The organism is Paenibacillus sp. PAMC 26794, from assembly GCF_000316035.1.
GTDB lineage: Bacteria > Bacillota > Bacilli > Paenibacillales > Paenibacillaceae > Paenibacillus.
The window spans coordinates 1-57,671 of record NZ_ANHX01000016.1 but is presented as its reverse complement, the minus strand read 5'-3'; the positions used below and the strand labels follow the sequence as shown (position 1 = coordinate 57,671).

At 44.6% G+C, this 57,671-nt stretch carries 51 protein-coding genes, 1 pseudogene and 1 riboswitch (1 of these 53 running past the window's edge); of the genes and pseudogenes, 46 read left to right on the top strand and 6 right to left on the bottom strand.

The window, feature by feature from the left end; all coding sequences use genetic code 11:
* The 22 genes from D829_RS0109575 to D829_RS0109470 form a co-directional block, all read left to right on the top strand.
* Positions 1-817, top strand: the 3' portion of a protein-coding gene (locus D829_RS0109575) for a sugar ABC transporter permease (RefSeq protein ID WP_017688663.1). The gene continues 50 nt to the left of window position 1, outside the view; 817 of the gene's 867 nt are visible here — the last part of the coding sequence; its start codon lies off the left edge, out of view; it ends in the stop codon at positions 815-817.
* A 22-nt stretch (positions 818-839) separates the two neighbouring features.
* A complete protein-coding gene (locus D829_RS0109570) occupies positions 840-1,664 on the top strand; it encodes a carbohydrate ABC transporter permease (RefSeq protein WP_017688662.1) in 825 nt (274 codons plus the stop codon).
* An 18-nt stretch (positions 1,665-1,682) separates the two neighbouring features.
* Positions 1,683-4,484 carry an alpha-mannosidase gene (locus D829_RS0109565; protein ID WP_017688661.1) on the top strand — a complete coding sequence of 934 codons (2,802 nt, stop codon included), beginning with the start codon at positions 1,683-1,685 and terminating at the stop codon, positions 4,482-4,484.
* Between the two features lie 246 nt (positions 4,485-4,730).
* Positions 4,731-5,735, top strand: a complete 1,005-nt coding sequence (locus D829_RS0109560) for a Gfo/Idh/MocA family oxidoreductase (RefSeq protein WP_017688660.1) — start codon at positions 4,731-4,733, stop codon at positions 5,733-5,735.
* A gap of 24 nt (positions 5,736-5,759) precedes the next feature.
* Positions 5,760-6,683, top strand: coding sequence for a helix-turn-helix domain-containing protein (locus D829_RS0109555; protein ID WP_017688659.1), 924 nt, complete (start codon positions 5,760-5,762; stop codon positions 6,681-6,683).
* A gap of 12 nt (positions 6,684-6,695) precedes the next feature.
* Entirely contained in the window at positions 6,696-7,793 is a 1,098-nt protein-coding gene (locus D829_RS0109550; protein WP_017688658.1) for a Gfo/Idh/MocA family oxidoreductase, read from the top strand.
* A gap of 257 nt (positions 7,794-8,050) precedes the next feature.
* Entirely contained in the window at positions 8,051-8,803 is a 753-nt protein-coding gene (locus tag D829_RS0109545; protein WP_017688657.1) for an FCD domain-containing protein, read from the top strand.
* On the top strand, positions 8,800-10,011 hold the full coding sequence (locus D829_RS0109540; RefSeq protein WP_017688656.1) for a M20 family metallopeptidase: 1,212 nt from the start codon (positions 8,800-8,802) through the stop codon (positions 10,009-10,011). Before D829_RS0109545 ends, D829_RS0109540 begins: the two co-directional genes overlap by 4 nt.
* The gene (locus D829_RS0109535) at positions 10,008-11,573 is read left to right on the top strand and encodes an ABC transporter substrate-binding protein (RefSeq protein WP_017688655.1); all 1,566 of its coding nucleotides are present in this window, start codon (positions 10,008-10,010) and stop codon (positions 11,571-11,573) included. Before D829_RS0109540 ends, D829_RS0109535 begins: the two co-directional genes overlap by 4 nt.
* 102 nt (positions 11,574-11,675) lie before the next feature.
* Positions 11,676-12,593: an ABC transporter permease gene (locus D829_RS0109530; RefSeq protein WP_017688654.1), complete on the top strand. Its 918-nt coding sequence runs from the start codon at positions 11,676-11,678 to the stop codon at positions 12,591-12,593.
* Positions 12,594-12,609: 16 nt separating this feature from the next.
* Positions 12,610-13,539, top strand: coding sequence for an ABC transporter permease (locus tag D829_RS0109525; protein WP_017688653.1), 930 nt, complete (start codon positions 12,610-12,612; stop codon positions 13,537-13,539).
* A gap of 21 nt (positions 13,540-13,560) precedes the next feature.
* Positions 13,561-15,579, top strand: a complete 2,019-nt coding sequence (locus D829_RS0109520; protein ID WP_017688652.1) for a S9 family peptidase — start codon at positions 13,561-13,563, stop codon at positions 15,577-15,579.
* The gene (locus D829_RS0109515; RefSeq protein WP_017688651.1) at positions 15,576-16,052 is read left to right on the top strand and encodes a hypothetical protein; all 477 of its coding nucleotides are present in this window, start codon (positions 15,576-15,578) and stop codon (positions 16,050-16,052) included. Before D829_RS0109520 ends, D829_RS0109515 begins: the two co-directional genes overlap by 4 nt.
* A 163-nt stretch (positions 16,053-16,215) precedes the next feature.
* Complete coding sequence (locus D829_RS33675; protein ID WP_017688650.1) at positions 16,216-16,353, top strand: hypothetical protein; 138 nt, start codon at positions 16,216-16,218, stop codon at positions 16,351-16,353.
* A 371-nt stretch (positions 16,354-16,724) separates the two neighbouring features.
* Positions 16,725-17,330 (top strand): pentapeptide repeat-containing protein, encoded by a 606-nt coding sequence (locus tag D829_RS0109505; protein ID WP_017688649.1) that lies wholly within the window; start codon positions 16,725-16,727, stop codon positions 17,328-17,330.
* Between the two features lie 441 nt (positions 17,331-17,771).
* On the top strand, positions 17,772-18,338 hold the full coding sequence (locus tag D829_RS0109500; RefSeq protein ID WP_017688648.1) for a helix-turn-helix domain-containing protein: 567 nt from the start codon (positions 17,772-17,774) through the stop codon (positions 18,336-18,338).
* Between the two features lie 352 nt (positions 18,339-18,690).
* Positions 18,691-19,845 (top strand): glycosyltransferase, encoded by a 1,155-nt coding sequence (locus tag D829_RS0109495; RefSeq protein WP_017688647.1) that lies wholly within the window; start codon positions 18,691-18,693, stop codon positions 19,843-19,845.
* Positions 19,846-19,882: 37 nt separating this feature from the next.
* The gene (locus tag D829_RS0109490; protein WP_017688646.1) at positions 19,883-21,190 is read left to right on the top strand and encodes an aminotransferase class III-fold pyridoxal phosphate-dependent enzyme; all 1,308 of its coding nucleotides are present in this window, start codon (positions 19,883-19,885) and stop codon (positions 21,188-21,190) included.
* A 42-nt stretch (positions 21,191-21,232) separates the two neighbouring features.
* The gene (locus D829_RS0109485) at positions 21,233-22,264 is read left to right on the top strand and encodes an alcohol dehydrogenase catalytic domain-containing protein (protein WP_017688645.1); all 1,032 of its coding nucleotides are present in this window, start codon (positions 21,233-21,235) and stop codon (positions 22,262-22,264) included.
* Between the two features lie 80 nt (positions 22,265-22,344).
* Positions 22,345-23,589, top strand: a complete 1,245-nt coding sequence (locus D829_RS0109480; RefSeq protein WP_017688644.1) for an MFS transporter — start codon at positions 22,345-22,347, stop codon at positions 23,587-23,589.
* 305 nt (positions 23,590-23,894) lie between these two features.
* Positions 23,895-24,488 (top strand): DUF1349 domain-containing protein, encoded by a 594-nt coding sequence (locus tag D829_RS0109475; RefSeq protein ID WP_017688643.1) that lies wholly within the window; start codon positions 23,895-23,897, stop codon positions 24,486-24,488.
* A gap of 39 nt (positions 24,489-24,527) precedes the next feature.
* Positions 24,528-25,169, top strand: a complete 642-nt coding sequence (locus D829_RS0109470; protein ID WP_017688642.1) for an HAD family hydrolase — start codon at positions 24,528-24,530, stop codon at positions 25,167-25,169.
* Here D829_RS0109470 and D829_RS32395 read toward each other — a convergent pair.
* Positions 25,166-25,981: an AraC family transcriptional regulator gene (locus D829_RS32395; protein ID WP_017688641.1), complete on the bottom strand. Its 816-nt coding sequence runs from the start codon at positions 25,979-25,981 to the stop codon at positions 25,166-25,168. The two genes, D829_RS0109470 and D829_RS32395, sit on opposite strands and share 4 nt — an antisense overlap.
* A 295-nt stretch (positions 25,982-26,276) precedes the next feature.
* On the opposite strand from D829_RS32395, the gene D829_RS0109460 reads away from it, so the two are divergent.
* From D829_RS0109460 to D829_RS0109450, 3 genes are all read left to right on the top strand, one after another.
* Positions 26,277-27,419, top strand: a complete 1,143-nt coding sequence (locus tag D829_RS0109460) for an FAD-binding oxidoreductase (protein ID WP_017688640.1) — start codon at positions 26,277-26,279, stop codon at positions 27,417-27,419.
* A complete protein-coding gene (locus D829_RS0109455) occupies positions 27,416-27,703 on the top strand; it encodes a hypothetical protein (protein WP_017688639.1) in 288 nt (95 codons plus the stop codon). Before D829_RS0109460 ends, D829_RS0109455 begins: the two co-directional genes overlap by 4 nt.
* Positions 27,704-27,918: 215 nt before the next feature.
* Complete coding sequence (locus D829_RS0109450; protein WP_017688638.1) at positions 27,919-29,154, top strand: cytochrome P450; 1,236 nt, start codon at positions 27,919-27,921, stop codon at positions 29,152-29,154.
* A gap of 98 nt (positions 29,155-29,252) precedes the next feature.
* On the opposite strand, the gene D829_RS0109445 is transcribed toward D829_RS0109450, so the two are convergent.
* Complete coding sequence (locus D829_RS0109445) at positions 29,253-30,692, bottom strand: DHA2 family efflux MFS transporter permease subunit (RefSeq protein WP_051153919.1); 1,440 nt, start codon at positions 30,690-30,692, stop codon at positions 29,253-29,255.
* 281 nt (positions 30,693-30,973) lie between these two features.
* Between D829_RS0109445 and D829_RS0109440 the strand changes: the two genes are divergently transcribed.
* The 7 genes from D829_RS0109440 to D829_RS0109410 all read left to right on the top strand — a co-directional run bounded on the left by D829_RS0109440 (position 30,974) and on the right by D829_RS0109410 (position 39,132).
* Positions 30,974-31,579: a TetR/AcrR family transcriptional regulator gene (locus D829_RS0109440; protein ID WP_017688636.1), complete on the top strand. Its 606-nt coding sequence runs from the start codon at positions 30,974-30,976 to the stop codon at positions 31,577-31,579.
* A 45-nt stretch (positions 31,580-31,624) separates the two neighbouring features.
* Positions 31,625-32,158, top strand: coding sequence for a GNAT family N-acetyltransferase (locus D829_RS0109435; RefSeq protein ID WP_017688635.1), 534 nt, complete (start codon positions 31,625-31,627; stop codon positions 32,156-32,158).
* A 20-nt stretch (positions 32,159-32,178) separates the two neighbouring features.
* Positions 32,179-32,853, top strand: coding sequence for a response regulator transcription factor (locus D829_RS0109430; protein WP_017688634.1), 675 nt, complete (start codon positions 32,179-32,181; stop codon positions 32,851-32,853).
* Entirely contained in the window at positions 32,850-34,220 is a 1,371-nt protein-coding gene (locus D829_RS0109425; RefSeq protein WP_017688633.1) for a HAMP domain-containing sensor histidine kinase, read from the top strand. Before D829_RS0109430 ends, D829_RS0109425 begins: the two co-directional genes overlap by 4 nt.
* Positions 34,221-34,444: 224 nt before the next feature.
* Positions 34,445-35,425: an alpha/beta hydrolase gene (locus D829_RS0109420; protein WP_017688632.1), complete on the top strand. Its 981-nt coding sequence runs from the start codon at positions 34,445-34,447 to the stop codon at positions 35,423-35,425.
* Positions 35,426-35,552: 127 nt separating this feature from the next.
* Positions 35,553-37,007 (top strand): alpha/beta fold hydrolase, encoded by a 1,455-nt coding sequence (locus tag D829_RS0109415; RefSeq protein WP_017688631.1) that lies wholly within the window; start codon positions 35,553-35,555, stop codon positions 37,005-37,007.
* Positions 37,008-37,041: 34 nt separating this feature from the next.
* Positions 37,042-39,132: a serine hydrolase domain-containing protein gene (locus tag D829_RS0109410; protein ID WP_017688630.1), complete on the top strand. Its 2,091-nt coding sequence runs from the start codon at positions 37,042-37,044 to the stop codon at positions 39,130-39,132.
* 232 nt (positions 39,133-39,364) lie between these two features.
* On the opposite strand, the gene D829_RS0109405 is transcribed toward D829_RS0109410, so the two are convergent.
* The 3 genes from D829_RS0109405 to D829_RS30755 all read right to left on the bottom strand — a co-directional run bounded on the left by D829_RS0109405 (position 39,365) and on the right by D829_RS30755 (position 43,392).
* The gene (locus D829_RS0109405; RefSeq protein WP_017688629.1) at positions 39,365-40,588 is read right to left on the bottom strand and encodes an IS110 family transposase; all 1,224 of its coding nucleotides are present in this window, start codon (positions 40,586-40,588) and stop codon (positions 39,365-39,367) included.
* A gap of 1,778 nt (positions 40,589-42,366) precedes the next feature.
* Positions 42,367-42,753 carry an S-Ena type endospore appendage gene (locus tag D829_RS32390; RefSeq protein WP_017688626.1) on the bottom strand — a complete coding sequence of 129 codons (387 nt, stop codon included), beginning with the start codon at positions 42,751-42,753 and terminating at the stop codon, positions 42,367-42,369.
* 249 nt (positions 42,754-43,002) lie between these two features.
* Entirely contained in the window at positions 43,003-43,392 is a 390-nt protein-coding gene (locus tag D829_RS30755) for an S-Ena type endospore appendage (RefSeq protein ID WP_017688625.1), read from the bottom strand.
* 207 nt (positions 43,393-43,599) lie between these two features.
* Between D829_RS30755 and D829_RS0109380 the strand changes: the two genes are divergently transcribed.
* From D829_RS0109380 to D829_RS0109335, 9 genes and pseudogenes are all read left to right on the top strand, one after another.
* Complete coding sequence (locus tag D829_RS0109380; RefSeq protein WP_017688624.1) at positions 43,600-44,019, top strand: S-Ena type endospore appendage; 420 nt, start codon at positions 43,600-43,602, stop codon at positions 44,017-44,019.
* A 909-nt stretch (positions 44,020-44,928) separates the two neighbouring features.
* Positions 44,929-45,078, top strand: coding sequence for a hypothetical protein (locus D829_RS33670; RefSeq protein ID WP_017688622.1), 150 nt, complete (start codon positions 44,929-44,931; stop codon positions 45,076-45,078).
* Between the two features lie 551 nt (positions 45,079-45,629).
* Positions 45,630-45,866 (top strand): annotated as a pseudogene (locus tag D829_RS30750) (DUF2441 domain-containing protein); the annotation flags it as partial.
* 286 nt (positions 45,867-46,152) lie between these two features.
* The gene (locus D829_RS0109360) at positions 46,153-48,273 is read left to right on the top strand and encodes a serine hydrolase domain-containing protein (RefSeq protein WP_017688620.1); all 2,121 of its coding nucleotides are present in this window, start codon (positions 46,153-46,155) and stop codon (positions 48,271-48,273) included.
* 57 nt (positions 48,274-48,330) lie between these two features.
* On the top strand, positions 48,331-49,272 hold the full coding sequence (locus D829_RS0109355; protein ID WP_017688619.1) for an alpha/beta hydrolase: 942 nt from the start codon (positions 48,331-48,333) through the stop codon (positions 49,270-49,272).
* A 175-nt stretch (positions 49,273-49,447) separates the two neighbouring features.
* Complete coding sequence (locus D829_RS30745) at positions 49,448-49,822, top strand: hypothetical protein (protein ID WP_017688618.1); 375 nt, start codon at positions 49,448-49,450, stop codon at positions 49,820-49,822.
* 2 nt (positions 49,823-49,824) lie between these two features.
* Positions 49,825-51,543, top strand: coding sequence for an ABC transporter ATP-binding protein (locus tag D829_RS0109345; protein WP_017688617.1), 1,719 nt, complete (start codon positions 49,825-49,827; stop codon positions 51,541-51,543).
* Between the two features lie 222 nt (positions 51,544-51,765).
* A complete protein-coding gene (locus D829_RS0109340) occupies positions 51,766-52,188 on the top strand; it encodes a MarR family winged helix-turn-helix transcriptional regulator (protein ID WP_017688616.1) in 423 nt (140 codons plus the stop codon).
* Positions 52,185-53,264, top strand: coding sequence for a beta-eliminating lyase-related protein (locus D829_RS0109335; protein ID WP_017688615.1), 1,080 nt, complete (start codon positions 52,185-52,187; stop codon positions 53,262-53,264). The genes D829_RS0109340 and D829_RS0109335 overlap by 4 nt, the downstream gene beginning before the upstream one ends.
* 111 nt (positions 53,265-53,375) lie before the next feature.
* Here the strand turns inward: D829_RS0109335 and D829_RS32880 are convergent, their stop codons facing one another.
* A complete protein-coding gene (locus D829_RS32880; RefSeq protein ID WP_081594976.1) occupies positions 53,376-53,672 on the bottom strand; it encodes an AraC family transcriptional regulator in 297 nt (98 codons plus the stop codon).
* A gap of 93 nt (positions 53,673-53,765) precedes the next feature.
* Here D829_RS32880 and D829_RS0109330 point away from each other — a divergent pair, with 93 nt between their 5' ends.
* The 5 genes from D829_RS0109330 to D829_RS0109310 all read left to right on the top strand — a co-directional run bounded on the left by D829_RS0109330 (position 53,766) and on the right by D829_RS0109310 (position 57,628).
* On the top strand, positions 53,766-54,530 hold the full coding sequence (locus D829_RS0109330) for a class I SAM-dependent methyltransferase (RefSeq protein ID WP_017688614.1): 765 nt from the start codon (positions 53,766-53,768) through the stop codon (positions 54,528-54,530).
* An 11-nt stretch (positions 54,531-54,541) separates the two neighbouring features.
* Entirely contained in the window at positions 54,542-55,171 is a 630-nt protein-coding gene (locus D829_RS0109325) for a pentapeptide repeat-containing protein (protein ID WP_017688613.1), read from the top strand.
* 70 nt (positions 55,172-55,241) lie between these two features.
* A riboswitch (guanidine-I (ykkC/yxkD leader) is annotated at positions 55,242-55,349 on the top strand.
* Positions 55,350-55,451: 102 nt separating this feature from the next.
* Positions 55,452-55,790: a multidrug efflux SMR transporter gene (locus D829_RS0109320; RefSeq protein ID WP_017688612.1), complete on the top strand. Its 339-nt coding sequence runs from the start codon at positions 55,452-55,454 to the stop codon at positions 55,788-55,790.
* Positions 55,790-56,104, top strand: a complete 315-nt coding sequence (locus D829_RS0109315) for a multidrug efflux SMR transporter (RefSeq protein WP_017688611.1) — start codon at positions 55,790-55,792, stop codon at positions 56,102-56,104. The genes D829_RS0109320 and D829_RS0109315 overlap by 1 nt, the downstream gene beginning before the upstream one ends.
* A 117-nt stretch (positions 56,105-56,221) precedes the next feature.
* Positions 56,222-57,628 (top strand): DEAD/DEAH box helicase, encoded by a 1,407-nt coding sequence (locus D829_RS0109310; RefSeq protein WP_017688610.1) that lies wholly within the window; start codon positions 56,222-56,224, stop codon positions 57,626-57,628.
* Positions 57,629-57,671 lie beyond the last annotated feature (43 nt).

The window sequence follows — 57,671 nt, the reverse complement described above, 5'->3', positions numbered from 1 at the left end:
GTTATTACTTGTGTTTTTCATTGTTCCCATCATTCTGACGATCTGCTTTGCCTTTACGAATATGGCCCTGACCGGGGCGGCAGCCAAGAGTTTGGAGTTTGTTGGATTCCAGAATTTCATTAATATGTTCCATGATCCGGACTTCCGCATTAGTGTCTGGCGCACGCTGGTCTTTCTCATCTTCTCCGCAGTGATAGGTCAAGTATTGCTTGGTTTCATTCTGGCTCTTCTAATGAAGGAAAAAAATGTGACCTTCCGCCGGGTCATTGGCATCATCGTCATTGCCGGTTGGGTGACACCCGAGATTGTCGTCGCATTCTGTATGGTTGCCTTTTTCAGTGATAATGGCTCATTGAATCAGATCCTCAGCTGGTTTGGGGTAAGTCCGATCTCCTGGTTGTTCAGTTTCCCTATGGTAAGTGTCATTATCGCGAATATCTGGCACGGAACGGCCTTCTCCATGATGGTCTATCAGTCGGCACTGGATGATATTCCGAAGGAAGTTGAAGAAGCTGCGATTATTGACAGCGCCACCGGGTTCCAGATTGTCAGACATATCACCATTCCAATGGTAAAAGGGTCCATCGTCACCAACATGATGCTGGTTACTCTACAGACACTGGGTGTGTTCACGCTGATCTATACGATGACCGGCGGTGGCCCTGGTACTTCGACACAAACTCTGCCGATCTTCATGTACAACCAGGCCTTTGTGAACTATCAGTTTGGATACGGCACAGCCATATCTCTGGTGCTGCTGTTCATCGGTATTATCGCCAGCCTGTTCTACATGCGATCCATGAAAGTGAAAGTGTAACCATGAAGGAGGTTCGATCCCTATGGTCAAACATGGGCTTCAACGTAAAATCCAGTACGGGATTCTAGTTTTTCTAGGGCTCTGTTTTTTATTGCCGCTGCTCTGGATCATTCTGGCTTCATTTGACCCGAACGCGCAACAGGGCATCAAAATGCCCAGTACCTGGACCATTCAAAATTTCAAGGATGTACTCGGGGATTCCAGCAATCTTCGTTCATTCGGTGTGGGCCTGATTCTGTCGGGAGGGCAAGCAATATTGGTTGTTCTGGTATCTGTCCTTGCTGCGTACCCTTTATCCCGTTATGAAATGAGATTCAAAAAAAGCTTTTTGTTATCGATTCTGTTCATGACAGCTCTTCCGATTACTGCCGTGATGGTTCCGGTATTTCAAATGTTTCTGTTCTTCAAAATGCAAAATAGCATCATTGCCACGATGCTGTTCCTGACTGCATCCTCACTTCCTTATGGCATCTGGATGATGAAAAACTTCATGGATTCGGTGCCGATTGATCTGGAAGAATCGGCGTGGATCGACGGTGCGTCCGTATGGAACGGATTGAGACGAATCGTGGCTCCGCTGATGTTGCCAGGTATTGCAACGATAGCGATATTTACCTTTTCGGGAAGTTGGGGCAACTTCTTCGTGCCATACATCCTGCTCCAGACACCGGAGAAACTTCCTGCATCGGTCACGATTTATCAATTCTTCGGCAGCCACGGCATGGTTGAATACGGCAGATTGGCTGCATTTTCACTACTTTACACAACGCCTTCGGTTGTGCTGTACATCTTCTCCCAGCGTTATATGTCCAAGGGCTTCAGCATGGGCGGGGCAACCAAAGGTTAATGACAGGAGGTACGCAACATGACATCCAAAAAGACGGCACATCTCATCTCGCATACCCATTGGGACCGCGAATGGTATATGCCTTATGAACACCATCATGTACTGCTCATTGAGCTGATGGATAAACTGCTGGACACGCTGGATCAAGACCCGGAATATCGTTATTTCCATCTGGATGGGCAGACGATTATTCGTGAAGATTATTTGCAGGTTCGGCCCGAACAACAGGAGAGGCTCGACAAATATATTCGCGAAGGACGCATACATTTTGGTCCATGGTATGTGTTACAGGATGAGTTTCTGACCAGCAGCGAGGCCAACTTGCGTAATCTGCTCATCGGTCATCGTGATGCTCGACCTTTTGGTGTGATATCCAAAACGGGATACTTCCCAGACTCATTCGGAAATATGGGACAGGCACCGCAGATTCTGCAACAAGCGGATATTCATAACGCAATCTTTGGGCGCGGGGTAAAGCCTACGGGATTCAATAATGCGGTGGTTGATGCAGACAGTTACGAATCTCCCTATTCCGAGATGATCTGGCGTTCGCCGGATGGTTCGGAAGTGCTCGGCATTTTGTTCGCGAATTGGTACTGCAACGGGATGGAGGTTCCGGTTGATCCGGAGAAAGTCCAAGTATACTGGGATAAAAATCTGGAGGATGCCGAGAAGTTCGCCTCGACACCACATCTGTTGTTCATGAATGGTTGTGATCATCAGCCGATCCAGACGGATCTGCCGGAGGCTTTACGCACAGCAGCTGCCTTGTACCCTGACGTGGAATTTATCCACTCCAATTTTGACGATTACATTGAGGCGGTTACGAAGGATGTCCCTGAGCATTTGGCGACCATTGAGGGCGAGCTTCGCAGTCAACACACGGATGGTTGGGGAACACTGGTGAATACGGCGTCCGCACGGGTTTATCTGAAACAATTAAATCAGCAGGGGCAGACGTTGCTTGAAAAAGTAGCCGAACCACTCGCTGCGATGGCCCATATAGCCGGGGTAAAAGATTATCCTCACCATCTGTTGACGCATGCATGGAAGATGCTGATGCAGAACCACCCTCATGATAGCATCTGCGGATGCAGTGTCGATGAGGTTCACCGTGAGATGGTGACCCGCTTTGCGAAGAGCAGACAGCTTGCAGAGAAATTGGTTTCCCAGAGCGCACAGGCGATTGCTGAGTCCATTCATGTGCAACCAGCTGAGGCTTGGGGAGAGGAAGCGATGCTGTTCACTGTGTTCAACACGAGTGGATGGAATCGAAACGGAATCATTGAGATGGATCTGATTGTGGAAAAAGCATTTTTCCCGGAAGGTCCTCATCCTCAAGCCCTTGCGCAAAAGTTGGAAGAGGATGCGTTACCATCGTATCAGCTGGTCGATTCAGATGGACGCACGTATTCGGCAGAAATCAAGGATCTGGGTGCGCATTTCGGCTATGAACTTCCGAAGGATCGCTTCCGCCAGCCTTATATGGCTCGTAAAGTAAGAGTGACTTTCCAGGCGGTGGATGTACCTTCTCTGGGTTATAAGACGTATGCTCTCATTCCAGTCGAGAAACAAGCAGAGGTTGCTGAGATTGTTGAAGTGCCCGATATGAGCGACGTCATCGAGGTGCAGGGAATGATGATGGAGAACGGTCAATTGCGGGTGACGGTTGAAGAGAATGGTACGGCAACGATTGAAGATAAGGTCTCCGGTGTTGTATACAGCGGATTGAATTCATATGAGAATACCGGTGATATTGGCAATGAATACGTTTATCGTCAACCTGAGGGAGAGGCCACGCTGACCACGGAGCACCTGAAGGCGGACCTGCGGATTGTGGAGCAGTCCCCGTATCGGGCAGTAATGGAAAGTGTATTACGCTGGGATATTCCTGCTGAAGCAGATGAACTGTTCGAGCTGGAGAAGCGCCAGATGGTTCCTTTTACAGAACGGAAGGCGCAGCGAGTCGAGAACACTGTTCCCTTGGTGATTACGACAACGTATACATTGGAAGCAGGCAGTAATATGGTCAAGGTAAAATCTAACTTTAACAATCAGGCCAAGGATCATCGACTGCGTGCATTATTTCCATCAGGACTGGTGACAGAGGATCATTATGCAGATTCCATCTTTGAAATTGCCAAACGTTCCAATACACCGGCCAAAGAATGGGTGAATCCGAGTAATGCGCAGCATCAGCAGGCATTTGTACATGTGACCGATGGTGATCATGGCTTGATGATTGCAAACAAAGGGTTGAATGAATACGAGATTTTACAGCACAAAGAGGGCAGTACGATTGCGGTTACGCTGCTGCGTGCCTCTTCGGAGTTGGGAGATTGGGGTGTGTTTGAAACACCGGAAGCCCAATGTCTGGGACCTCAGAGTGTGGAATATGCGATTATTCCATTTGCAGGTGATGCGGCACAGTCAGGTGCATGTACATCCGCATATGCGTATCCAATTCCGTGGACGACTGTACAGCTAGGGGCACTAGCGCGCACGTTTGAGCGGGAAGGTCATGTCGAAGCTAGTGGGCAGAAGGTGGAACTACCTCTGTCGAAGCAATGGCTGGCGTGGAATGCACAAGGTTCGACACTGGCGTTCTCCACACTGAAGATTGCAGAGGAAACCGGAGATTTGATTGCTCGCTGGTATAATTTGAACTCTGAACCGGTTGAATTGGACGTACAACCTGAATTCGAATGTGCCTCCGTCTATGAGAGCGATGTACTGGAACGGGTTAAGGACACGTTGCAGGGGCAAAACCAGACGGTACCTGGGTACAAAATCGTTACACAAGGGTATGCGTTACGATGAGTTGATTTTTGAACATCATAATTATAGAAACCTCCTGTTCACAGTGCAGTGGACAGGAGGTTTTGTCATGTGCTCCGTTATGTGCACGAACACCAAGGCGTTATGGGGAACTGCATAAATACCTAATAACATTCATGTCGTAATTTTATACATTAATTGTCGTGAGTTTCTATTAAAAATAGATTAAGTCTGTGATAACTTATAGATAAATGTCAGAATATTATATAGTATGGAGGTAAGACAACAGTGACCATTCGAATTGGGAAAATTAGCTTGTGGCATGTTCACGCATGGGATTACATCAAGCAGGCACAGGAACATGAAGATACAGTCATCGCAGCCGTGTGGGATGAAGATGCCAAGCGTGGTCAGGAAGCGGTTGAACGTTTAAACGTACCATTCTATGCTTCACTCGAAGATATGCTGGCCAAGGATGACATCGATGCCGTTATTGTAGATGCGCCAACCCGCATTCATGAAGAAGTGATCACTGCTGCTGCAAAAGCAGGTAAACACATCTTCACGGAGAAGGTTATTGCGTCGACACAGTCGGAATCCAACAGAATCCTTAATGAGGTAAAGGCCAACAAAGTCAAGATGACAGTTTCCTTACCGCGTCTGAATGCAGGGTATACGTTAACGATTCAGGATGTACTCAACCAAGGATTACTTGGCAAAGTGACTTATGTAAGAGCGCGGTTATCGCATGACGGAGCGATTTCAAACTGGTTGCCTGAACACTTCTATGATCTGAAAGATTGTCAGGGTGGTGCGCTGATTGATCTGGGCTGCCATCCAATGTATCTGGCTAAATTGTTTCTGGGTCAGGAAGTAACAGCGATTAATGCGAACTTCGGATATATTACAGGCAAAGAAGTGGAAGATAATGCAGTTGCAACCTTGTTTACGGATTCTGGAGCAGTCGGCGTTGTTGAAGCTGGTTTTGTGAACAGCCATTCTCCGTTTACAATTGAGGTTCATGGTACAGAAGGCACGCTTCTATACGGCACACCTGAAGAAAAGCTATTGATGCGCACAAAAGCAGCACAGGGAGAGTACCAAGACTGGACTGAACTTCCTTTGGTAGACCAAAGAGAAAGCGCATTCAATCAATGGGTTGCACATATACAAAATGATACGGATGCAACCGAAAACGTGCAGATCGCTATGGAGTTAACCCAGTTGATGGAAGCTGCAAATCTCTCTGCCAAGGAAGGGCGCAGAATTGCTCTGAATGAGTTGAAGGGTTAGGTTTACTTAAGGAGGTGTGCAATCTTGAGCCTGTATCCTTATGAGAAAATGCTTGAACGGCAGGATCTCCTGGAGAGACTGGATATTCTAATGGTTTGGGGACATTATGAGATTCGCGTGATGCGATTTCATCTGACTTCATTTCCAGCGGGCCGAGTTGTGGATTTCCATAATCATGCGGAGTTCGAGTTTCATTTTATCCCGAGAGGTAAAGGCAAAGTTATTCTCGATGATCAGACACATGCACTCTCGGAAGGTATGCTGTATTTGACTGGTCCGGGTGTCGTTCATTATCAGGAGGCGGACGCCCAAGAGGACATGGATGAACTATGTCTTCATGTTGATATCGTTCACAAGCCAAGGGAACATGTCGATCCGTGGGAAGCAGCTGAATCCGAGGAAACGATTGAAAAGCTGAGAACGCTTCCGCTTACTCCGGTGAATGATTATCATCGGGCAATGCATTGCTTTTTGGAAGCCTATGAGGCCTGTGATCAGAAATTGTTAGGTTATTATACATCGATCAAGCAGCTGGTTATCAGCATATTACTCAAAACCGTGCGAGCATACGACACCGGGGGGGATCGACCGGGAGCTCCTGTGCGGGATATGTCGGTGTATCGCTATGAGTATGCAGTGCAATATATGGAAGCGAATCACCCTACAGTGGTCACGCTGGAGCATGTAGCAGAGAAACTTCATATCAGCAGCAGACAATTGCAGCGAATCTTCTATCAAGTACAGCCGGAGATGCCGTTCAGCCGCGTACTGGAGGATATTCGTCTGCGTGCTGTGTGCCGCAATCTGGAGGAAAGTAACGTATCCATTGAACAGATCGCTCTTGCTTCAGGTTTCAATAACGCCAACTATTTGCATGCTGTATTTCGCAAACGTCTGGGGATGACCCCGTCGGCTTTTCGTAAAATGAAACAACCAATACTTAAGTGAGGGTGAATATATATGAGTAAAGTATATCGTATCGGAATTATTGGCTGTGGTGGAATCGCGAATGGTAAACATCTTCCGAGTCTGAGTAAACTGGATAATGTTGAACTAGTGGCTTTCTGTGATATCGTTCAGGAACGTGCAGATGAAGCCAAGCAGAAATATGGCTCTACTGATGCTGAAGTCTATACCGATTATCAGGAATTGCTCCAGGATGAGTCTTTGGACATTGTGCATGTGCTTACACCGAATATTTCTCATGCCGAGATTTCCATTGCTGCCCTGGAAGCAGGCAAACATGTCATGTGTGAGAAGCCAATGGCGAAGACATCTGCTGAAGCACAGCTCATGCTGGAAGCGGCGGAGCGTACCGGCAAGAAATTGACCATCGGATACAACAACCGTTTCAGAGAAGACAGTCAGTACTTGAAGAAGGTGTGCGAAGCGGGTGACCTGGGCAATATTTATTTTGCCAAGGCACATGCAATTAGACGCAGAGCGGTACCAACCTGGGGTGTTTTCCTGGATGAGGAGAAACAAGGTGGCGGTCCACTGATTGATATTGGTACGCACGCACTCGATCTGACGCTCTGGATGATGGATAACTATCAACCGAAAGTTGTTCTGGGTACGACCTATCATGAGCTTTCACAACGTGAAAATGCGGCCAATGCCTGGGGCCCGTGGGACCCGAAACAATTCTCCGTAGAGGACTCGGCCTTCGGCATGATTGTGATGGAGAATGGAGCAACGATCATGCTGGAATCCAGTTGGGCACTGAACTCACTGGATGTGGATGAGGCGAAATGTAGCTTGAGCGGTAGCGAAGCGGGTGCGGATATGAAGAACGGACTGCGCATCAATGGCGAGAAATTCAGCCGTCTATACACGAATGAGATTGAACTGAGTGTAGGCGGGGTAGCTTTCTACGATGGTAAGAGCGAGAGCGCACCGGATGTGGAGATGAGAAAGTGGATTGAAGCGATTGAGAACGATCAGGAGCCAGTGGTCACACCAAAACAAGCGCTGGTTGTATCTCAAATCCTGGAAGCGCTCTATGAATCTGCTCGCACAGGCAAGGCTGTGTACTTGAATAACGGTAACGAAGCATAGAAAAGACATTAATAATAGATTACAGAACCCTTTGTCCCGTTATTGAGGATAGAGGGTTTTTGGTGTACGGGCAAAATAACGAAAGGGAAGATGCATCTGACTGCGTGTAGATGCGTCTTTTTTGTGCCGAAATGCTTCAATTTGGAGGTGGTGAGAAAAAAATATGAATTTACTTGAAAAAAAGTATTGCATATAAGTTTAGTCGGAATTATATTAATGGTATAAGGTCTAGACCATATACAGATCGGAGTGTTTAGATGTCCAGTACGTTTTCATTTCGTTTTGAGAAAGTATCCACCAAAAAGGTTAGTGAATTCATTCGAGAACAACTGGAAGAAGCCATTATTTTGAAAGAATTAATGAGTGAAGAACAGCTTCCAGCCGAGCGAGATCTGGCAGAGATTTTTAACGTAAGCCGCATTACCGTTCGTGAGGCACTCTCTTCACTGGAAGATAAAGGATTGATTGAGAAAAGGGTGGGTGCCAAAGGCGGAACATTTGTACTGCCTCTGACAGCCAATTCGCATAAACGGACCAGAGAAGAAATTAAACGGGATTGGTCACAGATGCTGAAGGTGTTTGAATATCGAACCATCATCGAGCCAGAGGGAGCTTTTCTCGCTGCTGAGCGGATCACCGCAGGCGAACTGGAGCTGCTTGAGGGTTATATGGAACAAAGTATAGAGCCAGACTGTACAAGGGAATGGTTCAGGGCGCTGGATGTGAAATTTCATCTGACCATCGCCAAGGCTTCGGGGAATCCATACTGCGAGAGAGCCGTCAGACAGATCCGGACCAAAATTAATCCGGCGCTCGACTTAATGCCTTATGATGACCGGATACGTACTGTCAACCACGGTGTACATATGGAGATTCTTGAAGCATTGAAAGCCCATGATAACATCAAGTCTAAGGAGACGATGAAAAGGCATATCGAATTCTCGGCGGATGCAATCTATGCCCGTTTGGTTTCTGAATCGGACGAAAATGAAGGGAATGACAGCAAATGAATCATTCAGAACTAATACAGCTGGCTCAGCCACTACAAGCCCAGTTAAGCGCCTGGCGCAGAGATTTACATCAGCATCCGGAAATTGGCTACGAGGAGCATCGCACATCTGCTATCGTAGCTGAGCATCTGGAAAGCCTGGGGTTGGAAGTTACACGCAATGTCGGACAGACCGGGGTTACAGGCCTGCTTCGCGGAGAGACCGATGGACCAACCTTTGCTTTGCGCGCAGACATGGATGCTCTGCCAATCCAGGATCAGAAAGCGGTGGAATACCGCTCGCAAGTGGAAGGCAAAGCGCATCTGTGTGGACATGACGCTCATACCTCTATCCTGATGGGAGCCGCCCAACTGCTTACTGGCCTTGGAAGACCGAAATCAGGCAATATCAAATTCATTTTCCAGCCAGCCGAAGAGGGACTTGCAGGTGCAAGAGCCATGATCCAGGACGGTGTTCTGGAGAATCCGAAGGTTGATGCCATCGCAGGATTACACATGACACCTGGACAGGACACGGGAACGTTGGGCGTAAGTCAGGGCGTTGCGTTCGCTTCAGCTGATCCCTTGATTATTAAGGTATTTGGCAAGGGTGGACACGCAGCTCGTCCACATGAGGGCATTGATGCGATCGCGGTATCGGCTCAGGTCATCACCGCATTGCAAAATATCGTCAGTCGGATGGTTGATCCACTTGAACCGGCAGTAGTCACGATTGGCAAAATCACGGGAGGTTATATGGGAACAGCCATCGCCCCGGAAGTAGAGATGATCGGTACGGTTCGTACACTCTCACCTGCTATTCGTGAGCGGATGCCAGCTTTGATCGAGCAGGTTGTTAAAGGGGTCTGCGATTCTTTCGGAGCAGGATGCGAAGTTGTCTATGGCGATGGATACCCTGTTGTCGTGAATGATCTCGGCATGGTTGACCTGCTAACAGAGACTTGTGATCAGGTTAATGCGGAGAAGGGATGGACTTATATCAAACCTTCTACAGGGGGCGAGGACTTCGCTTTTTATTGTGAACAGGTTCCGGGTGTGTTTTTCAGACTAGGATCTGGGAATGATGAGGAACATACTCGTTATCCACTCCACCATCCCATGTTTGATCTCGATGAGACAGCGATGCCTTATGGTGTGGGCATGTTGTCTGCAGTAGCACTTGAATTTTTGGCACGGAATACAACTTCTGAGGGGGAGCAATCACAATGAAAAAAAGACAATGGACAGGCTTGTGGATCACGTTACTGGCAATCGTAATGGTACTCAGCGCTTGCGGAGGAAAAACGACAAGCACGAATGATAATTCCGCAACAGAAGGAACGGGCAGTGGAAGCACAAGTACAACACTGACCATTGCTGCAGCAACAGACATTGAGAGTTTCGATCCGCACAACAACAACAACACCTCCAGTGAGGCGGTTCTGGTCAATGTTTTCGATTATCTGATCAAAAATGACAGTGAACAGAAGAAAGTTGCGGGACTTGCGACTTCATGGGATCAGGTTGATGATACAACGTGGAGATTCAAGCTGCGTGAAGGTGTTACCTTCCACAATGGCGATCCATTCACTTCAGCAGATGTAAAATACACGCTGGAGCGCGTAGCCAAGGACGAGACACTGAAACAAAACAGCTATTTCAAAAATATCGTAGAAGTTAAAGCGGTGGATGACTATACCGTAGATATTATCACGGATGGTCCAGATCCGTTGCTCCTGAATCGTTTGTCCAAAATGGGAGCAGGCATTCTGCCAGCAAAATATATTGCAGATAAAGGATTCGATGCTTTCCTGAAACAACCAGTAGGCACAGGCCCTTATAAGTTCAGTAAATGGACCAAAGATGATCGTGTGGAACTGGTGAAAAACGAGAACTACTTTGACGGTGAACCAAAATGGAATGAAGTGGTATTCCGCGTTATTCCTGAAGCCTCCACACGTGTATCCGAATTGCTTGCTGGTGGTGTGGATGTGGCTTCTTCCATTCCGTCCACTGACATTGCCCGGATCGAAGGCGAAGCAGATAAGAAGATTGTCAAAGCGCCAATTCAGCGTGTGCTTCAGTTGATCTTCCGTCAGACAGAAGGCAGCATCACGGCTGATCCGAAAGTACGTGAAGCCATTGACCTGGCTATCGACAAACAAGGAATCGTGGACAGCATTGCCGGCGGAGCAGGTATCGTAACCCGCACATCCGTAACACCAGGCAACTTCGGTGCTGATCCTTCATTGTACAAAACGTCACTTTATGATCAAGAAAAAGCGAAACAGTTGCTGCAAGAAGCTGGATATGCTGAAGGTGAAGCCGAGATGACCATCTCCGTTTCCGCACAATACAAAGAACAGGCTGAAGTTGTTGCAGCCATGCTGGAACAAGCCGGATTCAAAATCAACCTGGATGTCCTGGAAGCAAGTGCATTCAGTGAACGTTACAGCTCCAAATCATTCAAAGAAATCTTCATGATTGGTATTGGTAACTCCTTGTTCGACGCTTCGAATAACTACAATCGTTATATGCTGGAAGAAGCAAAAGGCGAGTCGGATTACAACAATCCTGAAGTAGAGAAATTGCTTCAATCTGCATTGGTGAACATGGACCCTGCGTCTCGTGAGAAAGAGTATCAGCAAGTACAACAGATATTCTCTGAAGAACGCCCAGCCGTATATCTGTACCAAATGGAAGGTGTCTATGGAACAAATGCTAAAGTGAACTTCGCGCCGCGCAGTGACGAGATGTTCTATGCTGACGAGATTACACCTGTAGCACAGTAACATCGGATATAACACCGGTCATTGAAAAGATAGGCCGTGAACGGCAGGGACTGGATAACCATGTTCCTGCCGTTCTTTTTTAACAAGGGAGGTGAACAAGGAATGGGTAAATACGTACTTAAGTCATTACTACAGATCATTCCGGTGCTGTTCATTGTTTCATTAATTGTGTTCATTTTGGTTCGAGTTACCGGTGATCCGGTTGCGCTAATGTTGCCTGAAACGGCTACTGCTGAAGATCGTGCTGTCTTGACGCAGGCACTTGGTTTGGACCAGCCTTTATATACGCAATACGTGAAGTTTCTGGGCAGTGCGATACAGGGAGACTTTGGTCAATCTTTTCGCTACAATCAGCCTGCGTTAGAGCTTGTGCTGGAGAGATTGCCTGCCAGCTTTGAACTGGCGGTAGCCGCCATGTTTTTTGCCGTACTTATGGCTGTGCCACTTGGGGTCATCTCAGCTGTCAAACGCAATACGTTTACTGATCTCATCATTTCAGGAATCTCCGTTATTGGTAAGGCGATGCCAAACTTCTGGATGGGGATTATGCTTATCCTCTTGTTCTCCGTCATGCTGGGCGTATTGCCGGTATCCGGTCGCGGAGGATTGTCACATCTGATCTTGCCGGCATTCACACTTGGCGTTGGACTGGCCGCGCAGATGACCCGGCTGATTCGCTCCAGCATGCTGGAGATTCTGAACCAGGACTATATTCGAACAGCCCGCAGCAAAGGGCTAGGCCGAATGGTTGTCATTGTGAAACATGCGTTTCGGAATGGATTGATTCCGGTCGTGACAATTATGAGTTTGCAGTTTACAAGTCTGATCGGGGGCACCTTGATTACGGAAACGGTATTCTCCTGGCCTGGACTGGGTCAGTTGCTGGTCGTTGCAGTCAACACACATGATATGGCGATTGTACAGGCAGCGGTGTTTGTCATTGCCTTTATCGTTGTGGTAATCAACATCTTGACGGATGTAGCTTACAGGCTACTTGATCCGCGCATCAAATACGACTAGAAGGAGGTGCAATCATATGACAGGCAGCAATGAAATGCCAATTCCGGGTACAGAACAGGAACAAGACAATGGGCGTGCACCAACGGGATTTCGTTATATCTGGCAACAACTGATCATCAGCAAGACCGGAATGTTTGGTGCTGTGCTTGTATTGTTGGTTGTGTTAATTGCCATAGGTGCACCTCTATTGACGAGTCATGATCCGGCAGCGGTGAATCCGCTCAACCGACTTAAACCACCAGCATGGCTTGAGGGTGGAACGGCCGAATACTGGCTGGGTACTGATAATCTCGGCAGAGACATGTGGAGCCGTATTGTATATGGTGCCCGGGTCTCCTTAATCGTGGGTATGGGTGCGGTGATTGTATCAGGAATCATTGGCGCCATTCTGGGGCTGGTATCCGGATTCTATGGGAAATGGGTGGATGCCGTCATCATGCGTGTAGGAGATGCATTCATGGCGATTCCGACCATTCTGTTCATGCTCGTTGTGATGGCGATTGTTGGCCCGGGTATTACGACGCTGATCTTTGTCATCGGGGTGACGAACTGGGTTCCATTCACCCGTGTGGTAAGAAGTGAGGTTCTTAGTATTAAAGAGCGGGATTTTGTTCATGCGGCCAGATCGATTGGCGCGAAGAATGGAAGATTGATTCTGAAACACATTCTGCCGAATATCCTTTCATCCTTTATCGTCATCTGCGGTATGAATGTCGGCACAACGATTATTATGGAAGCTTCACTCAGTTTCCTGGGTCTAGGTATCAAACCACCTGATGTATCCTGGGGAGGGATGCTCAGTGATGGCAGACAATACGTTGCTACAAGCTGGTGGGTCGCTACATTCCCGGGACTAGCGATCACATTTACCGTACTCGGTGTTATTTTCCTTGGAGATTGGCTGCGTGATGTGCTTGATCCGCGTACGGAGACAACCCATAAATAAACGGAGAAGGGAGCCATCAATATGAACCAAAGACCAATTATGCCGGAGGATCTGCGTCATTATCGTTGGATCAGTCAGCCAGTAATCAGTCTGAACGGACAAGTGGCTTATGTGGAACAGACCATAGATCAGGATAAAAACGAATATAACACACAGATTCGGGGAATCTCCCTCGATGGTGATGAAGATATTGCACTTTCGGATGGAACAAAAGATTCCTCACCTGCTTGGTCGCCGGATGGCACACAGCTCACATTCATTCGCTCAGTGGATGGTGGCAAAGGACTATGGACGCTCCATTCAGATCAAAAAGAGCCGGTCATGCTGATATCTCCCGCACGTAAAATATTGAGTTATATCTGGTCGCCGAACGGGCAGTACATTGCGTTTACCAGCAAAGTGCAACCGGAGGACCAACAGAAGAAAGCTGAGGCCCAACAGGAGTCTGTACCTGTACTGCGAGGTAAAGTCTTCGAACGTACAACGCCGAAGGCGGAAGGGGCTGGCTGGTGGGACGGTCAATACAGCCAGTTGTTTGTATATGAGATCAAAAGCGGGGAAATCACACAGGTGACTTCCGGGCTATGGAATATCAGTGCTCCGGCATGGTCGCCAGATAGCCAGCAGCTTTCATTCATTTCGAAGCAAGTAGAAGATGAGGAGCTTGATGCGGATCTGCTGTACTTTACGGATATATACAGCATTCGATTGGGAGAGCGTGATCTGTTCAAAGTGACGGATTCCAGTCTGGCGATAAGCCAATTCTCCTATTCGTCCGACGGGCAGCAGCTGATCCTGATCGCCAGTGATCGTGAGTATGGAAGCGGGAGCCACAACAGCTTATACGCTGTCCCTGTTCATCGAGGTATACCCAGGCCAATCGCACCTCAATTAGATATGCAGATTGGTAACGCGGCGCTTGGAGATATGAAGTCGGCAGGTGCGTCACCTTCTCCTATCTCGGATGCCCATCATCCGGAACGCGGTGTATATGTACTTGGAACACATAACGGGAATGTGGACGTGTACCGTATTCAAGAAGATGGGGCGTGTCAATTGGTGACGGGCGCTGGTGAAAAGGATGTGTATCAGTATACCTTAACGCCAGATGGTACGTCGCTGGTAATCGCTGCGTTGACTGCTGAACACCCTGGAGAGTTATATCGTGTGGATATCGACAGTGGTGAAATGTTCAGACTCACCCGGCGAAATGATGAATTCATGGCTGAATTGGCTGTAAATGTGCCAGTCCGTGTAGAGTTTACGTCCTCCGATGGATGGCCGCTTCAAGGTTGGTTAGCCACACCGGCAATACGCGACACCGATGGGAAACTGCCACAGATTTTGCAGATTCATGGTGGACCCCACGCAATGTATACGGGAACATATAGTCATGAGATGCAGACACTCGTTGCGCAAGGTTATGCTGTGCTGTGGATCAATCCTCGCGGAAGTATGGGATACGGTCAGGAGTTTGCCAGAGCTTGCCGTGGCGACTTTGCCGGAGGGGATTACCGGGATCTGATGGAAGCTGTTGATTATGCCCTGGCTACATATGATTTCCTTGATGCTTCACGTCTGGGTGTAGCGGGTGGCAGTTATGGCGGAGTGATGACCAACTGGATTGTAGCGCATACCCATCGTTTCAAGGCGGCTGTAACCCAGCGTTGCATCTCAAACTGGTTGTCCATGTATGGAACGAGTGATATCGGAATTTCCTATGTTGAGGGAGTCATTGGTGGTAATCCGGCGGAAAACTCTGAATTCCTGTGGTCTCGCTCACCTCTTGCACATGCACATCACATTGAGACGCCACTTCTGATCATGCATGGAGAGCAGGACTATCGGACACCCATTGCGCAAGCGGAGGAATTATATACTACGCTAAAACGATACGGCAAAAAGACCAAACTGATTCGTTACCCGGGTTCCAACCACAGTTTGCTGAAAAGCGGTAAACCTTCATTACGTATCGATAGCTTCGAGCAGGTGAATACCTGGTTTAATCAGTATCTCGGGAATGAGGAGGGCGAGCAATGAGTCGAACTCAGCTGTCCATTCCTGTTGGCCTTCTTGTAGAAAATGTACTGACAAGTGGGGAATCAAAAGAAGTGATTATTGAATGTTTACAACGTAGAGACTATTCCCGTTTGTTGCCTCTGGTTAAGGAATCCGCGATGGATTTTGATGAAAGACTACAGACAGCAGATGATATCGGAGACGATTGGGAAAAGGCGATACGTCAGGGTTATGAGTACAAGTTTTTGCATATTAACGGGTTGAAACGATTGCTCGATTTCCGGTTTGACCGTAAGGTGGATCGGGATTACGTTCAAGATGAGTTGTCTCTGAAGCATATTCAACTGACCGCAGAAGAGATTGAACTGCTACAATCGTTAATTGGCAGGCAGTGGATCGTACAAGCAGAAGAAACAGAGGCAGCAGAAGAAGGCAGAACAGAGGACGAGTCATCTTCCCATATTCCTGTCTGTATTCAATTGAAATTCCCATAGTATGACTAGAAGAAACCGCGATGATCGCGGTTTTTTTGCTATGTACAGGTAGAAATGAGGACGACTGAATTCAAAAGTTGAAATCGGGCTCCGTATGATTTATATTTATATTAAATGATATTATTATCTATCAATAATTCAGACGCAAAGAGGGGGACCTAGGATGTCCATTCAAAATGTTTTGGGAAAAATTCAAATATCGGATGATGTGATCTCCAAAATTGTCGGCAAGATCGCGAATACTACCAGTGAGATTTCCTCCATGTCGACATGTGGAACAGCTGACCGGATTAACCATTGATACGGTGAATGTGATCGTTGAGGGGTTATCATTCAACCAACCTGATGCCAGGTTCTAGGAGTAGGGGAAATCAATAAACCTTCGCTATCCCTGTACAGGATGTCCAAAAAACTGGTGTAATGTTTTCTGATACGAATTGAAAAAGCAGCTAACTGGAGAGTTTCACATATATAAGCCCACATTGGAACAGTTAAAAGTGTGAGCTGGAGGGGCGCTTTATGTGTCCCTTTTTTAGTTTTCAGATTTTTCTCATAAAAAAAGTAACTTGACTTTTGTGTGTGTTTAAGCAGGTGCTTGACAGGGGTGTGGTATAGTATAAAAAGTTATTTAATGAAGAAAGACGGAGAAATATACAATGTGGGGTGTAACCAGTGTATCAATATAAGGATCAGGAATATGAAGAAGTACATTTTGAGGGGCGTGATCTGCGCTATGGAGAACTCATAAGTTGTGTTTTCAAACAATGTACATTTATGAACGCTTCTATGGAAGAGATTGAGACAAGTAACTGCCGTTTTATCGAGTGTGACTTCAAAGGGGCTTCCATGAATGGTTCGATTCATACGGAATCAGCTTTTGAAAACTGCACCTTCGGTGGTGCGAATCTCTTTGCTTCCAAATTCAGCTCCTGCAAGATGACAGGCTCGGACTTTTCAGGTGCGCAAATGGATGGCATTACACTAAGTCACGGCGATTGGTCTTATACGAATCTGAGACATACCCGATTAGGCAAACAGGATTTGCGAGGAATTCGTTTCTTTGAAGCTGACTTTACGGACACGGATTTCACCAAAGCGGATTTGAGAGACTGTGATCTTACCCGAGTTGTATTAAGCAGAGCCAAGCTGCAAGGGGCCGACCTAAGAGGGGCTAACCTGGAAGGAATCGATCTGAAATCACTGGATATCAAAGGCGTACGTTTGGATCGCGAACAAGCTGTTCTGTTTGTACGCTCGTATGGTGCGAAAGTAGACTAATAGCGCCAGGTTCCTTTATCGTATAAGCGAATCTAAATTCGGATTATGTTCAAATATTAAAGTGAGGGAATCCATGCCATGTTCGAGTGGTGAAATCCCGTCAGTTTACTTTCGGACTCCCATTGCGAATTGGAACATGTGTCGATATCATATGGCTCCAATACCGTGTGCAGGTTAAAAAAAGAAAGTGCTCATTGCCAAACGCCTTAGTGAGAAAGCTCATCTGCACATATAGGATGAACCACTGAATTTTGTACAAATATTGCAACGAGAATTATCGAACTGTAATCAACGGAGAAAGATAACCATGCTAAGAGCCGCCGAATGGCGGCTTTTAGTTTTACTCGTGAGGAAGTATGCTATAATTTTATAGTCTAATCCAATCATATGATGGATGATCAGATCAATTGTTGAACAATACTCACCAAGAGGTGTAATACAATGAAAAAAGAAATGACTACAATCAAACAAACCAGGCTTCATTCCATTTTGGACGAGGCCACCAAGTTGCTGATTGAAAAGCCGAATGCTTCCATGAATGAAATTGCAGAATCTGCAAAAATCGGGATTGCTACTTTACATCGATATGTGGAAAGCCGCGAACAGCTCATGGTTCATCTGGGATTACGCGCAATCGAGGTGGTCAGTGAGACCATGCAACAAATCCAACTGGATGAGGAGCACTGTGAAAAGTACATACCTGAGCTGATCGAGGCGCTGATTCCATTAGGCGACAAAATATATTTTCTGGCTCATGACACCACCATTAACTATAATCCCGAGATTGAGGGAGCAGATCTGAAACTGAGAGAACCGGTACTGCATGCGGTCGGTCTGTTACAACAGAAAGGTTATTTCCGCTCCGATCTCGATAAAACCTGGATTGTCGATGTGCTGTATTCCATCATGTTCCTGACGTGGCAGCAGGTTGTAAGTGGTCATATCGCGAGAAAAGCAGCCCCTGCGCTTGTGGTGGATACGTTTTATCATGGATTTAAGCAGCGTTAGGCCAGGGCCTATCCAACGAAAAACAATAGATTTTAATACGAAAGCACCCCAAAAAAGTCGAATGTATCGTTAGATACACAGACTCTTTGAGGGTGTTTTTTTGCGTTCACAACAGCGTTTCTCAGTGCGCAAGCTGCAAAGACTTGATTTTCTCACATATTCAAATATTAACAGAGTTCAGAATTTAAGATTTTCAGTTTACAAAAAATGATATAAATTTCTAGTAGATTCAAATCATTACCAAATAAAGACAAAATATTTAAGAGAGGGGGCCGGACAGAACGACCAGCAATTGTGCAGTGCAAAATCAGCTTATGTACTCATTCCATCAACCCAAATCAGGAGGGATTCCATGCTTTACACCATTATTGTGCCAGTCAACCAGGACTATAACATTTTGAACCTGTTCACAGATTCGCTGCTCCGGACGGTAAGTCCATCCACTCAGATTATTTTCATCAACGATGGTTCCGGCTCAGCAGTCTTTCAACATCTGGATAAACTGAAGCAAGAAGTAAGAGAAGGTGTGACCATCGAGATTCTTCAGCATGATTTTCCACTTGGTTGCGCCGTGTCGATTAATAGCGCACTGAGTCTTGCCAAGGGAGAGTACATTTTTTTCCTGGATTCTGACACCATTCTTCAACCGAACTGGCAACCGATGATGAAAGAGACACTGGATAGCGATATTACGATTGGCATGATTGGGGGCGTTCTGTTGTATCCGCAAACGGGAGGCGTGCAGCACTGCGGCATTGCTTTTGCGGACACCATCGGCCGACACCTGTTCCTGAACGCATCCCCTGATGATATCCCGAAAGAAACCTTCTCTGTTCAACTGGTGGTGTTCGCCATGTTTGGCATGAAGCGGGAGGTGTATGAGACCATCGGCAACCTCGATGAGAAGTTCTTTAATGGGTACGAGGATTTCGATTATCAGATGCGGGCACGAGCTGCCGGATACGATACGGTCATCAACCCGAATATTCAGGCGTATCACTGGGAACGCAGCAGCGGCATTCACCGCAACTTCAACCGCAAGAACAATTTGGCACGCTTCTGGAAAAAGTGGGGCGGTCAAATCGAGGCTGATGTGTGGCCATTCGTTTTCAGTCATCTGAAAGCACAGCTGGAAAGCCAAGAGGAATACCAGCATCTGCCGATTGTCGGGATTGACCTTGCCGAGGTTCGAAGTGATGCCGATACATTCTGGACCAAGCTGGAGGAAGCTGAATTTGCAAATGTAGCCGAAGTACGGGACTATTCAAACCGCTTTAATTCCAACGGAGCCATCTGGCTGCCACAGGTACTGGGCAAGGAACTGATTCATAGTGAGAACCGATTACTGTTTTTGGTGGACAATTTCGCCCGTTTGCTGGAGAACCGCTACTGGATTGAGATGAGACATGCTCATCGAGCCAAGGATCTGATCATTGACCTGTATGGCAATGTGATCACGATGGATCGCATATACGATGGATGCTGGCCTGGAACCAAAGTACGATAATTCACTCACAACGAAAATAAACAGGGAGGTACTTAAGGTGAAAGAAAAAGAGAGCACGCTCGATCGTGCCGTACGATTTACCCGTAATCTGGAGTGGTTGGAACAAGTCGAAAAGGTAATTCCGAGCGGATGCAGCACTTTAGCCAAAGCACCTGAACGTTTATTTCCGGGGCATACCCCCGTATGTTGTGCAGAGGCTTATAATTCCCGATTTACAGATATCGACGGGAATGAATGGCTGGATTGCGAAATGGCCATGGGTACGGCGCCATGGGGCCATGCCAGACATGAAGTTCAATTAACTGTCATTCACCAGTTGAAAAAAGGGACAAGCTTTTCTTTACCTGCCGACATCGAGCTTGAATGTGCGGAGTTGATTCTGGAGCGGTTCGAGGGTCGTTATCCATCGCTGCGCTTCACCAAGAGTGGTGCCGATGCAGTGAGTGGGGCCGTGCGTCTGGCCCGTGCCGCTAGTGGAAAAAGCAAGGTTATTGCGACAGCTTATCATGGGTGGCACGACTGGTCTGCCTACGGTTATTATGGTGGCCAGACGAAAGAACGTGGCATCCCGGTAGATATCGAGCGTTCAACGATCTGGGTTAACAAGCCTACTACGGAGCGAATTGAGGCTCAGATTACCGCGTCTCCCGAGGATATCGCATGTATTGTTCTATGCCCCAACGAGTGGAAAAAGGACGCGCTGGAGCAAGCCGTAAACCTATGTCGGTCTCTGGACATCATTATCATATTCGATGAGGTAACTTCCGGTATTCGAATGGGCAAGCAGGCTACAGCAGGAGAATATGACATCTGGCCTGATCTGCTCTGTATCTCTAAAGGTATGGCCAACGGTTTACCGCTCGCAGCGGTTATGGGGCCTGAGCACTTGATGTCTTTGTCGGGACAGGTCAGATTCAGTAATGCTCATTCCAGCGAAACGACAGCGCTCGCGGCAGCCATTGCCTGTGAACGATTAATGAAGAGTGCGAAAGTATGGCCGACTTGGCGAGATCCGGCAACCCGGATCATGGATCGTCTGGAATCTGAACTTGTGTTACTCGGATTGACGGATCAATTGGAAGTGAAGGGGACGTATGCAAGCTTCTGCATTCAATCCTTGGCTGAAGATAACTTCCAGACAGATCCTTTCCGCGAGTTCATGGTGAAGAGAATGGCACACTTCGGCATTTTCACCAAGGGTTACTTTATTTTCTCCGATGCCCATACACGGGAAGAATTGCTGTGGGTCGAGGAAGCGCTGTTGCAGATCCTGTCAGACTGGAAAGAGATTCAGAAGCAGGAACATCTTCATGCGATGCAACTTTCGAAAACGTTTGAAGCTTAATCCATAGATCATAATCGACAATCGACTAGGAGGAATTATTCAATGAAAGCACTCGTATATCAGGATCTCAAACAGGTGACTTATCAGGAGATTGAGGAGCCAACCATTCAAAAGCCAAACCAGGTGAAAATTAAAATCTATGGTTCCGGCATCTGCGGTACAGATCTGAATATTGTCAAAGGCAAAGTGCCGGCAAATAAAGGAACGATCATTGGTCATGAAGGCGTAGGCACAGTGGTTGAGGTGGGCGACGAAGTTCGTGGTTTCAAGATCGGTGATCGTGTATTGGTTGATCCCACGCAATCTTGCGGTACCTGCTCATACTGCCGTGAGGGTCTGTTCATCTACTGCGAGAATTTTGATGACTATCAAGTAGGCATGACGACACACGGAACCTTTGCTGAATATTTTGTTGGGGACGAAAAGTATATCTATGCCATCCCGGATTCCATGAGTTGGGAAACGGCAATGATGATCGAACCACTGGGATGTGTACTTCAGACGTTCATGAAAGCAGGGACTAAGCCCAGTGACTCCGTACTGGTCCTCGGTTCTGGTGCAATCGGTTCCTTGTGTCAGCTTGTGAGCAAAAGATTGGCAAGGCTTACGGTAGGCACGGAAGTTGACCCATACCGCAAAGAGTTCGCTTCAGGGATCGCGGATCATGTGTTCTATCCTCAGGATCTGACACTGGATAAAGTATACGAGATCAATAATAACAAAAAGTTTGATATTGTAGTGGACGCGGTTGGTAACCAGCTTCATGTCGGGTTTGAGCTGATTGCCAAAGGCGGCAAAATTATTCCTATGGGATATGACGACAGCTATGAGGTGACGTTCAAATCAACAGCCGTGATTAATGATGGCATTAGTATCATTGGCGCGGTGGCTAATCACTCGATGATCAGTACGGCACTGAAATTTGCCCAAAGTATCCCGGAACTGGAACAGATGGTGACAGCCAAGGAACTGCTGAGTGATTATGAACAGGCCTTTAATGGAACGATTGGTTATGACATGCATACTGGAGAGAAACTGCCGATGAATTCGGTCAAAACAGCTCTTATCCTATAAGCATGTAGACATTAGCGGGTTTGCCGCTGCGAGAAGTTGGAATTCGCAGCGGTGAAAACCGCAGAAGGAAGGGATATCGATTGAAATTGCTTCAAGATTTGCCGAAGAATCCACGCTACTCCATTTTTCTCGAACCGGTATGGGCCATTCCGGGCACGATCGTTCTCTTCTATGCTCCTTTATATATGAAGGAAGCCGGACTTTCGGACATAGAAATCGGTTTAATCAATTCGGTGAATCTTTATTTTGCCTTTATCTTTCAATTGTTTGCGGGTTCCATTACGAATAAGCTGGGGCGCAAACGAACAACGCTGATCTTTGATCTGCTTGCCTGGAGTGTTCCCATGTTCATCTGGGCCTTCTCTCAGAACTTTTGGCTGTTCCTGATCGCCTACTTACTAAACGCAACATCCAAGTTTGTAACGGTCGCCTTTAACTGTCTGATCATAGAGGATGTGGAGGAACACAAACGATCGAAGGTATTTGCCATTCTCAACATGATCATTACAGGAGCCGGGGTATTAACGCCTATTGCCGGGGTGGTCATTGCTGATTATGGTATTGTGCCAACACTCGCCAGCATTTACTTTGTCGGGGGCATCCTCATGACCGCCATGTTCTTCATTCGTAACCGATACACGGATGAGACCGAGGTCGGCAAGGAGCTTATGGGATTGCATAGTAAAACCCGCGTGCTTCAGAGTTTGGGTTCCAGTCTGCGCCTGTTCGGAAAATCGTTCTACAAACGGAGACTTTTTCCGATTATTCTGATCACGGTGTTGTCCAATCTGATCTTGCAGCTGAATTTCTTTCAGGTCATTTTCTTCAAGGAACAGTTGAAATTTGATGACCGTGTCATTTCGTTTATCCCGGTAGTGACCGCGGTAACCGTCATGCTGCTCTACCTGGTCATTATTCCGCGACTGAAACGGCGCTCGGAAGAGAAGTATGTTGGTTTTTCCATTGTGCTTAGTACGGCCGGGGCCATTCTGTTTCTATTGATCCCTGTGGGGAATATAGGGATGTTGTTTCTCACGCTAATCGTGCTCGCTGCGGGTAATTTCATTTTGCAGACGTACCGGGATTCCCTGTTGATGAACCGATTGGGTACACATGAGAAAGCCGACATGTTCTCGGCCGTGCAGACAGTCATGACGCTTACAGCCATTCCATCCGGTTACCTGACGGGCTTGCTCTACCATCACAATCCAACACTGTTGTTCAGTGTCATTCTTGGTCTATATATCGTACTCATGGTCATTATGTTCTTCCTGCCAGATCCGCAAAAGCACTCCCAAGTGCTGGAACCTTACAAAAATATGTAGAAAAAGGGGTTTACTGTATCTGGAGCGAATATGTAGTACAGAAAAAACTAGTAAATGCATGTTCAAAAAGAGCGGTTTTCAGTACCGAGAAGATGGGATGAAGCTAGAAATGGAGTAGCGGAGCGTAGATAGAGCTACGTGAGCAACCGCAATGTTTCCGAAGGAAACATACTTCGTAAGCCCACACTTATTTCGGCTGAATGCCATATTCGATGCTGATGATGCCACTAGGCATCCTTCGTAATCAAAAGCGGACTTTTTGAACTACCTCTAGAACATATTTTAACTTGGGAGGCTGCTAACAAATGACTAACGTAATGACAACAGAAGCACGGAAGCAATGGAGCTGGATGAACGAGCCCGAAAGCTGGTCCTATACGGATCAGGGAGGTGTGCTGGTGGAAACGAAGGCTGACACCGACTTTTTCCAAGATCCAGCGGGCAAGCATATTCGTGCAACCGCACCATTTCTGTCCATGCCTGTACCTGAGGACTTCGAAATTACAACCCAATTAACCGTTGATATGAAAAATCAATATGATTCCGGATGCCTGATGGTGATGGCGGATGATCTTAACTGGTGCAAAATTTGTTTTGAGTATGATGGAAAAGTGCCTACCATCGTGTCGGTGGTGACACGTGATGGTTCATCCGATGATTGCAATTCGGTTGAAGTCTCCGTACCTAATCCTTATCTGCGTATACGCAAAGTAGAGGACTGCATATCATTCTTTTATTCACCCGATGGGGAAGAGTGGAAACTAATTCGATATTTCGGCATGCCGATTCAGGGGGAACTTCGAGCTGGATTAGTTGCACAATCGCCGACTGGAACGGGCTGTACGTGTCACTTTTTATCAGTGAACGTTACTCATCCGGACTTGACCGCACGCTTCTAATCCGCTCCCCCGGCAGATCATTGGAGGGAGAACAGGTTCATGGTAAAAGCATTTATATTTGATTTTGATGGACTCATTGTGGATACGGAGACACCCTGGTACTATGCGTTTCGCGATATTTATGAAGAGCATGGAGTGGAACTTGGTCTGGAGCTATGGTCGAAAAATGTGGGGACATCCTTTGAGGAATTTCATCCATTTCTGTATCTGGAGCAAGCGCTCCAAAAAAAGATAGATCATGATCATATCAAACTTCTCTCTGAACAGAAATACGAAGTCTATTTGGGACAGGCTGCCATTCTTCCAGGGGTGCATGAATTGCTTCAGTCTGCGAGGGAGAAGGGGATTCAGCTTGCGGTTGCTTCCAGCTCCACACGGGACTGGGTGCATGGTTACTTGCAGAAATTAGGCATTTTCGATTATTTCACAGTCGTTCATACATCCGAGGATGTGAAGCGAGTGAAACCGGACCCTGAACTGTACCTTCTTGCTCTCCAGAGTCTTGGGATCGAGGCTTCCGAAGCGATTGTGTTCGAAGACTCACCTAATGGCTTGAAGGCAGCCAATGCAGCAGGTATTCGTTGTATCATCGTGCCTAACGAGGTAACGCGTGGTCTGGAATTCGCCATGCATGAACTTCGGTTATCCTCGCTGGCCGAGATCGATATGGAGGCTCTTTAATCCAGATATTGCTTGCGTAGCTCGATAGGGGAGATCCCTTCGTATTTTTTGAACACCGATCCAAAGTAACTGGCACTGTTGAAACCAACAGCTTTGGCTATTTCATGAGCGGTAGTAGTGTTATTTTCTATGAGCATTTCCTTGGCTTTCAACAACCGATATCGCATCAGATACTCCAGTGGAGTCATTTGAAATTCTTTTTTGAATATGCGATTGAGGTGCTGTTCGGTTACGTCCATCTGCTCAGCCAACATGGGGAGAGAGATATCCTGATGATAATTTTGTTTGATAAAAGTAATGAGTTCATCCAATCTTAATCGGGCATCAGAATGTTCGTAAGCACTATAGCGTTCACCTTCAATGGTTAATCTGACCAAAAGCATGTACAGTAATGCGGATACGTGCCAGATCTGATCCTTGTGCCGGGACTGCAGCGCCAACGTAATTTCACGCAACAGGATATGAAGCATTCCATCCGGCTTGAAGGCGCGCAGCTCCCCGATCTGCAAGGTATGCAAGAACCGTGGCAACAAATAGCCATTGAAAGACAGACAATCAAATCGTAATGAATCACTCAGATTGTGGTAACGGTAGGTTACCTCCGGGAACAAAATGAGAGCGGTTCCTTTTTTGATCGAAAATTCATGATTCTTTGCTGCGATTCGTCCTGTTCCTCCGATGCACTGTACAATGCTGTAATCCCGTGAATGGTCGCTCCAATTCATCAATTCATCAACGGTCAACTGGTTTTGCCCTGTAATCATGAGCGGCATATCGGTATCCAGCGGATTCCCCATGCTAGGTTTCGGCATCGTCGTGTTATTCCTCTTTTCGTTAAAGGATCATGTGCGTAAGTGGCGTGGTTACAGAGTTAAAAGAAACCTAGAAAGAATTATATTACATAAATGGAATAATTTTAATTGAATGACGAGCAATATATAAAACGTTTTCATATAAATGCATCAATAATTATTTATTGGATGAATGAGTATGAACTTTGGTCTGATCAGCCTCTATTTATGGATCTAAAAGTACGCCTGCCTTGCCAACAGAATGCGAAACGTTATACGCTATAACGAGTGAGTGATTATAGAAAGGAATGCAAACATGAAGAAAGTCATCGTAGTCGGATCGGGTATTCTGGGGGCATCAACAGCCTATCAATTAGCCAAACATGGCGCAGAGGTCATCATCATAGACCGAAAAGATATAGGACAGGCAACGGATGCAGCTGCCGGTATCATCTGTCCATGGCTGTCACAGCGTCGCAATCAAGACTGGTATCAGCTCGCCAAGGCTGGTGCGCGGTTCTATCCTGGCATCATAGCGGAGCTTGAAGGCGAAGGAGAAACGGAAACTGGTTATGCTCAAGTGGGCGCACTTAGTATTCATACGGATGTGGACAAAATCAACAAGATGGAAGAGCGGGCCCATCTTCGCAAAACAGATGCACCGGAGATTGGTGACATTACACCTCTTGATGTCAAAGAAACCCGTGAACGTTTTCCATTGCTGGATGAACGTTATCAATCGGTACATATCAGCGGTGCTGCACGTATAGATGGAAGGGCGCTGCGCGATGCCTTGATCCGGTCTGCACAACGAAATGGAGCTGAAGTGATCCATGGAGACGCCACGCTTCAATTCGAAGCGGATCGGGTCATTGGTGTGAGTGTTAATGATCAGAGTTTCCTGGCAGATGAAGTCGTTGTCTGTGCAGGTGCATGGGCCAACGAACTGCTGAAGCCACTCGGCATACACTTTAAAGTGCATTATCAAAAGGCACAAATTATGCATCTACATGTCACGGATGGGGAGGATACAGGCCGTTGGCCTGTGATCATGCCACCTTCAGACCAATATCTGCTGGCCTTTGATCAACAGAAGATCGTGATTGGTGCCACTCATGAAAATGATGTGGAGGGTTATGATACAAGAGTAACCGCAGGAGGCATGCAGGAAGTTTTGAATAAAGGTCTGGAACTGGCGCCGGGGCTAGCCAATAGCACATTCCAGGAAGTAAGAGTTGGGTTCCGTCCATTCACACCTGGCTTTCTACCAGTAATGGGGGCTGTCCCAGGCTGGCAAGGTCTGATTACCGCGAATGGACTTGGAGCCTCTGGATTGACCATGGGTCCTTTTATCGGGAGTCAACTGGCGAAACTAGCTCTCGGCATGGAGCTGGATATCGATATTGAGTCCTATACTGTTGGCAAAGCAATGGATGAAATTAAAAGAGGTGAGTCATGACATATTCACAACGTGTATCCGATGGAGCGAACTCGTCCGACATCATATATCTGGAGCATCAGATCGGTACGACGAAAGAAAAACTGAGAATAGCTTCGGAGAAACAAGAAACATACAAACGCGAATTGTCGGAATTGAAGTCATCACCAATCAGGAATGCATCGGAAGACAATTCTGAAGAGCAAATCTTAATGGAGAAGGCAAGCCAAACGAAGAACTTGATTGAAACCCTGTCTGAACAACTGGAACAGCTACAGGAAGCAATGGGGAAACTAGGTGATTGATCGGTTCGTATCGCTTATCTCTCTGAAACACCGACAGAAATAATATACGATACGTATAAAACGAAAACCCCTTATATTAAGGGGTTTTTCTCATTTAGTTCAAATGGTTTATATCAATAAATGAACGTATGGTATAAAATGGGATCAGGTGCTGAACTGTCAATTCAGGTACCCATGTAACCAATCACGAAACGATGCTGAGAGGTGGATTCAAAATGTATAAAGAAGTGATACATGTTGAGGACATTACGGGGTTTCAGTCCAGATCTGAAGAGTTTTTCCCACTTCACTGGTTTCGAAAAATGCTGTCCGAGCATCCTGTGTACTATCACGAAGGTACAGACACCTGGAATGTGTTCAGATACGATGATGTGAAGCAGGTCCTCAGTAATCATGAGTATTTTTCAGCCGAAGGAACCCGGACGACCATTGCCGTTGGAGCGAAGAACAATGAAGGTACACCTCCAGACAAATTAAACATATCAAGTCTCGATCCTCCTCGTCATCAAAAAAGTCGTTCGTTGTTATCTGCTGCTTTTACACCGCGTAGTCTGAAAAACTGGGAGCCACGAATTCGCAACATTGCACAGCAGCTGGTAGCAGATATTGAGCCAAATACGACCATTGATATTGTTCAAGCGTTGGCCGCTCCTCTGCCTTCGATGGTTATGGCCGATCTGCTCGGCATCCCTCTTACAGACAGCCATCGCTTCAAGAACTGGGTAGATATTCTGTTTCAACCCATCAATCCAAAGACGGCTGAGGAGAGTGAACTGAAAAAGCAAACTGCGGCGCAAGAGTACTATCAATTCCTGTACCCCATTGTGGTTCATAAACGGACTCATCCTGGTGAGGATATCATTACGGATCTGTTAAATGTCGATGTTGAGGGGGAGAAGTTCACGGAGGATGAGGTTGTTCGCACGACCATGCTCCTGCTCGGAGCCGGTATTGAGACAACAAGCCATATGGTTTCAAATACATTCTATTCCTTCCTCTACGATGACCCGAGCTTGTATGGCCAACTCAGGCGGAACCCCGAATGGGTTCCGCTCGCAGTGGAAGAAATGCTTCGTTATCGGTTCCATAATGCCAAGCGACATCGGACAGTGAAGCAGGATAACCAATTGCTCGGAGTAGACTTGAAAAAAGGAGATGTCGTGATCTCCTGGATGAGTGCAGCCAATATGGACGAGCAGATGTTTGAAGACCCCTTTGAGCTGAATATTCATCGTCGGAATAACAAAAGACATCTTACCTTTGGTAATGGCCCACACTTTTGTCTGGGTGCCCCGCTGGCAAGAATGGAACTAAGCATTGCATTGACTGCATTTGTAGAGAAGATCGCTCGGATCGAACCGGTGGAGTCCTTTGATCTGGAGAATAATCTGGCCACTTCAGCTCCGGGGCAGTCGTTGACCCATCTGCCAGTGAAGATCGTTGCGGAGTGAGAAGGAATCATACGGGACACAACCTAAAAAGCGGCAGATCAGACGTAAACGTCTTGATCTGCCGCTTTGTTATGCAAGCAATTATGAGGCTGGACACCTTAATTTGAATTCATAGAAACTTTTTGTCTTACCACCTGTTTGATTTCTTCCTCTTTGGTTTGTTTGGTGCGTTTGATAAAGAAGGAAAGGACCAATCCCACTACAGCGATACCGATGATAACAACATAAGCATCATTGATACCCTGGATCATGGATTCTGTAGCAAGCTGTTTTTGACTGAGACCATTGGCTGCACCAGTCGCCATCATATCCTGTACGTGTGCCGTTGTACGGGAGGTCATGACACTCACGAGCAATGAAGTACCTACAGCGCCAGCCACTTGTCTGACGGTGTTGGAGATAGCTGTACCGTGTGCACCGAGTCTTGGTGGCAGTTGGTTAAGCCCCGCCGTTTGAATCGGCATCATGAGCAGAGCCATACCAATTCGGCGGCCGGTAGACATTAATACCAGGTAACCATAACTGGTTGAATCCGTTAAGTCGATGAAACCAATTGTCGTCACGATGGTGATCACCATCCCGATAACAGCGAGCCATTTCGCTCCAAATCGGTCAAACAATTTTCCGGCTACTGGCATCAGGAAGCCCATGACAAGCGCACCTGGCAGAAGCAATAATCCGGACTCCAGTGCAGTGTAACCACGTGCGTTCTGGAGATACAAGGGAAGCAACATCATGTCAGCATACATGATCATTGTAATCGCGATACTAATGACCGTAGTCAGAGAGAACATGTTGTATTTGAAAGCCCGCAGATCAAGCAGGGGAGTCTCCGAAACGAGCTGACGCCATGTAAACAGGGCAAGGGAAACAATTCCTGCAGTGATACAGATAAGAACTTCTGCACTTGACCATCCCAGACTTCCTGCTCTGCTGAAACCATAGAGCAATGCGCCAAATCCGATAGTGGAGAACACCACACTGATTGTGTCGAACTTTGTGTTGACCCGTTCGGATACATTCTTCAGGTATACAAATGCAAAGGCAATGACAATAAGAGTTAATGGAATCATGCCGTAGAACATCGTTTGCCAAGAATAGTTCTCGAGGATATAACCGGCAAGGGTAGGCCCGATTGCAGGGGCAAAAATGATGGCAAAACCAACCATACCCATCGCAGATCCTCGTTTTTCAGGGGCAAACAAGGTCAAAATAACGTGCATCAAGAGCGGCATGATAATACCTGCACCCGCTGCCTGAATCATGCGTCCGGTCAGCAATGTGCCAAAGTTGGTTGCAAGAGCGGATACGATGGTACCAATCAGGAAAATAAACATTGAAGCTTGGAATAGTTGCTTGGTTGAAAAGCGTTGCATGAAGTAGGCCGTAACGGGGATAAGTACCCCGTTCACCAGCATATAACCTGTCGTTAACCATTGTGCTGTTGCGGCGGAGATGTTAAAATCACCCATCAGTTCCGGTGTAGCGACACTCATGATCGTTTGATTCAATGTTGCAAGGAAGGCTCCCAAAATCATGATAAACAGGATGGGGCCTTTCTTTACGGATAATTCTTCTTGTACTCTAGCCTGACTCAATCCTTTTCATCCTTTCAATCCACGCGTGACTAAATTTACAACGTGTTGTATAGTTTACATTGTATTTATTGAATTATATACATATTCGGACAGATTACAATTTACGTTATGACGTGTTTTCGTCGTTTATTTTACAAAAGAAATGAATTTGTTGTGTAAATCAAAAATAAACGACTTATCGTTTAAAATTGTAATGTTTAAAATTTGAAGGAGGGATACAGGTGAAAGACGAGAAGAAATCAGCCGTGGACCCAAGAATATTGCGAACACGTCAGTTAATTCGAAGTGCATTTGTTGAATTACTGCAGGAAATGGATATTGAAAAATTGTCTGTGAACAAAATTGCAGAACGAGCGACGATTAATCGGGTAACCTTCTACCTGCACTATCGAGATATCACGGATATGATGGAGAAGATGGCCGACGAGATGATCGAGAATATTGAGCGGATCGTGGATGAATATGCTCCTCATTTTGAGAAGCAAAGAACGGAAGAGGCTTGGCCTGTTCTGGTCAAGTTACTGGAGCATTTTGCAGAGAACGCCTCGTTCTATCAAGTGGTTCTTGCTACAAAGCGCACACCGATTTTTACCGAACGACTGCTCAAATTGTTGAGTACGCTGGTCAAAGCCAAAATTGATCGGGTAGAGATGGAGGATGAACTCGAAGAATCTGGCATTCACAAGGAGATTGCAATTTGGTACGGTTCTTCCGCCCTGATTGGAACCATCGTTGCCTGGCTGCGTAATGATATGCCCTATTCACCTCATTTCCTGGCGAAACAATTCTCGTTGATTCGCTCGTACTCTTATAATGACCTGATATAATCATGCTACAATTACACCTAACGTTAATAGAGGAGGGATAATGTAATGGAATATAGTGCAGAACGTATCTATGTGAGATTTTGGAATGTGGATGATGCCTCATTGCTTCTGGATCTACAGGTTCGCAACCGTGCGGAAATTGAGAACATATCAGCAAGTGATCGGGATGAGTCTGTCTACAGCTTGGAAGGGCAAAGGTCACTCATTGAGAGCTGGAACAACAAGAGAGAAGAAGGAAATCGCTATTCTTTTGGAGTTTTTCTACATACAACGGATGAACTCGTCGGTGAAATTTCTTTGTTTGAGATCATACTGGATTCTACCCCGAAATGGATCGTTGGTTATGTGACGGATACTCTGCATCAAGGAAAAGGATATATGAGCGAAGCTCTGCAATGTGTACTGGAATTTGCCAAACACGAAACTGAAATTACTCGAATCGAAGCTGGCGCTGTGCCCGATAATACAGGTTCCATCCGTGTCCTTCAAAAAGCAGGATTCAAGGAGAATGGGTCACAGCCTGTGCCAATCCAGGGAACGTTGAAAGAACATACGATGTTTGCTGTGGACTTACTATAAGCAAAGAAAAGGAGAAACCTATGGCTACTATACTCGTTGCAGACGACGATGCGAACATTCGTGAACTCGTCTGTCTATTTCTCAAAAACGATGGATTCACAACAGTGGAAGCTGCGGACGGTAAGGAAGCTCTCACTATATATGGCGAAACTCCAGTGGATCTGGTCGTCCTTGATATTATGATGCCTGTTATGGACGGATGGGCACTGTGCAAGGAACTCCGAAGAGCCAATCCCGACCTCCCGTTACTCATGCTGACGGCGAGAGGAGAGACTTGGGAAAAGGTAAAAGGATTCGAACTGGGTACGGATGATTATTTGACCAAACCGTTTGATCCATTAGAGCTGACGGCACGTGTCCGAGCATTGCTGAAACGATACAAAATCGGCTCCACACATACAATCCAGTTTGGCAACGTCATTCTGGACCGTCAGACGTATAAGGTGATGAGAGGCACGGAGTCGCTTACGTTACCACTTAAGGAGTTCGAATTGCTGTATAAGCTTGCTGGAACACCAGGACAAGTCTATACACGTGAGCAATTAATCGATCAGATATGGGGAATTGACTACGCCGGAGATGATCGAACAATAGACGTACATATTAAGCGCCTGCGCGAACGATTCGCGACTACACCTGATTTTCGGATTGAAACGGTGCGTGGGCTAGGGTACAGACTTGAGGTCTATGAATGATCAGATCCTTATATATTCGTGTTGTTCTGACCTTTCTGGTGTCAGTCATCGCAGGTACGATCATTTCTTTTTTTATGTCAACCTGGATATTCGAAGATCAATTGAATGAAAATGCTCAAATTAACATACGCAACTTTGGGCAGGACGTTGTGCAGATTTATAAGACGCTGCCTGTTGATGAAGCAGAATCATTCGTTAGTAGAATGAAACAGCTTGATTCGTATCATATTCGAATTTATGATGCAACGGGCAAGTTCCAGTCTTATGGGAAGCTTAATGAACATAAATCATCCCCCGTATCGACGGATCAACTCAAGAAGGTGTTAAACGGAGGGGTTGTGCAGGACACACCTAAAGGTATCGCTACCGTTCTTTTGGGGCTACCGATCAAGACGGAAATGGGTACAAGAGCGATGTTTCTAGAAACACTCTCACCGCCCTCAGCCTCTTTTGTGGTCCAGTTTGGTTTGATTTTTGCAAGCTGTTCGTTGATTGCAGGAAGTTTGTTGATTCTGGTTGCTTCTGTATATCTGGTTAGACCGATCAAAAAATTGACCAAAGCGACCAAACGGATTGCAGCTGGAGATTTCAACGTCAAGCTGAACATTAAACAAACGACTGAGATTGGTACGTTGGCCCGCAGCTTTGAAGAAATGATGCATGATCTTCAGCAGTTGGAGCAGATGCGCAGGGAATTCGTTACAAATGTTTCGCATGAGGTTCAGTCTCCGCTCACCTCGATATCCGGTTACGCTTCGGCACTGAAGCAAGTCAATCTCTCAGATCACGAACGAAGCCGTTATCTGGACATTATCATCGCTGAAGCGAAGCGAATGTCCAAAATGAGTGATAGCCTGCTCAAGTTGAGTTTGCTTGAATCGCAGTCACAGCAACTGAAACTCATCACATTAAGCCTTGATGAACAGATCAGGCGGGTCATTGTGGCGCTCCAGCCGCAATGGTCTGCTCGCAGCATTCATTTTGAGCTTGATTTGCAGGCGGTTAAAGTTACTGCAGATCACGACCAGTTAAATCAGGTATGGACGAATATCCTCAGCAATGGAATCAAGTTCTCTGAAGATGGTGGCGTGATTAGCGTCAGTATCAAACAGGATATCAAAAATGTGACTGTCCGAATATCCGACACGGGCATTGGTATTCCCCTTGAAGACCAGAAGCGTATATTCGAGCGCTTTTTCAAGGCAGATCGTTCCCACAGTCGTAAATATGACGGGAGCGGGATGGGACTCGCTATCGTTAAACAGATCGTATCGCTTCATCAGGGTGACATCCAGGTGGAAAGTGAACCTGGTGAAGGAACGACCTTTTTTGTCACGTTGCCAATCAGTACACCAACGGATAGTTAGGCTCACAGGGTAGGCCAATGAATAAAATATACCTCGGAGTATCTAAACCGAATTATCATGCCATGTGTAACATGCAAGCTTCCTTGTATGTTACATATGGTATTTTTTTGCTTGTTCATATTCAGTTCATATTGCCGTCACAGGGAGTACATCTTCATTCGTTAAGATTTCATTAACGGCAATGACGCAGCCTAACCAACAGTTCAAGACAGGAGAAGATGACAGTGACACAAACAGAGGAAAAGAAAGAAAAGAATGGATCGAGGGCCAAGAAAATACGAAACATTATACTAAAAATATTAGGGGCAATCGTAATCGCCATTATTCTGTTTCTAGGTATTGTTTATATTACGAATGTGATCAGTAGCAATTCAGAGGCGAAAAAGATAGAGCCTTACGGTCAACACGTATCCGTAGACGGGAAAAATATGAATGTGCTCATTCAAGGTGAAGGCAAAGAAACGATCGTGCTGATTCCAGGTTTCGGAACAGCTGCACCAGCGCTTGATTTTAAGCTTCTCATCGACGAGTTATCTCCATATTACAAAGTTGTAGCGGTGGAGCCTTTCGGTTATGGCTTAAGTGATGCAACGGAAAAAGAGAGAACCACAGAGAATATCGTAAGTGAAATTCATGAAGCTCTACAGCAGCTTAATATTGACAAATACATGCTGATGGGCCACTCCATTGCAGGCATTTACGGCATTGATTATGTGAACAAATATCCGGATGAGGTAACTGCATTCGTCGGAATTGATAGCAGTGTTCCAACACAACCGGGTATGGATGCTAAATTACCTGTGAAAATGTTCAATTTCCTTAAAAAATCAGGTCTCCAAAGATTGGTGGTCAAATTTAGTGGTGACCCCTATGCTGGTCTCGCATTTGATGATCACACCGTAGAGCAAATGAAAATGTTGTCGAATAAAAACTCGAACAGTTCCACGACATTGAATGAGATGGATCATATTGCTTCCAATTTTAAAGAAGCTCAAGGTTTAACCTTCCCTAAAGACCTTCCACTTCTTTTCCTTATACAGGCGAATAATACTGGCGTAAAAGGATGGATACCTTTGCACGAAGAACAGATCAAAGACTCGGTACATGGAAAAGTAATCACAATGGATGGCGAACATTACTTGCACCATACGTTATCTAAAGAAATAGCTGAAGATGTTAGAGCATTTATGAACGAAGCGAAATAACGTTCTTGTAAAAGCTCACTCGTGAGTTCACAGATATGTATAAACGAATATGAAGAACCGTCCTGTGGGGCGGTTTTTCCATAATAGGTTAATTCGGCCGTTGCCGTGATGAGAGAGAGGCATTCAAATGAGATTATTTGAGATACTGTTAGTTTTATCCTGTTTCGCTTTACTCGTAGACCTACTATTTATTAAAAGAAGTGCAAAGAAAACAGGCTTGGCTTTGGGTATAGGAAGTAGCGTTATACTCGTAGTTCAATTGTTGGTTGAGGGATACAGATGGCAGTTGCTTCTGGTATATATCATGACGGCTCTATTCATACTTATTGTTTTACTCAGACATTCCGAAAAGATGATAAATCTAAAAATAGGAAAGCTGTTGAAATATAGTTTATCTTCCCTAATTGTCATTCTGCTGGTTGGTTCTACTGTCTTGTCTGTATACTTACCTGTCTTTAATTTGCCGAAGCCGGATGGTCCAGAGAAAGTGGGTACTCAAACCTTTCATTTTACGGATCAGAACAGAGATGAAGTGTTGACTGATTATCAAAGCGATAAGAGGGAGTTAATGGTCCAAGTCTGGTACCCTACTGAGAACATGAATAACAACAAGCGTGACACGCTGTTTCCAAATAATAAAGAAATGTTCAAAAAGTATATTCAGAGCTTCTCTGCTTCTTTAAAACTGCCCGAATTTGTGCTCAACTACTGGAAGTATAGTCAAACCAACTCTTATGAAAATGTAGAAATATTACCTTCTACAAGTCCTTATCCCGTGGTGCTGCTATCTCATGGTATGGGAACCAGTAGAGTTCTTCAAGCATCACAGGCCGAGAATCTGGCCAGTCATGGGTTTATCGTGGTCACCATCGATCATACGTACAGCACCTTTGCTACCCTTTTTCCAGATGGCCGTGTAACGGATTATAAAAAAAGTACGACTACACTAGATGAACGTACAAAAACAGGGAATATATGGACGAAAGATGTGGAGTTTGTAATCGATCAAATCGAAAAGCTGAATTCAGGTGCAATCGAAAGTCAGTTTAAAGGAAAAATCGATCTAGATCACATCGGCGCGATGGGCCATTCTTTTGGGGGTGCAACCGCGTTTAATGCAACGTATTTAGATCAGAGAATCAAGGCCGGGGTTAATATGGATGGGTCACTATATGAAGTGGAAAATAGAGATGATATAAACAAGCCGTTTATGTTCATCCGATCGGGAAGTTTTGAAGACTGGTTAGCCAATTTTGAAATGGATAGAAATTCGGATGATGAAGTAACCAAATTTCTTTCAGATGAGCTGCACATTATGAAAAATGTTATCGAACATGGGGGAGATGTGATTTATATAGAAGGAACCCAACACTTCAATTTCACGGACCTTCAATTCTATTCGGAGCTGGTTAAACTGTCCGGAATCACAGGAGACATCAATGGTAAAAGAGGATCAAACATCGTAAATCAATATGTACTTGATTTCTTTAATAAGCAACTGAAAGGAACGGGTGGAACTCTGATTCAGGGGCCGAGCGACTTGTATCCAGAGGTGAAATTTATAGATCCAAAAGAACTCTAATCAACCAAAACATTTAAATCAGGAGATGATGTGAATGGGACGACAAAAGGGAAAACGAACTTCAATCACCGCCTTAACTCTGGCGTTAATGATGTTATCTCCAATGTCAGTACTGGCCGCACCAACTGCCGGTAACAGCAGCGACCTGAAGTATGGACCAACCGAGAAAATAGTAGCGGATAAAGCCAAATTACTGACCGAGAAGCATGGAATAACAAGCCTGCAATATGCCCTTATCGATGGTGGCGAGATTGTGGTGTCCGGTCAGACAGGCAAGAACGATCTAAAGGACAAGGTGCCACTTACGCCGGATACGATCTATGGCATAGGATCAACGAGTAAAATGTTCCTCACAGCTTCTGTTATGAAGTTAGTTGATGAAGGCAAGGTGGATTTGGATCTGCCTGTTGTGAACTATATACCTGATTTTCAGATGAAAGATCATCGCTACAAACAAATCACACCACGCATGCTGTTGAATCATTCTTCCGGTCTGCTGGGTAGTACTGGCAGCAATGCCACATTGTACGGGGATAATGATACGTATTCACATGATACGTTTCTCGAGCAATTGGCGAGTCAAAACCTGAAGGCAGATCCCGGCGCATTCTCGGTGTATAGTAACGATGGGTTTACGTTATCCGAGATTATGGTTGAACGTGTTAGCGGCATGAGTTTTACAGCTTTTATACACCAATATTTTACGGAACCTTTGGACATGAAACATACCAAAACACCACAGGATGTGGTTGACACGGCAGCAATGGCGGGAATCTATTCTCCTATATATGAGGGTCAGCTTCCACAAGAGAATTATAATGTTATCGCTACTGGAGGCATTTATTCCACCGCTGAAGATCTTGCGAAGTTTTCACAAATCTTCACGGGAGAGGTCCAAGGCATTCTTACCGATAAGTCTGTAGAAGCCATGGCGCAAGAAGAGTACAAAAAAGGCATGTGGCCAGAGGATGGCGATACGTCTATATCTTACGGTTTAGGGTGGGATAGTGTAAATCTGTACCCATTCAGTGAATACGGTATCAAGGCAGTAACAAAAGGTGGAGATACCATATCGTATCACTCATCATTAGTCGTACTGCCGGAATATAATCTGGCTGCAGCCGTTACCTCATCAGGTGGGACAAGTGCCAAAGATCAGTTCATTGCGAGTGAATTATTACTCAGCGCACTTGAGGAAAAGGGGATCATCACAGAACGGAAGCCGGAAAAATCGTTTGGTGTGCCAGTGAAGGCGGATATACCTAAAGAAATAGCCACGAATGCAGGTATATATGGCGGCAATAATTCGGTTAAGAAGATCGAAATGAATACTGCTGGACAAATGACTGTATCCACACCCGCAGCTCCAAGTGATCCTGCTCAAAAATACACCTATACAGCGGATGGTACTTTTGTTAACGATGAAGGCACGGAAAAGTTGAAATTCGTTAAGGAGAAGAATGGAAGGACTTATCTGTGGTATCGATCTTATATATCCTTGCCAGGACTTGGACAATTGGCTTTCTCCGAATATAAAATGGAGAAGCTGGAAGCCAATGAGTTATCCCAAGATATTACGGCCTCATGGGAGCAGCGTGAAGGTGAAAAATATTACCTGGTGAATGAGAAATATACATCAACGGTTTATCTCAATTCGGCACCAATTCTCCCTATTCATTTGGACAAAGAGACCCCAGGGTATATATCCAATAATAAGATTATTGGAGCAAACGAAGCAGTCACGGAGCTGCAAATCCCTGGCCTGGCTGGACGTGATACAAAGGAGATCTATTTTGCTAAAAAGAACGGAGTAGAGTACATTACAGCCATTGGTAGCATATACGCCAGTGAGGAAATGGTACGACCACTCTATTCGGGTAAACAATCTCTAGCAACGATTCAAGCAGATGGATATGCCAGATGGTTTTCGATACCGGCAACGGTGAAGGGAAAAGTCATGACGGTGGAAATGCCTGCAAATGGCGCCTTTGCTGTATATGATCAGAAGGGTGTTTGTATTAATCACACCGTGGTCAGCGGTAAGAATGAGGTTGTGTTACCAGAGAACGGCCGCATTGTATTTGCAGGTGACATGGATTCCAAGTTTGAGATTTCATTAAAATAGACGAATTCTAGTAAGGTAGCATACTGAAGGTAGCAAGAACATGAACAGAAAAAAGTTGCAGAATGGTATTATCCCCTTCAAGTAGACAGTCGGCTAAATAGTGGGCTGTCTTTCAGTTAAGCTATACCAGCTAATAGCTTGTCAACATTTCCAGCAAAACAACTCGAGAGCCTGTGTTATATTTATTAATAAGCATACCAAATAACCTTCCAATCCGAGCTTAATTGGAGAGTTATACCATTATTTTGTTATACCGAACGGAACGTTTCTTACTTTTCAAAATGGCATACAACCAATGAACTAGCTTGTTCGCACATGCTACCAATGCCACTTTGTGAGGTTTGCCTTCAGCTCTCTTGCGTTCGTAAAACTCTTTAATTCGAGTGTTGCGAGATCGGATTAGGCCACACTGTACCGCCATAACTAGTGCGTACCTAAGCTGCCTGGAACCACGTTTGGTAATTCGATTCCGGGTTGCTGTAAATTTACCTGAAGCAAAAACACTGGGATCTATGCCTGCAAAGGCAACTAGTTTCTTAGGATGATCAAATCTATCGACTTCACCAATTTCCGATAAAATTGTTGCAGCAATTTTAGGGCCAATACCGGGAATCGACTGGATTAAATCATACTCTTCAATCTCAGTAGCCAGGGCATCGATGGTTTGTTCCAACATAGCAAGATGCTCCTGGTACTGAAGAATCAGGCTAATTAAGATCTTAAGATTGATGACGTGGCTCTCATACATAGTTTGCTGAAATGGGTTTTGTTTTGCAGCCACCATCAACCGTTGAACCCGTTCATTAATCCACCTCTCTGATCGCCCACGTTTTGAAGATAGCAGTGCGTTGATTGTCATTTTAAGTGTCTCTTCACTGACTTTTAAAACGTAGGATGAGGTCGGAAACTCATGCAAGAAGCGAAGAGATACGTTAGAATACATAGCCCCAAAAACACCTTTATACGCTGGGAAGACCTGATCCAGAACAGCTTGGAATTGCAACTTCGTCTGCACACACATCTTAGAGAAGGACTCGTGTTGTCGCGTCAGGTAACGTATATTAAGAAGTTGCACACCTCTTTTTTTGAATGGTTCGAATTCCTCTCTATAGTACAGCTCGCCCAGAAGATATGCGTCAGCAGCATTCGTTTTCACTTTACGGAGATTCGTTTTTCGAAACCGATTGGAAATGAGCGGATTGATTACGATAAATACATAGTGATGTTCCTCTAGAAATTGAACGACAGGGCTTTGATAGTGCCCGGTTGCTTCCAGAATGATTGTAGGCCGATGACCTGATTCACGTTCGATGTCCTGAATAACTTGAAGCAATATCTCAAGCCCATCCCGTGTGTGTTGGAAATAGAAAATCCCTCGGTATGTTTTTCCTCGATCTAAGAAAGCTTGTCCGTGGCTTTCTTCTTTAGATATGTCTAGCCCGATAACAGGGTTCATTTTATCTCTCCTCGAAATCAATTAACCGGTAGCCCCAATGAACTCCTTGTCGCTCCACAGCATCGCATGTGATACGGGATCGATGTCCCAACCAGCCTCAATCATGGTCATGACAAGTAGGGGTGAACATTATAGCGCTCGGGATCTGGTCCCACGGGCAGGTACGTTCGACCCGGCTACCCTAATCCTCGAAGTTAATACAAAAAGGATCAACCAGAAAGAATTGGTTGATCTCATAATACGAACGGGCAGGATAGTTTAAGACCATGCGCGGTGAACCTTATCATAAATGACGGCTAAATTTTTCGTGCGGGAAGGGCGTAGAAGCTCTAAATGAGGTTAAAGCGTGTAGGGTGGGGGATGAGGTAGTTAAAGCCCTGATTAGGAATTAATCGAGGCTGATAGCTCAAATGAAGCCTCTTTCCAAGCTGAAGTTATCGTGCGATAATGCAAAGTGTTATATCAAAATACTGTCAGTGGCGAAATAATAGACGCTATTGACAGTATTTTTCTTTAAAGCAGTTTCACCTAACCAATTGAAATAGTACTAATGCCCTTTACGGTAAGCATGGATCGGGCGCAATGTGCGTGCAAGATTGTATTCTGAGAGTAGTTATTGGTGCTCAGGGGGAAATGACGTCCATCCAGCAATGAAACTAGTTTTTCGCAATCGCGAGTTGTTTCACCACAAAGTCTCGAAAAAAATGCGAATTTCCATATAGTACTAATGCATGTCCCCGAATAACTTAATTTGCATACTATTATTATATAGAAGCAGGACTGATAGGATAATAAACTGGAAGGTTGTGATTTAGATGTCTCAGAGAATATATGTAAGTGACTCCCATTTTTCTTGTTGCCAGAGATGTAAGTCCCAAACAGTAGGAATATTAAGCTATGCAGATTTTTATGCCTTGATGCCTCCTGATAACGCAGCAACAGTTGTTCCGGGTACAGACGTAAGTTTCCCTGAAGATGGACCTACTAGCGGGACTACTATAACCAGTGTTAGTCCAAGTTCATTTAACTTGGCTACAATTGGCACTTATCAGGTCTTGTTTCAGGTGAGTGTTACCGAAGCAGGCCAACTGGTTCTAACACTCAATGGCGCGGAGCTAGCCTATACGGTTGTCGGGCGAGCAACAGGTACTTCTCAGCTAATAGGAGTGACTCTTGTGCAAACAACAGTCATCAATTCAGTACTCACTGTACGAAATCCTGCTGGTAATTCCACCGCACTTACTATCACTCCTCTCGCAGGAGGGACAATGCCTGTTTCAGCACACCTTATTATTACGCAAATCGCATAGAGTGGAAACAGAGTCGCATACTTAATTCCGTTTCCCTTCAGCCCTCCAAATCGCAGGCACTACTGAAGTAGCTGTGCCTTTCATAATCGGAACATGGATGAGCTGATGAAAGGCGTATCTGAGAATCCTTCCTTCTCGTGCATTTGCACAATCATTATATACTTCTAGAGCGAATCATTGATTCGAATTTCCTTCCTCATCGTTAGTTCTGGTGCACATTACTTTAAAGCTATGAAACAGCTTCCTGATATTCATCTATTGTCTGCTCAATTATTTTCTAGTTTAAAAGACGACCTTTACCCCAAAAAACTGGGAATAAAGGTCGTCTTTTGATTCGTGTCTCTTAGTTGTTCTGAAATCTACAAGTTCTTCAGTGGCCTCGAGAAGATGGTGGCTCTTTTGCATCATTTATTGTCTCTATTTATATATTCCTTTCATTTGCTTATAGATCTTTAACCATTCATACCATTAACCTAAGGCATACCGTGGAGTTATACAGAACTCTCCCTGGTAAGGAGGTGTAAATGGAGCAGCACCTACTCCTGTTAATGTTATTGAAGTAAATCCAGTTTTGGTAAATGCAAGAATACCAGGTGCAGTTAGAGTTTCAGTTTCCACTATAGCAGTACCAAGCAGAAAGTCAACGGTTACGTTTCCACCAGTTAGTCCACTGTCTAATGATATTGTCCCAGATACAAACGTTTTAGATGGATTTGTATTTAGTGCATAGATGACCAGAGGTGCTGCGGTTGTCAAAGTATAAGGAGCACACAATTTATCCTGCACAAATGGGGCTTGACTACAACACTCATGATTGCCTACCACTATGGTTTGATTATTACTACTTCCACACATAGATAAGGTTCCTCCTCTAAAAAATAAATTTAGTATCAAATACAAATACGTAACTAAAGTACAACCTGTATCCCCGTGTACCCTTGCTAAAACACAATGCATATTCGATAAATGGATATTTATCTTAGTACAATTTACCCATAGAAAGATAAACTAGAATGCAAGAGTTACTTGCTATTTCTCCCCTAAGGCAATCAATAAAGGAGCAGATATTCCGATCTTTATTTTCCAAATTATAGATCCACACCGTTAACCTAAGGCATACCGTGGAGTTATACAGAACTCTCCTTGGTAAAGAGGTGTAAATGGAGCGGCACCTGTTCCTGTTAGTGTTATTGAAGTAAATCCAGTTTTGGTAAATGCAAGACTAGCACCTACAGGTAGTGTATCAGTTTCCACTACAGTAGTACCAAGCAGAAATTCAACGGTTACGGTACCAGCAGTTGGTCCACTGTCTAATGATATTGTTCCAGATACAAACGTTTTAGATGGATTTGTATTTAGTGCAAAGATGGTGATCGTAGGTGTAGCGGCAGTGATCGTATAAGGAGCACACAATTTATCCTGCACAAATGGGACTTGACTACAACACTCATGATTGCCTACCACTATGGTTTGATTATTACTACTTCCACACATAGATAAGGTTCCTCCTCTAAAAAATAAATTTAGTGTTCAAGTATAGATATGTAACTAAAGTACAGCCTGTATCCGCGTGTACCCTTGCTAATACACCCATTTGCAATTCATATTCGATAAATGGATATTTGTCTTAGTACCATTTATCCATAGCAAAATAAACTATAGGATGAGGACGGATTTATTTTTGATGGGGAGGTAAGGGATTTGAAAGCAACTTCTCAAACGATAAGGCAAAAGACAGTTGTTAATGTGAGAACAGGCTGCGGCTTCTCAAAAATGAGGACAAAGGGAAAGTGCAAAAAGAAAAGAGGATTTGCTATATGTGAAAAAATATGCGGTCGTATATTTCAAAAATGTGATGGGAAAGCCCGTGTTTACTTTCGATCTTTAGGCATTCATCGCCCATCTACAAGTGTCTTAAAAATTGAAAACGACTCGAATTGCCAAATGCAAGCTTTCATAAAGCTGGGCTCAAAAAAGAAAATAATTGAGCAGACAATAGATGGATATCAGGAAGCTGCTTTTGTTGTAGTCTCTATTTATAAACTTGAAATAATATGCACCAGTGCCAACGAAGAGGATAAATTCTGCAAAGGTAAATTCGAATTAATGATTCGCTCCTGAGCCAGTTGTTTTTCTTTAATTTGATATTGGTTCTTCCCATGATATGGTTTTGCCAACCAAGAGCATCAAGTTTTGAACACCAACGATACAAAATTCAGGATTGGATCCATAACAAAACAGTTTACTGCTATGGCTATTATGATTTTGGAGGAACAAAAGGTTCTGAGTTTTAATAATAATCTAAAGATGTTTACACCATCGTACAAATGTGCTGATCAAATAACCAACCATCATTTATTGATCCATACTTCGGGCATTCCCAATATAACCCAAATTCCAAAATTTCGTGATATAATGAGGCAACCTACTACGCTAGAGAAAACAACAAACTTATTCTTAGATTTAGAACCCGAATTCAAAGCAGGATCTACATTTAAGCACACAAATTCAGGCTACATTTTATTGGCATATATTATCGAACAAACCACAGGCATTGCTTATGGGGACTTTTTAAGACGATATCTTTTTGAGCCATTAAGCATGCTAAATACAAGTTGTGACGACCACAAGAAGATCATTCTAAGGTGACATTAATTTTATTGAATAATTTGGCATCAGTAGATGTAAATCAACTAAGTGATGAGATCGTCCGAATTACCACGTCTATTGCCAAATGAGGCTATGCATTGCACTAACGGGTACGCTAGTTCAAACAGGCTGCAATTGGTACATTTATCACTCATAAAAAGAACTCTCCAGACGCGGATGATTCTTACATTTTTATCCATGTGTTTGCGGGTGGTGTCAGCTACGCTGGTATTACCCCTTACTACACAATCGGGCCAGATAGTTAGATAACTTCAGCAAGGTATTAGTTTTCATTAATTCAGTCCGCAAGAATTTTTTCTATTACAGAAAAAAGAAAATATGATAAAATTAGTTAAAATAATTATTCAAGGGGATTGAGATATGACTTCAGAAAGCAGTATTCTCAAGCAAAAGTATATAGCGGAGTCATTTTATAATGGTAATTTTGAGCCTGCTTTTAATTATTTAGCAGCAACAATTGAATGGAATATCGTTGGTGAGAAAACTAAGTTGGTAATGATTCTGTTATAGAAAATTTTAAACAAACTGCTAATTACTTCAAAGGTATAACGACTAAATTCACTACGTGGAATTTTATAGCGGAAAACAATCGTGTTACAGTAAATGGAACAGGAGAGTTTATTCATAATGGTGAACAATTATCTTTTATTTCAGCCTGTGATGTCTATACTTTTAATGATAATAATGAACTGGAAATAATTGATTCTTATTGCATAAATGAGAACTTTTGACTTACAAGAGCAGTAAGTAGTGTCTGGGACGTTTTTATAGAAAAAAGTGTTCAAAAGGAAATTCAAGAAGAAAGGGATGACAATGCAATCATCTTAAGAAGTAACTGGATTACATTTGTAGCTCAAGACAGGGGATTGAGCTAACGGATAACGTTAGTTTAGTAACAACAGCGGCAGAACAAGACTTATTTATCAAGTCTTGTTCTGCCGCTGTTTCTTTTAATGAGTCAGTCTAACACTTTATTTTCTTTTCACATTAGTCCGCTGTCTTTTCGTTAAGCTAACGGGCAGGATAATGCTGGTAAATGCCGAATTCGCCTATGTTAAAAATGGTTAGAGCAAACAATTAGAGCTATTAGAGAAGTAATAGTTGAAATGGTTAGACTGCAAGAATATCCTGAGTATCCTTCACGATTGTCTTGCTTATACGCTGCGAAAAACGATCAAGACGCTCTGAAATGGAAAGAACTTTTTGATTCTTACTATCGAAGGGTTTTCCAGATAGTGAAACTTCGGGTTGTTGGGGCTATCTTTGAAGGTGATGGCAGTCTTTTACCAAAGGAAGAGAAGTGGTAGAAATTATTGATGAATTCTCCACTTAATCTCAACAAAAGCGCTTCAAAATCCATTAAGCTTACGGGAAACGTTAGTTCAAAAAGCATGGGGCAGACTGCAGGTTGGCATGCTGCTCTTTTTTCATTTAGCTAACGGGCAACATCATGTACTCCAATTATTATGCCTGTTCATATTTGGTTCATATAGACGTCACGAAGAGTACATTTATATTGGTTAAGCTTATTCAAGCACCAAGAAAGATACTCTAATAAAGAGATAATGACAGGAGAAGATGCAAATGATACAACAAGAGAAAATAAACGTGGTCAAGAGAACAGTCAAAAAAAGAACTTCAATTGCAGCTTTAACGCTACTGTTAACCATGTTAGCCCCAATGTCTGCAATGGCCGCACCGGCTCCCATGAACAACAGCAACCTTACGTATGAGACAACAAAGAAAGCCGTGATCGAAAAAGCTAAATTACTGACCGAGACATATGGTACGACGAGTCTGCAATATGCACTGATCGATGGTGGAGAGATTGTGGTATCTGGTCATACAGGCAAAAACGATATAAACGACAAGGTACCTCTTACTGCGAACACGATCTATGGCATTGGATCGACCAGTAAAATGATGCTTACAGCTGCTGTAATGAAGCTGGTTGACGAAGGTAAGATCGATTTGGATGTGCCTGTTGTGAACTATATGCCTGACTTTACAATGAAAGATAACCGATACAAACAGATTACACCCCGTATGTTGCTGAATCATTCCTCCGGTCTTCTGGGCACCTCAACCAGCAATGCCACCTTGTACGGAGATAATGACACGTATTCACATGATACGTTTCTGGAGCAATTGGCGAATCAAAACCTGAAGGCAGATCCCGGCGCATACTCAGTCTACAGCAACGATGGCTTTACGTTATCCGAGATTCTGGTCGAAAAAGTGAGCGGCATCGGTTATACCGCATTTATACACAAGTATTTCACGGAGCCATTGGATATGAAACATACCAAAACACCACAGGATGTGGTTAATCCGTCAGACATGGCGGCAATCTATTCCCCTTTTTATGAGGGACCACTTCCAAAAGAGAATTATAATATCATCGGTACTGGAGGTCTGTATTCCACCGCTGAAGATCTGGTCAAATTTTCAAGAATCTTCACGGGAGAAGTTGATGGTATTCTTTCCAGTAAGTCTGTAAAAGCTATGGCGCAAGAAGAGTATAAAAGAGGCATGTGGCCAGAGGATAGCGATACGCTGATGTCTTACGGGTTGGGGTGGGATAGTGTGAACTTGTTCCCATTCAACGAATACGGCATTAAGGCCGTTATGAAAGGTGGAGATACTTTATCTTATCAGTCCTCATTAGTGGTACTCCCGGAATACAACATGGCTGCAGCCGTTATCTCTTCAGGCGGGTCAAGCTTAACCAATCATTTTATTGCCAATGAATTATTACTCAGCGCACTTGAGGAAAAGGGCGTTATTAAAGAACGGAAGCCGGAAAAATCATTTGGCGTACCCGTGAAGGCCAATATGCCTAAGGAAATCTCCAAGTTTGCAGGTATATATGGTGGCAATAATTCAGTTATGAAGATCAACATAAATATGGCTGGAAAAATGACTGTATCTTCACTTACAGCTCCGAGTAATCCGGCTCAAGAATACACATATACAGCGGATAGTACTTTTGTTAATAACGAAGGTACAGACAAGTTGAAATTCGTTGTGGAGAAAAATGGGAAAACCTACTTGTGGTCACGATCTTATATATCCGTTCCAGGACTCGAACAGCTGGCTTTCTCAGAATATAATGGGGAGAAGCTTGAAGCCAATAAATTATCCAAGGAGATTAACGCTGCATGGGCAAAGCGCGATGGTAAAAAATATTATCTGGTGAATGAGAAATACACATCAATGCTCTATCTTAATGCTACATCGATCCTGCCTATTCAGTTGAATAAAGAGAATCCAGGGTATATGTCCAATAATAAGATTACTGGAGCAAACGAAGCAGTTAATCCTTTGCAAATTCCGGGTACTGCCGGACGTGATACGATGGACATTCATTTCTCTAAAAAGGACGGAGGAGAGTATCTTACAGCTTTGGGTTATGTATACGCCAGTGAGGAACTTGTAAAACCCATCTATCTGGGTAAACAATCCGCAACAACCATTCAAGCAGATGGATATGCCAAATGGTTTTCGGTACCAGCGACTGCGAAAGGAAAATTCATGACAGTGAAGATGCCTGCAAATAGCGCCTTTGCCGTATACGACCAGACAGGAATTTGTATTAATTACACCGTGGTCAGCGGTAAGGATGAAGTTGTTTTACCAGAAAACGGTCGTATTGTATTTGCAGGTGAGGCTGGTTCCAAATTTGAAATTTCATTAAAAAAGTAAAATGAATGGAGTTCCAAACGGCTGCACAACAAACGAACTCAACAGGAGATAACCATCATGATGAAAAAAATATTAATCATTTTGCTCAAAATATTCGGAGCCATAGTTATCGCTTTTGCATTATTCATTGCCACTGTATTTATTGTTAATGTATTTAGCAACAAATCAGAGGAAGGGAAAATAAAATCCTATGGTCAGTCCGTAGCGGTTGACGGGAAAAACATGAATGTGTTGATTCAAGGAAAAGGCGAAGAAACGGTCGTATTACTTCCCGGATATGGAACACCTGCTCCAGCCCTTGATTTTAAACCGCTCATCGATGAGTTATCTCCATTTTACAAAGTCGTTGTCATTGAGCCTTTTGGTTATGGACTAAGTGAGGTAACTGAAAAAGAGCGTACCACTGAAAATATGGTTAGTGAAATTCATGAAGCGTTACAACAGCTTAATATTCATCGTTACACGCTCATGGGTCACTCCATTTCAGGAATTTACGGACTGGATTATGTAAACAAATATCCAAACGAAGTAACTGCCTTTGTCGGCATTGATAGCAGCGTTCCAACGCAGGGAGGTAACGATGATCCATTTCCAACCGAAACGTACAAACTGCTTAAAAAATCAGGATTCTACCGATTGTTAATGAAACTGGCCCCTGATCAACTGATTGCACCCGACGTTGATGATGAAACCAGAGAACAAATTAGAATACTTTCACTCAAAAATATGTTTAATCCGAACAACTTGAATGAAGGCGAAAACTTCGGTCCTAATTTCAAAGCAGCTGAGAACTTGTCCTTCCCCAAAGATCTTCCTGTGATTTTCTTTTTACAAGCGAATGATACCGAAACGGAAGGATGGATACCCTTGCATGAAGAGCAAGTCAAAGATTCTGTGCATGGAAAAGTGATGACATTCGAGGGAGGACATTATTTGCATCACACCCGATCCAAAGAAATGGTTCAAGAATATAGAAAGTTTATGAGTGAGATAAAATAGTGTCGCCAACAAAAGAAGTCGCGAAATCGCGGCTTTTTTCTGTTAAGGAGATGGTGAACATACATACTTCGTTATCTACTGGAAAATTTAGGTTGACACTTCTTTTTGTCGCGTATACAATCGTATACATGAAATGTTGTATACATATGTATACACGTTATGGAGGTGGCACAAAATGAGAGATCGTCCTATCGAAGAGATGGATGGAAGTGTACGTCAAGGTGAGCGTCCGAAACGTGATATGAGTGACAGTGAGCAACGTGGAGAACGTTCCAGACGTGGCAGAGGGCATGGTGAACATCAGGGAAAACGGGGCCGTGGTGCGCAAACATTCCGTCGCGGCCGGATTCTTGTATTTCTGGAGCAGATGCAGAATCGAAGAACGACGCTTGCCAGACAACTTGGACAGGAGGAGTACGAACATATTCGCCCAATGATTAGTGGGGAACTGAAAGCCATTGATCAGGTCATCGACGAGTATATCCATCTGTTCGAGCTGCAAAATGAAGATGTAAACCCCAATAAGGATCTGGAGAGTGAGAGTGAATAAGTATGATTCGTCGCTTTTTTTCGTATTATCGTCCCTATAAAAAACTGTTTTTGATTGATTTTGGATGCGCTGTACTCGCAGGTCTTCTGGAGCTCGCTTTCCCCCTTGCCGTCAGCAAATTCATTAATGAATTGTTGCCAGGTCAGGATTGGCCTCTCATTATGCTTGCCTGCGTTGTGCTGTTATCCATCTATGCACTTAATACCGTATTGAACTATGTCGTTACATATTGGGGACATATGCTGGGCATTAACATTGAGACCAACATGCGTGAGAAGATGTTCGCTCACTTGCAGAAGCTGTCCTTCCGTTTCTTTGATAATCGTAAAACAGGCCACTTAATTGGTCATCTTACGAATGATCTGAATGATATTGGCGAGGTTGCTCACCATGGACCTGAAGATGTATTCATCGCAGTGATGACATTAATCGGATCGTTCTGGCTGATGGCTAACATTAATCTGGAGCTTGCGCTGCTTACCTTTATTATTATCCCAATCATGGCTTGGGTCATTATCGTATTTGGTGGCCGCATGACGAAGACGTATCGGCGACTCTTCGGAGACGTCGGCAATTTCAATGCACGCATTGAAGATAACGTTGGTGGCATGCGTGTTGTGCAATCGTTCGCCAACGAAGAACATGAGAAAGAGCTTTTTGCGGTGGACAATCAGAATTTCCGTAAAACCAAACTACTTGCCTACAAAACGATGGCGAAAAGTATCTCGGTCAGTTATATGATGATGCGACTGGTTACGGTGTTTGTCATGATCAGCGGGGCTTGGTTTTATATCGATGGCAGAATCAATATGGGGGAATTCATGGCCTTCCTGCTCCTGTCCAATATCTTCTTCCGCCCGATTGAGAAAATCAATGCTGTCATTGAAAGTTATCCAAAGGGCATTGCTGGTTTCAAACGTTATCTGGAGATCATTGATACAGAACCTGAGATTGCGGATAGCAAAAACGCCGTTGAATTCGAAAGTGTGAAAGGTGATATTCGCTTCGAGAACGTCTCGTTCGGATATGAATCCAGTCGGCGTATTCTGAATGATATCAGTCTGTCTGTTCGACCAGGGGAAACGGTTGCTTTTGTTGGTCCTTCGGGTGCAGGCAAAACTACCATCTGCAGCTTGCTGCCACGATTCTATGAGGTAGAAGAGGGACGTATCACTGTGGATGGCGTCGACATTCGTAACGTTAAGCTTCAATCCTTGCGCAAACATATCGGAATCGTTCAACAGGATGTATTTTTGTTCTCGGGTACCATTAAGGAGAATATTGCTTATGGCGATCTGAGTGCAACGGATGAACAAATCTGGGATGCCGCCCGTCGTGCCTCATTGGAGGAATTAATTCTTACGTTGCCAGATGGCATGGATACGGTCATTGGAGAGCGTGGAGTCAAGCTATCCGGAGGACAAAAGCAACGGTTATCCATTGCTCGTATGTTCCTGAAAAATCCACCCATTCTTATTCTGGATGAGGCAACCTCTGCGCTGGATACGGAAACGGAAGCACTGATCCAGCAATCACTCGCTGAATTGTCGGTGGGCAGAACGACACTCGTCATTGCGCACAGACTGACGACCATCAAGAATGCGGATCGAATTATCGTAGTGAACACAGATGGCATCGCTGAGCAAGGTAACCATGAGGAATTGGTCGCCGCTGGAGGGATATATAGCCGTCTTCATCAGGTGCAATATAGTCACTCTTAATCCATATAAAATGAATTTACACTGGACACTCCGATGACAGAACAACCTTGCCGCGCATATGCGCGGCTTTTTAGTTTGGATTACTAATGAGGTATAACATGCTCGGGTAAAAATAATGTTGACAACGTCCACTAACGTGATTATCATAATGTTGACAATGTCCACTAAAAAGGAGGGTTTGACATCAACTCTCAGTACATAAATCCAGATATACTGGCTGACATGCGACGTTTTAACCGTTTTTATACCAACATACTTGGTGTACTCGACAAGCATATTCTTGGAACAGGATATTCGTTTGCAGAAGTACGGGTCATTATTGAGATTGGGATTCGGGGAGAAAGCATTGCGAACAATCTGGTGGATACACTGACCATTGATCGCAGTTACATGAGCCGAATTGTGAACAAGCTGTCCAAGGAAGGACTGCTGGTGAAAGTGGATTCTGCTGCCGACAGCCGGGTCAGTCTGATTCGTCTGACAGCCAAGGGTGAGGAACTGTATGCCCAATTGAATGATCGATCCGATCAACAGATCCTGAAGCTGATGCAAGAATTGAATGAAGAAGAGATTCAAGAGGTATACACCTCCATGATGAACATACAAGAGAAGTTGAACAAGAAGGCAGGAGAGACCACACCATGATACGATTTGAATGTGATTATAACGAAGGTGCGCATGAACGAATTTTACAAAGACTGATGGAAACCAACATGGAACAGACGAGCGGGTATGGTACGGATGAGCATTGCGAAAGGGCGAGAATGCTTATTCGTCAGGCATGTGACAATGATCAAGCTGATGTTCATTTTTTGGTTGGCGGTACACAGACAAATACAACGGTGATTGCATCTATTTTGCGTCCATATCAAGGTGTGATTGCTGCGACCTCGGGACACATTGCGGTTCATGAGACAGGAGCTATTGAAGCAACGGGCCATAAGGTGCTCACAGTTCCCAGCAAGCACGGAAAGATCACGCCTGAACAGGTTAGGACAGTCTATGATGCACACATGAATGAATCGTCACCGGAACATTGTGTACAACCTGGCATGGTCTACATATCTCAGCCAACGGAGAACGGAACGATGTATAGCAAGGCAGAATTACAAGCATTGCACACAGTCAGCAGAGCATGTGGTCTTTCATTTTTCGTAGATGGAGCACGCCTTGGATATGCACTTGCCTCCCGAGATTGCGATATGACACTTGCTGACCTTGCACGCTTCTGTGATGTGTTCTACATCGGGGGAACCAAGATTGGCGCATTGATGGGAGAGGCGGTTGTTATCCTGAATGAAGCGCTGAAACCGGATTTTCGTTATATGATCAAACAAAAAGGTGGCCTGCTTGCCAAAGGCAGATTGCTGGGTATCCAATTTGAAACGTTGTTCGAAGATGGTCTGTACCTCGATATTTCCCGTCATGCCGTAGATATGGCCTTGAGAATTCATGACTCACTTGAACAGCACGGGGTACGTTTCCTGTACGACTCACCAACCAACCAGCAGTTTCCGATACTGCCTGATCGTTTGCTTGAGAAATTACGCAGCGGTTATACCTTCTCCTTCTGGGAAAAGGTTGACGATACACACAGTGCTGTGCGATTCTGTACCAGCTGGGCAACTCGTCAAGAGAATGTGGATGCACTGACTCGTGAAATCGCTCAAATATTGCACGAAGAAATCCAGGTTCTTGAACGGGTCGAAGCATTGGTCTAATCTTGTTCAAAAATTAAGGAGAACAGTTCCGATTTCCTTCTCATAAATACGAGTATTTTGAATAAATCCAAAAGTAATTACGCAGAATTCTGATACTGAAAAAAGGACAACTCATTGTGGTTGTCCTTTTTTGGTTTGCCTTTTGTGTGATAGTTGTGAGATAGAGAGTGCATACAACGGAGCCAGAAACGGAATCTCTCCCGGCGTATCCAGCAATCGAACAAGTCGGAGTACAGCGTCCTGAATGGACGATTCCATCTGACCTACAAACATGGCTCGTCTGGCGTTTTCGTTGAATGTTACCTTGATATTGCATCTGTTAAGTACTTCGAGAATTTGGTTCGGTGTGAATTCGAGCTTGAGACTTAAGTAGGGTGCATCAGCGGATGCCTTGATAATCTGCCCGATGACCGGATTGAGTGATTAGTGAATTGACAATTCTCTTATATAAAAGTTATTATAGATACATTAGATCCTTAATTTAAAAGGAGATTATAATCTATGAATAACGGACATTCATCTGGTCAAACGAACGAATCATGGAGTGTTCATTCCGCTCCTTTTGCAACGTTACAGGAAACACCTATCTTATCCTTGCTCCAGCCATCCCAAGGTGAACGTATTCTTGATGTGGGTTGTGGCAATGGGGATCTGACAGCCAAAATTGCAGCCGCAGGAGCGCTGCCAACAGGTATAGATTTTTCAGAAGAGACGATTAGGCAAGCTAAACAGAAATACCCTGATATGAATATTCAAGTAGCAAATGCTTGTCATTATCGGACAGAAGAACCGTTTGATGCTGTTTTCTCTCATGCCGTTCTGCATTGGATAAAGGATGCTCCGGCTGTAGTACAATCCATACAGTTAGCGCTCAAGACGGGGGGGCGATTCGTGGCTGAGTTTGCTGCAAATGGCAACACGGCTATATTAATTACAGCGGTACGGGAAGAACTGAATGCCCGTGGATACGGATGGGAAGGTCGGAATCCATGGTATCACCCTACCATTGGCGAATATGCTAATCTACTGGAGCAACACGGATTTAGAGTTAGTCTGGCCCAGCACGTTGACCAATTTACTCCGTTCAAGCCAGGTGCCAGAAAGTGGTTGACCAGCTTCGCGGAGTATTTATTCAGTGGTATCACATCTGCGGAACAGGATGTTATTATGGAAGCTGTTGAGAAAAAAGTACAGCCACAACTGATGCGGGATGGACAGTGGTATCTAGACAGAAGCCGACTGCGAGTTGCAGCTATTAAAGAATAGGGGAATACGGGATGAAAATGGATAAACCCAAGATTCAGGAGCAGTTGCTCGAACCGGAAACGATTGCATTCCTGGAATCCAAAGTGGAGTACAAACACAAACTGATCGAGAACATTACATTGGATCACCAGGAAGCGAGTAAAGTTTCCTTTGAAAATGTTGTATTTAGACATGTGACAATCTCGGAGTCTGCCTTGGAACAATTTGAATTCACCGATGTCCGGTTCGAACACTGCGACTTCTCCAATGTCAATCTCTCTGGTGCCTTCATGCACCGGATCGAGTGGCGTAACTGCAAGTTTGTCGGAACTGATTTTTCTAATAGTCGATTGCAAAACGTCAGTTTCCTTCATGGTCTAGGCGACTACAGCAATTTCCGTTTTGCCCATCTGAAACAGGTCTCCTTCTCGGAAAGTACCTTGATTGGTGCAGACTTTGCCTATCTGGCACTGCAAAAAATGGAGTTCAGTCAATGTAACATCGACCAAGCTTCCTTAACGGGGACCAAAATGAAGGATTTGGATCTTAGCGATTGCGAATTTGACTCCTTGGTGCTGACTATGGAAGATCTCAACGGTTGTGTGATTTCACCACATCAAGCCGCCACATTTGTAGGATTAATGGGTTTGATTATCAAATAAATGGCATTATCACATTTAAGGGGTTGCCAAGATAGTGGAAGTGTGTATAATTGGAGACACATTAGAATAAAAACAGGTTTTCTAGGGTTCCGCGATGCGCGATGTATGTGTCGGTCTGGTCCGAGAGAAAACCCGCAACCTGTTGGTTGTGCCACGGAGGGATAAAAGCCTGGGAGATGAACTGCTATATGCAGTTTGTTTCCCGGGCTTTTTTTGTTTTTTCGCTAATGAACCTTACGGGTTGTACAAAAAAATGTAGAAGAAAAGGAGCGTTTTAGGTATGAATAAAACTTGGATGTCGGTTATGATTGCTGCTTTGTTTGAAGTGGGTTGGGTCATTGGATTGAAACACGCCAGTGGTCTGCTGGAATGGGGGCTTACCTTGGTTGCGATTATAATCAGTTTCAGCTTAATGATTGCAGCTTCCCGGACCTTGCCCGTGGGAACCGTGTATGCAGTATTCGTTGGCCTGGGTACCGCTGGTACGGTAATTGCAGAGATTATTTTGTTTAATGCACCTGTGCAAACCGGAAAAATGATACTCATTGGTGTACTTTTACTCGGCGTAATTGGTCTTAAAATGCTGAGCAAAGAGAAGAATAAGGAGGTGCAGCTCTAATGAACTGGGTATTTCTTATCTTGGCAGGTATATTTGAGATGATCGGAGTGCTTATGATAAACAAGTTGCACAAAGACCGTAATCTCATTTCACTGGTTCTATTGGTAGCTGGGTTTGGTTTAAGCTTCCTGTTCCTGTCCCTTGCGATGGAAACTCTTCCGATGGGGACAGCATATGCGGTATGGACGGGAATCGGAGCCTCCGGCGGTGCTATTCTTGGCATGGTGTTTTACGGAGAACCTCGAAATGCCCTAAGAATTCTGTTTATCGCTATGGTGCTCGGATCGGCAGTCGGTCTTAAATTGGTCAGTTAAACAAAGTGATATTAAAAAAATAATGTACAGATTACGTTTTTAATGGTATCCTTATACGTTACGTGTGAAATAAAAGATGCGTCTTATTGATAGATGTGCGTAAATGAAGGAGACAACATGACATTTAAGGACTTAAATATTATCCCCTCTATTATGGAAGGGTTAAGCAAAGCAAACTATACTAATCCTACCCCTATACAGGAACAGGCCATACCAGCTGTATTAGCTGGCAGAGATCTGCTGGGATGTGCACAGACAGGAACAGGCAAGACGGCAGCATTTTCAGTGCCAATCATTCAATTATTAAGCGAAAGATCCAAAGGACAAGGATCAAAGTCTGCACGACATATTCGCTCATTAATTTTGACACCAACACGAGAACTGGCTATTCAGATCGCGGATAACATCAAGGTATATAGCCGGTATACGGACATTCGTTGTACGGCAATCGTTGGCGGCGTTTCGCAAAAAGTGCAAGAGCGTGCGTTGAATCAAGGTGCAGATATTATTATCGCAACACCTGGTAGATTGAACGATCTGATTAATCAGAAACGTATTGATCTGAAGATGGTTGAGATTCTCGTTCTGGATGAAGCAGACCGGATGTTGGACATGGGCTTCATTCATGATGTGAAGAGAATCATTGCCAAAATGCCGAACAAAAAGCAGACACTGTTCTTCTCAGCTACGATGCCTCCTGAAATCACCAAAATGGTTAAAACCTTGCTGGTTGATCCAGTCAAAGTAGAAATCACACCGGTATCTTCAACAGTAGACCGCATTGAGCAGTCTATATATTTGCTGGAGAACGGCAAGAAGCAACATATGTTGAACCAAATTTTGGAGGATAAATCCATCGTCACGGCATTGGTGTTCACACGCACGAAGCGCGGCGCTGACCGGGTTACACGTGATTTGGCCAAAGTGAATGTTACAGCACAGGCTATTCATGGCAACAAGTCTCAGAACGAGAGACAACGGGCACTGAACAACTTCAAGAGTGGTGCAACACGTGTATTAGTTGCGACGGATATCGCGGCAAGAGGAATTGACGTCGAGGAACTGTCACATGTCATTAACTTTAACCTGCCTAACATTCCGGAAACGTATGTTCACCGTATTGGCCGTACAGGTCGAGCAGGCAAAAGCGGGATGGCCATTTCGTTCTGTGAGAAGGATGAACTTCCATTCCTGAAGGATATCGAGAAAGTAATCAAAAAGACGATTCCTGAAGTGAAAGGTCATCCATATCCAATGACAGGTGTACCTGTGTTTGATAAAACCAGCAAAGCACCGGGCAGTAAACCTTCGTTCAACAAATCGGCTGCAGGCAAACCGGCGAAGTCCAAAGCTAACCCGGCACGCAAGCCCAAATCCGAATGGTTTGCCAAGAGTGGTAAATCAAACAGTAGTCGTTCAAACGACGGTAGACCCAATAGCAGTAGATCAAACAGCAGTAGCAGTAAATCAAACCATGGCTCATTCAGCCGCAGCAACAAAACTAGGAATGATAGAGCCAATTAAGAGTTAAATAAATCCAGATAAAACCTTCTCCATTCATTAAAGT

What these genes read in the sequence shown, in the direction of transcription:
- D829_RS0109425 (WP_017688633.1), top strand. Translation starts at nt 32,850, where the DNA reads ATGATCAGATCCTTATATATTCGTGTTGTTCTGACCTTTCTGGTGTCA.
- D829_RS0109470 (WP_017688642.1), top strand. Translation starts at nt 24,528, where the DNA reads ATGGTAAAAGCATTTATATTTGATTTTGATGGACTCATTGTGGATACG.
- D829_RS0109310 (WP_017688610.1), top strand. Translation starts at nt 56,222, where the DNA reads ATGACATTTAAGGACTTAAATATTATCCCCTCTATTATGGAAGGGTTA.
- D829_RS0109415 (WP_017688631.1), top strand. Translation starts at nt 35,553, where the DNA reads ATGAGATTATTTGAGATACTGTTAGTTTTATCCTGTTTCGCTTTACTC.
- D829_RS0109535 (WP_017688655.1), top strand. Translation starts at nt 10,008, where the DNA reads ATGAAAAAAAGACAATGGACAGGCTTGTGGATCACGTTACTGGCAATC.
- D829_RS0109335 (WP_017688615.1), top strand. Translation starts at nt 52,185, where the DNA reads ATGATACGATTTGAATGTGATTATAACGAAGGTGCGCATGAACGAATT.
- D829_RS0109455 (WP_017688639.1), top strand. Translation starts at nt 27,416, where the DNA reads ATGACATATTCACAACGTGTATCCGATGGAGCGAACTCGTCCGACATC.
- D829_RS0109460 (WP_017688640.1), top strand. Translation starts at nt 26,277, where the DNA reads ATGAAGAAAGTCATCGTAGTCGGATCGGGTATTCTGGGGGCATCAACA.
- D829_RS0109475 (WP_017688643.1), top strand. Translation starts at nt 23,895, where the DNA reads ATGACTAACGTAATGACAACAGAAGCACGGAAGCAATGGAGCTGGATG.
- D829_RS32395 (WP_017688641.1), bottom strand. Translation starts at nt 25,981, where the DNA reads ATGCCGAAACCTAGCATGGGGAATCCGCTGGATACCGATATGCCGCTC.
- D829_RS33670 (WP_017688622.1), top strand. Translation starts at nt 44,929, where the DNA reads ATGACTTCAGAAAGCAGTATTCTCAAGCAAAAGTATATAGCGGAGTCA.
- D829_RS0109495 (WP_017688647.1), top strand. Translation starts at nt 18,691, where the DNA reads ATGCTTTACACCATTATTGTGCCAGTCAACCAGGACTATAACATTTTG.
- D829_RS0109545 (WP_017688657.1), top strand. Translation starts at nt 8,051, where the DNA reads ATGTCCAGTACGTTTTCATTTCGTTTTGAGAAAGTATCCACCAAAAAG.
- D829_RS0109565 (WP_017688661.1), top strand. Translation starts at nt 1,683, where the DNA reads ATGACATCCAAAAAGACGGCACATCTCATCTCGCATACCCATTGGGAC.
- D829_RS0109550 (WP_017688658.1), top strand. Translation starts at nt 6,696, where the DNA reads ATGAGTAAAGTATATCGTATCGGAATTATTGGCTGTGGTGGAATCGCG.
- D829_RS0109500 (WP_017688648.1), top strand. Translation starts at nt 17,772, where the DNA reads ATGAAAAAAGAAATGACTACAATCAAACAAACCAGGCTTCATTCCATT.
- D829_RS0109530 (WP_017688654.1), top strand. Translation starts at nt 11,676, where the DNA reads ATGGGTAAATACGTACTTAAGTCATTACTACAGATCATTCCGGTGCTG.
- D829_RS0109340 (WP_017688616.1), top strand. Translation starts at nt 51,766, where the DNA reads ATGCGACGTTTTAACCGTTTTTATACCAACATACTTGGTGTACTCGAC.
- D829_RS0109320 (WP_017688612.1), top strand. Translation starts at nt 55,452, where the DNA reads ATGAATAAAACTTGGATGTCGGTTATGATTGCTGCTTTGTTTGAAGTG.
- D829_RS0109520 (WP_017688652.1), top strand. Translation starts at nt 13,561, where the DNA reads ATGAACCAAAGACCAATTATGCCGGAGGATCTGCGTCATTATCGTTGG.
- D829_RS0109330 (WP_017688614.1), top strand. Translation starts at nt 53,766, where the DNA reads ATGAATAACGGACATTCATCTGGTCAAACGAACGAATCATGGAGTGTT.
- D829_RS0109360 (WP_017688620.1), top strand. Translation starts at nt 46,153, where the DNA reads ATGATACAACAAGAGAAAATAAACGTGGTCAAGAGAACAGTCAAAAAA.
- D829_RS33675 (WP_017688650.1), top strand. Translation starts at nt 16,216, where the DNA reads ATGTCCATTCAAAATGTTTTGGGAAAAATTCAAATATCGGATGATGTG.
- D829_RS30745 (WP_017688618.1), top strand. Translation starts at nt 49,448, where the DNA reads ATGAGAGATCGTCCTATCGAAGAGATGGATGGAAGTGTACGTCAAGGT.
- D829_RS0109525 (WP_017688653.1), top strand. Translation starts at nt 12,610, where the DNA reads ATGACAGGCAGCAATGAAATGCCAATTCCGGGTACAGAACAGGAACAA.
- D829_RS0109325 (WP_017688613.1), top strand. Translation starts at nt 54,542, where the DNA reads ATGAAAATGGATAAACCCAAGATTCAGGAGCAGTTGCTCGAACCGGAA.
- D829_RS0109450 (WP_017688638.1), top strand. Translation starts at nt 27,919, where the DNA reads ATGTATAAAGAAGTGATACATGTTGAGGACATTACGGGGTTTCAGTCC.
- D829_RS0109345 (WP_017688617.1), top strand. Translation starts at nt 49,825, where the DNA reads ATGATTCGTCGCTTTTTTTCGTATTATCGTCCCTATAAAAAACTGTTT.
- D829_RS0109315 (WP_017688611.1), top strand. Translation starts at nt 55,790, where the DNA reads ATGAACTGGGTATTTCTTATCTTGGCAGGTATATTTGAGATGATCGGA.
- D829_RS0109435 (WP_017688635.1), top strand. Translation starts at nt 31,625, where the DNA reads ATGGAATATAGTGCAGAACGTATCTATGTGAGATTTTGGAATGTGGAT.
- D829_RS0109540 (WP_017688656.1), top strand. Translation starts at nt 8,800, where the DNA reads ATGAATCATTCAGAACTAATACAGCTGGCTCAGCCACTACAAGCCCAG.
- D829_RS0109430 (WP_017688634.1), top strand. Translation starts at nt 32,179, where the DNA reads ATGGCTACTATACTCGTTGCAGACGACGATGCGAACATTCGTGAACTC.
- D829_RS0109410 (WP_017688630.1), top strand. Translation starts at nt 37,042, where the DNA reads ATGGGACGACAAAAGGGAAAACGAACTTCAATCACCGCCTTAACTCTG.
- D829_RS0109485 (WP_017688645.1), top strand. Translation starts at nt 21,233, where the DNA reads ATGAAAGCACTCGTATATCAGGATCTCAAACAGGTGACTTATCAGGAG.
- D829_RS30755 (WP_017688625.1), bottom strand. Translation starts at nt 43,392, where the DNA reads ATGTGTGGAAGTAGTAATAATCAAACCATAGTGGTAGGCAATCATGAG.
- D829_RS0109570 (WP_017688662.1), top strand. Translation starts at nt 840, where the DNA reads ATGGTCAAACATGGGCTTCAACGTAAAATCCAGTACGGGATTCTAGTT.
- D829_RS0109355 (WP_017688619.1), top strand. Translation starts at nt 48,331, where the DNA reads ATGATGAAAAAAATATTAATCATTTTGCTCAAAATATTCGGAGCCATA.
- D829_RS0109445 (WP_051153919.1), bottom strand. Translation starts at nt 30,692, where the DNA reads ATGATTTTGGGAGCCTTCCTTGCAACATTGAATCAAACGATCATGAGT.
- D829_RS32390 (WP_017688626.1), bottom strand. Translation starts at nt 42,753, where the DNA reads ATGTGTGGAAGTAGTAATAATCAAACCATAGTGGTAGGCAATCATGAG.
- D829_RS0109515 (WP_017688651.1), top strand. Translation starts at nt 15,576, where the DNA reads ATGAGTCGAACTCAGCTGTCCATTCCTGTTGGCCTTCTTGTAGAAAAT.
- D829_RS0109405 (WP_017688629.1), bottom strand. Translation starts at nt 40,588, where the DNA reads ATGAACCCTGTTATCGGGCTAGACATATCTAAAGAAGAAAGCCACGGA.